Consider the following 57,302-nt stretch of genomic DNA (forward strand, 5'->3'; position numbering starts at 1 on the left):
CGGATCGTGATCGAGGCGACCGAGGAACTGATTTTCAAGTGCGGTGGCTCGTACATCCGCATCACGAAGGACGGCATCGAGGACGGCACGCGGGGTGGCCGCACGATCAAGTCGGCGTCGTTCAGCCGACAGGGGCCCAGCTCGGTCGCCGAGCACATGAACAGCCTGCCGACGGCCAAGTTCAACGATCCGTATGTGCTGCGCGATCGCATCTCCGGCGAGGTGCTGAAAAACCACCCGTACGAGCTGATCCGCGGCGATGGAACAAAGTTGTCCGGGATGACAAACGAGCTCGGACATATCACCGAGCAGAAGAGCGAGGATATCGAGAAGCTGGCGGTGCGCGCGTTGCGGCCGAAGCCGAATGGTCCTGCGGCATGAATCCGACCATCGATGCGCGAATTTGAATAACGACAATGAGCGATAACACAAATCAATCCGGTGGCGGTTCGCCGTTCAGCGACGACGCCGAGCAAGAAGTCGTGCGGCAAGTTGGGCGCACGGACAAGGACGGCGCGTCGGTCGGGCACTTCACGCTGACGCCGGCGAGCGACACGCGGCAAAAGGAACTGCTGTGCGACGTACGGCCGATCATTCCGGTGATCTTCCTGCCGGGCGTGATGGGCTCGCCATTGGTCAACACGGAAACCGGCGACGAGATGTTTTTTGCGCCGAACACGGACGGCATGCTCGGGAAAGCGGGCGCATTGCCGGCATTGATTGGCATGTGGTTCAAGGGCGCGTCCTCGCGGGAAAGACAGTTCGACCCGACCGTGGCCGCGGTGACCCCGTTCGGTCCGATCCGTGCCGGCAAACTCCAACAGGATGACAAGGAAGACCAGTATGTAGACGAGGCTGAGGCGCGTCGACGCGGCTGGGGCTCGGTGTACCGATCGAGCTATCAACCAATGCTGGCGTGGCTCGAGGAACAACTGAACGAGCCGAAGTATCTGGGTAAGCACAAGGGAGCGTGGATTGAAACCGACCCCGACGGCAAGAAGTGGACGCTCAAGCCCGTGCTCGGCACCGAGCCGGCCGACTACGGTGCAACCGACGCCGGCGCGCAAGGCCGGGGACAGGCGATCACGGAAGAGTCGGCAGTGTTCGAGCATTTCGCGAAATACCGGTACCGGGTGTATGCAATCGGCTACAACTGGCTGCAATCGAATGAGAAGTCCGCGAAGCAGGTCATCGATGGCATGGATTTCGAGGACAAGAAAACCGGCAAGAAGATGCGACTGATGGGCATCAACGAGATCATCGAGGAGAACCATAGTGGCAAGGCGATTATCCTCACGCACTCGATGGGCGGGCTGGTCGCACGCATGGCGATCGCGATGCACGGCGCGGCGGATCTGATGCACGGCGTGTTCCACAACGTGCTGCCGGCGACTGGGGCGCCGATCGCCGCGAAGCGGTTCCGCACTGGTGGTGGCAGCGAAGGCGGGGTGAACGGCTATCAATGGCGCCCTGCTCGGCAGCAACGCGGACGAGTTCGTGGCGGTGGCCGCAAACGCACCGGGTGCGCTCGAACTGTTGCCGATGCCGGATTACCACAATGGCGGGGCATGGTGGATCTTTGCGCGGCTCGACGGCACCCCGGTGATGAAGTTGCCGAAGGAGGGCGATGTATACAACGAGCTTTATATTAATCAAGATTGGTACGGCTTGGTTCCGAAGCAATCGTCTTCGTTGCTTGATCCTGCTGGAATTGTGAAGGATCGCCTTGATAAAGGGCGAACCAAAAAGACAGTGGTTGAGAATTTTGCAGAAACAATGCTATCCGTGATAGGAAATCAATACGCAATAAAAAACAAATACCACGATAAAACATATGTAGCATATGGGGATGGGCCGCTGAAACCCAAGAAATCAACCGCATCCAGCGATGACCACGGCAAACCCAAGATCGAAAAAAGCGAAAAGCTCGAGGATCTGTTGGCCTGGGGCACGGTGATCTGGAAAGGGAATATACCGCCGGATGTGACGGAAGAAGAACTGCGCGCCGCGCGGTTCCTGGCGGAGAAACACGACGATTCCCACACCGGCACGCTGCGCGTGCACCTGGACTCTCGCAATGTCACTATCGAATTCGAGGTGCAGAAGGTAGCGAAGCTGCCGCCGGGCAGCGACGCGCCCGATCCCAAAAAAAATGGCATCGTGCCAGGTGACGGAACGGTGCCGGTCTGGTCGGCCGAAGCCCCCGCGCGCAGCGTCGACGGCGGAGCGGCTCCAGGCGTACAAATGGTGTTTGACCAAGGAGGCTATGTGCATCAGGAGAGCTATAACCATCCGTGGGCGCGCTGGGCGCTCCTCTACAGCATCGTGCAAATCGCGCAGGATGCCCCGGAGCCGAAATGCTGACGCGAATTGGTCGACTTCTCTTTGTAGTGGCGGGCGTGTGCGCCTGTTCGATAACGTTCTCCGGGGAACCAACCATGACGAATCCCTTGCTGTCCAAGTCGCGCCCGTGGTGCGTCGGTCGCTTCGTGTTCGACCGGCCAGTGGCAAGCGAAATCACGAATCAACGATACGAGTTTTGGGGAGATACGTTGGAGACGCAGTACGACGTATCGCCTGTCGTCTATCACACCACGGTTGATGGCTTGGAAAGGGAATTGCGCACAAAGCGCCGCTTTAATCCTGCGAATCCAGAAGATAAAGCAGGCCATATTTGGCTTGAGACCGCACTTTCCCCCACACAAATGTCAAAAGTTTTTTCTTATCAAGAAGGGGTAGCAAAAGCGGTGAAATTGCCATTCAAGACAGAGGGTTATATTTACGAAAACAACACCTTGTTCCATACAACTGGATCAATTGGCTCAGGTGGTTTGGACAAGTTTGAGCCTGTGTACACCGATCTCTATCGGCGTATCAAAGCGCGCGATAACTGGTCGGTACCGACCGAATCGGGATTCTGCTTCGACGGCGGAATTGCCGCGGGCTCGTCAACGTATACCGAGGAAGTGAGCCAGTCGATTGCGCTGATGCCCGGACGGCCAGCGCTGCTCGTCATTAAGATGCGAGATTCAGTCAACGCGGATCAGAAAGAATCACTGACCAAGACGTTGCCCGCCCTGCGCGCGCAGATGGATCGCGTGTCGAGCGGCAGCTACCGAATCCTGCGACAAGGCAAACGCACGGTGGCCGGGATGGACGCCGAGGAAGTCCTGTTCGCGCTGAAGGAAGGCGACATCACGTCCTATCGCTTCTACCTGCTCGCGCCAGGCGATCCGAGCACGCTGGCGAAACCTCATACGGCTATTCAGTTGCTGCTCGGTGCGAGCAGCCCCGACTTGAAGCCGGACGAAGCGACGTCACCGGTCGATGAGGCCGGCGCGCTGCAAACGTGGGAGACGCTGCTGAACAGCCTGCGCCTGCGGCCGGGCGCGGTCTGAGCGGAGCCGACATGCGACGTTACGACATCGTGAAGGGCGACACGACGACGGTCGGCGGTATTGTGCAAGGCGGCGATGGCGCCGATTTGATCGGAGGTCGAGAGCAAGCTTACGAGCACGATCCGGTGTGGTGCCCCGTCTGCAAGACATTGGGCAAGATCGCGTGCGCCGGCCCACGGATTTCCACCACCGGGCCGGACGGGCGAGAAGCGGCATTGAGTGACGATCTCTGCATGTGCGCGTGTCCCACCCCACCGAAACTGGTGGCGTCGCAGTCGGTGTCGTACATCGATGTCTGAACCGAGGAAACGCGTTCCGGTAAATACACCGGATCCGAACTTCGCGATGACGATTCCACATTTCCTCGAACCCAGCGGGATTGCTTTGCCTGATGGGCGGCTTTTCTCCAAGGAACGCGAGTTAAACGTGTTTGGTGATCCGCTCGACACGCAGGACGTCTTCAACCTCGCGATCACGCTCGCCGCCCTTCCCGTCCTCAGAACTTGTGCCGGATGCCGACGCGCACCGCGGTCTGCACGTTCGTATTCGACGATGCGCCCAATGCGGCCTCGGCCTGCGTCCCGAAGCCATGATCGTGCGCCAGCGTGCCGACCAGATAAACGTCCGTTCGTTTCGACAGGAAATAGTCGGCGCTCAGGATGAGCTGGTTCGCGCTGCCCACGTCGTTGTTGCGGGTCTGGTACTGCAACCCGCCGGCGAGCGACAGCGCCGGCGTCAGCTGATAGCTCGCGCCGCCCTCGAACGTCGTCGCGCGGGCCTTGTCGCCGCTCGACAGCCGCACGTCGGTGACATAGCCGAACACGCGGGCCTTGCCGATGTTGTACGCGGCGCCCGCGGCATATTCGACCGAATTGGCGGTAGCCGTCGCGTTATGGATCGACATGTACGCGAGTGCCGCGCTGAGCGGCCCGTTCGCATAGCTCACGTAGAAATTGCTGGAACTGTCCCGGCCCAACGACCCCGCGACGTTACCGAAGCCGTACATCGCGCCGAACGTAAAGCCGCCGATCGTCGGCGACTCGTACTTCACCGCATTGTTGACGAGATCGCCCCACACGCGGTTATCGAGCGCGTAACCGCCCGATGCGTAGGTCGGCAGGCTCCAGCCCATCAGGCCGGCCGGCGTATTCGCGGCGATCGCATAGGCCGGGAAGTAGTAGCCGATGAAATCGTACTGACGGCCGAGCGTCACCGTGCCCCAGTTGCCGGCCAGGCCGACGAACGATTGCAGGCCGAACTCCGCGCCGCCTGCCAGCAACTTGCCGGTGCCGACGTCGAACGCGCTTTCGAGGGTAAAGATCGCCTTCATGCCGCCGCCGAGATCCTCGCTGCCGCGCATGCCCCAGCGGCTCGATTGCGCGACCCCTGACTGAAACTGAATCGACGCGCCCTTGCCCGACGAATCGTTGACGTGATTGGTATAGGTCACGCCGGCGTCGATCAGGCCGTAAAGCGTGACGGACGATTGCGCCCAGGCCGCGCCGCAGACCAATGTCGACGAGACGGCAAGCACGAGTTTTTTCATTCTGGACTCCTCTATTATTGACTGATGAAACGGGAATTTTTCCGAACCTGTTTCGAGCCGGCAGAGCGCGGCTGCCGGGTGGGATCCGCCGCCCGCCGGCGCGACGGCATTGCGGGGTCGCCGCGCATGCGCGAACGACTGCGCAACGCTCGATCTCAGCTAGCTTCCACGAAACGGCGCACGTAATCGTTGGCAGGCGCGCTGCGAATCTCGTCCGGCGTGCCGACCTGGATGACGACGCCGTCCTTCATGATCGCGATCCGCGAACCGATCTTCATCGCCTCGTCGAGATCGTGCGTGATGAACACGATCGTCCGCTTCAGTTCGGCCTGCATTTCCAGCAGGATGTCCTGCATTTCGCTGCGAATCAGCGGATCCAGCGCGCTGAACGCCTCGTCCATCAGCAGCACGTCGGGCTCGGAGACGAGCGCCCGCGCCAGCCCGACCCGTTGTCGCATGCCGCCCGACAGTTCATCCGGGTACTTGCGCTCGTATCCCTTGAGCCCGAGCCGGCCGTTGATCCAGTCGCGCGCAACCTTGTCGGATTCCGCTTTGGCGTCGCCGCGGATCCAGCGACCGAACACCACGTTCTCGAGCACCGTCTTGTGCGGCAGGAGCGCAAAGCTCTGAAACACCATGCCGATGTGACGGCGCCGCATCTCGCGCAGTGCGTGCGAGCCGAGACGCAGAACGTCGGTGCCGCGGAACAGCAATTCGCCGGAATTGGGCTCGATGAGCCGGTTGAAATGACGCACGAGCGTCGATTTCCCCGATCCGGACAGCCCCATGATCACGAAGATCTCGCCTTCACGAATCGACAGCGACACGTCGCGCACGGCAACGTTGCAACCGGTCTGCTGAAGAATGTCGTCTTTCGGCATGCCGGTTCGCGCCATCGCGAGCGCCTCGTCGACGCGTCCACGGTGCGGGCTGAAAACCTTGTACAGGTGGCGCAGCTCGAGTATCGGCACGTCGGTCGTGCGGCCGGCTGTGCCGGGAGCGGTGCCTGATGCGCGTCGAGCCACGGTTTGCCCGTGCGAGACGGCGGCCGAATCGTCGTCGAGCGACGCTCGGGTATTGCGAAGCGTAGAAGATTTCATGGCGTCACTTCCGAACTTGACGGCGGGCGCGCTTGCCCACGCCGAAAGACTGGGTAATCCGGTCGAACACGATCGCGAGTATCACGATGGCGGCGCCGGCCAGGATGCCCTGCCCCATATCGAGATTGTTGATACCGGACAGCACGTCCTCGCCAAGCCCGCGCGCACCGATCATCGATGCAATGACGACCATCGCGAGCGACATCATCACGGCCTGGTTGACGCCGGCCATGATCGACGGCATCGCGAGCGGCAGCTCGACCGCGACCAGCTGCTGCCAGGACGTGGCACCGAACGAACGCGATGCCTCGATGACGTCCTCCGGCACCTGGCGCAAGCCCAGGTCGGTCAAGCGCACGAGCGGCGGGAGCGCGTAGATCATCGTGGCGAAGATCGCCGGCACGCGGCCGAGCCCGAACAGCATCACGACCGGAATCAGATACACGAACGAAGGAAGCGTCTGCATCATGTCGAGCACGGGATTGCATACGCGCGCCAGAAACGGACTGCGGGAAATCGCAATTCCAGCGGGGACGCCGACGAGCGTCGTCAGGATCAGCGCGGTCAGCATGATCGCGCAGGTCGCCATCAGCTTGTCCCACAGCCCGAGGCAGCCGATTACGTAAGTCAGCGCCATCAGCAGCACCGCCAGTGCGAGACGGCGGGCGCCCGCCCACGCAACGACGCCGATGGCCGCAATGACCAGCGCAGGCGGCGTGGCCTTGAGCGCCGCTTCGACGGGATTGAGTGCATAGAGCAGCAATACGGCGCTCACGTGATGAAACACGTCGCCGTAGCGCGCAACGACACCGGTAAAAAACCGGTTGATCGCATCGCCGAGGTCGAGCGAATAGAAGATACCGTTCACAGCAATTCCTTTGTCTTTCGGGCGGGGGCCACGGGGGGCAGCGCCCGCGGCATCGCATGCACGTCACGACGGCGGCCCCCGAGCGTTGTCTGCTTACGCCGCCGCGCACATAGCGGCGGCTTCGCGTGTCACTTCAGGCTGGCCGTCACTTTTTGGGCGGCCGCAGGCGGCGCCCACTGGGCGACGAGCGAAGGATTCGCCTTCAGGAAATCCACCGCGGCCTGACGCGGTTGCACCTTCTCCGTCGCCATCCGCGCAATGGAGCTGTTCAGCGCGCCGGTCGAGAACTGCACCTTCTCGAACACTGACATCAACGCCGGGTCGGAATCCGCGACCGAATTCGACACCACGACGCGCAGCGAGGTCGGCGGCGAAGCGGAGCCGCACGGATTCGAATCCTTGCTCCCGTTGATGGTCTTCCAGCAGGCTGCGTTGTACGCGGGCTCGTCGAGCTTGACGGCACGGAAACGACCGAGGATCGTCGACGGCTCCCAGTAATAGAACAGGATCGGCTTGCCGCGCGTGAAGGCCGATTCGATCGCGGCGTCGAGCGCAGGCCCCGAGCCCGGGTGGAAGTCCGCGTATGCGCCACCGATCTTGTACGCCTTCATCTTCTGCTCGGTGTCGGACTCGCACTGCCAGCCGATCGGGCAGTTGTACAAGCGGCCACGCGACGGATCTTCCGGATCGGCGAATACCGATTTGTACCGCGGGAGATCCGCGACGCTCTTCAGGTCGGGCGCAAGCGGCTTGATGCCGCGTGCGGGGTCGCCCTTGATCACGTACTCGGGCACGTAATAGCCTTCGACGCTGCCGCCGTTGACGAGCGACCCGACGATCTTGACGCGCCCGTCCTGGACCGCCTTCTCATACGCCGGCGTACGACCGGCCCAATATTCGACCATCACGTTCAGGTCACCGGTCGTGATCGCCTGCAACGCGATCGCATTGGTCGCGCTCATCAGCTCGGTCTTGCAGCCGTAGCCCTTCTCGAGCACGTAGCGCACCACCTCGGTCATGAACTTGGCGCTGTCCCAGCCCATCTCGGCGAACTTGACCGGCTTGGCCGTCGAGCACCATGAGGACTGCGTAGTGTCTGCCGCATGCGCTTGAGAGCCTGCGAATGCTGCTGCGCCGATGCCGCATGCGACGAGCTTACGTACCGCCTTGACCTGGAAAATCCGTTCGAACATGTTCTCCTCCGCCCGATGATTGATCTGGATGACCGGCTTCGCCGCGTGGATCCGCGGCACGGCCGGGTTGATGCTCACTGCTGGGTGTCCACCGCGTGCCGGCGCGGATCGACCCGTTCACGATCGCCGCTCATGCGGCATGAACCGGCAACATCGGGCGCGACTGTGCGAGGCCATCGCGCATCGCGCCGAGATACCAGTCGATGAAGGCCATCACGCCGCTCTCGACGAGCGGCGAATACTGCCCCGGTTCATAGCCGTTCGAGTTGATGCCGAGCTGGTTCGTCTCGACGAGCCGCTGATCCTGTTCGTTCGTCGCCTTCCATACCGCCGTCAGCGTGTCGAGGTCGTAGTCGACGCCTTCGACCGCGTCTTCGTGGACGAGCCATTTCGTCGTGACCTGCGTCTCGCGCGGGCCGAGCGGCAGCAGCCGGAATGCGATCGCGTGATCGCCGAGCGCGTGATTCCATGTATTCGGGAACCGCAGCAGGCGCAGCGAGCCGACGTCCTGCTCCGGCAGCGTGCCCATGACCCGGGTACAGGCCGGCTCGCCCGACATCGTGAACGACAGGCCGCGCTCCATCGCGGCCCGGATCAGCCGGTATTCCGGCGCCTCCTCGACCGGCGCATACGGCAATCCGGCCGCGCCCCAGCGCGCTTCGTCGCGCGCGGTCTTCTCGGCGAACAGCACACCGTCGGCGCCGTAGCGCGGATCGGTCGGCCCGTCGTACTCGGAGATCGTCCGCAGCAGTTCGGGGTGGTTCGCGCTGCAGTGATAACACTCGCGGTTGTTCTCGAGCACGAGCTTCCAGTTGCCCTTCTCGACGATGGTCGATTCGAACGCGACCTTGGCATGCTCGATGCCGTGCGGTGCGAGATACGGCGTGACGCGCCGGCTGAACGACGCAAAGTCGTCGGGTTGGTCGGCGAGGCTGATGAAGACATAGCCGGCCACGACTTCGCAGGCGACCGGCTTCAATGCATGCTGCGACGCATCGAACGCATCGCCCATGTTGCCGGCGAATGCGAGCCTGCCGTCGAGCCCGTACGTCCACTGGTGATACGGGCAAGTCAGCATGCGCGACGAGCCGCGCTCGCCCGCGCAGATTCTCGAACCGCGATGTCGGCAGGTGTTGTAGAACGCCCGGATCCCGCCGTCGCGATCGCGGATGACGACGATCGACGATTCGCCGACCGTCAACGTGAACCAGTCTCCAGCGCGCTTGATCTCGCACGACAGCCCGGCGAACAGCCAGTGGCGCGCCCAGATCAACGCCATGTCGGCAGCAAAAAGTTCGGAATCCTTGTAGAACGCCTGGGGCAACGGGCGGCCGGGCACACAGTCGGCCAGCAGCGCGTTGAGCTTCTTCGAATCGAACATTGAACGTCCCGCACGTCAGTCGTTGCATGCCGTCGTTTCCGGCGACACGGCGACACCGGTGTGTCGTTGCAACCATTTCATGACGACATAAACGGCTCGACAAATCACTATTTCTGGTTCGATGCATGACAATTCACATGCAAAGATCGTCAGACGGCGCTGAGCCTTCTGCATCAAGGCAGGTGCGTGAACCGCGCGAATCCGGTCGATGCATGCGGACGTCACCGGCTAGGTGTTAGTCCTTAAGCTGCGGCTTCCTTTTTTGGCGAACACGTTGGCCGAATCGACCGCGACGCGCCGTTGCTGCCGCGCATGCGTCGATGGCATACGGCGAATCGAGACGACGGAACGGAAGACGTGCGGGTCGATGCACGACCGCAAACGGGATGCTGTCGGCGAACGCCGACACAACGCGCGTTGCATGCGCGGAAAGACGCGACGAAATCGCGAAAGGAGCGACGTCGCTGGATGGAACGACGAACGCGCCCGAGCGGGCGCGACGTCGGTTGCGAGAAACCCGGCCACGCGCCGGGCACGTCCTCGCGGGGATCGTGTTACCTCGATCCCCTGTTCACGAATCAGGCGCCGCGCACGGGGGTGCCGTGAATCGCCGCGGATGACTGCTCTGCTTCACCCGAGCGCATATGGCGCGATGCCAGATAAAAATGCCACGCCGCCCAAAAGCCCGTCAGCGATACCAGCACAAGGACATATCGAAGCGACTCCGCGGGGTTCGCGATATGCGGCGCGATGGCGTCCGACAGAAACCCGACCGCTTGCGGCGCGATGACGAGATTCGCGACGTTCGTCACGAACACGATGATGCCGATGACCTGCCCGCGCATCGCCGCCGGCGTAAGGTTCTGCGCCATCGATGCGGACGGGCCGATATACACGTAGATCGTCGGCACGAAGATCCACAACATCAGGTGCGTCACCGGCAGCGACGTGGACGCGTACGCGACCAGCGAAGGCACGGTGGCCAGTGCGGTCACGAGCGCGACGAGCCGCGCCTGCGAAAAGCTCGATGACGCGCGCGGCCGGCTCAGGACCAGGGCGGTGCCGAGCATCGCGAGCCCTCCGCCGATCCCGTGAATCGCACCGAGAATCTCGCCGGCGTCGCCCACGCCGAGATGGAAACTCCGGACGAGGAACGACGGGGTCCACCACACGAGCCCCCAGCCCCAGAACGTCAGGACCGTGGTGCCGGCGATCGCGTGGAACAGCGCCTTGCTGCCGCGGATGTGACGCAGGGTATCCATCAGCCCCGCACGCGCGATCGCGCTTTCCGGCTTGTCGAACACGCCGCGGCGCGGCTCGCTGAAGCCGAGCATCAGGATCGCCGCGAGCGGGATGCCGATGCAACCGAACACCAGCAGGACCGCACGCCAACCGTGATGCTCGGCGATCCATCCGCCGCCCGCCGAGCCCATCAGCGCGCCGACCGCAGCGCCGACGGAAAAGAGGCTCATCGCCGTACCGCGCATCGCCGGGGAAAACTTGTCCGCGAGCAGGGAGACCGCGCACGGCATGCAACCGGCCTCGCCTATCCCGACGCCGATGCGCGACAGGAAGAACGTCAGCGCGCTGCTGCTCGCGCCGCACAGGACCGTGAAGCCCGACCAGACGGCCAGCGCGACGCTGATCATGCGCTTGCGGTTCACGCGGTCCGCGAGCAGGCCGAGCGGCACGCTCAGCGTGACGTAGAACAGCGCGATGGCCGTGCCGGTCAGGAACCCGACCTCACTGTCGGTCAGCCGGAATTCATGCTTGATGGGTTCGATCAAGGTCGACACCACATAACGGTCGGCAATGTTGACCGTATAGACCAGCGTCAGCAGGAACAGCACCCACCATTTCGTGGCGCTTCGTTCGCTCGCCGCCGGGGCTGCTTGATACCGTGTCTCGCTCTTCATGTTTGTCTGATGTCTCGCTGTCGTATTCGGCTACTTCTCGGTGCGGCCCATCCACTTCTGGGCCGCGAGGTAACTTCTCACACCGATGTCCAGGAACGGCCGTCGCGGCAACCGGTCCGGCGCGCCCAGCGCCAGCATGTCGCCGATCAGCGGATGCCCGGTGTCGCAGGCCAGCTCGGCGATGAGCGCGCCGGCCGTGGTTTGTTTCGCGATGCCGACGCCGTTGCAGTTGACCGCCGCATGGACGTTCTTCGCCAGTCGCCCCCAGCCGGGCGCGCCGTTCTGGCTCAGCGACAGGTAACCCGCCCAGAAATGCTCGAGCGACACGTGCTCCAGCATCGGAAAGCGGGCCTTGAACAGCACTGCGTGCGTGCGCTTCATGCGCTCGCGCAGCGATGCCGGGCAACGCAACGTCGGCGCAAACTGGAACCCGTACCGGAACAGGATGCGGAAGTCCTGCGTATAGCGCAACGTGGCGCCCGCGATCCCGTGAGCCGGCGTGATGCCCCAGTCGTGCGTGCCGCCGAGCCGCGCGCGCTCGTCCGGCGTCAACGGCCGCGACAGGCTCGCGAACAGCACGAACGGCAGCAACTGCCGTTCGAAATACCCGAAGCGATTGATGAACGCGTTGTTGGTGAGGATCGCGTTACGTGCGGACAACCGTACGCCGTTGCGCAACGTCGCCACGACGGGCGACCCCGGCTCGATATCGAGCACCGGCGAGTTCTCGAACAGCTGCACGTTCGCCGGAAGCGAATCGGCCAGCCCGCGCGACAGCGCGGCCGGATTCAGCAGCCGGGTGCCCGGCGTGTGGATCGCGCAATCGTAGTAGCGCGTGCCGAGCCGCGCGTGCAGCGCATCGCCGCGCAACACTTCGTACGGCTCGCCCAGTGCATCGAGTTCGGCGATCGTGGCGCCCAGCAGCGTGCGGGAAATCTCGGGCGACACCGCGCAGTCGTATCGGCCGCGTTTGCTCCACTGGCAGTCGATCGCGTTCGTGCTGACCAGCTCATCGAGCGTATCGATGCCATAGCGACTCAGTCGCTTGTGGCGATACCCTTTCTCCGTGTTGCCGGGATCGTGGTCGTTGTTGTGCGGCAGGTCGATCGCGAATCCGGCGTTCCGGCCATGCGCGCCCTCGCCGACCGTTTGCGCGTCGACGAGGGCGATTGTGTGGGACGGGTTCAGCAGCGCCAGCCGCCGGGCCGCCGACAAACCGGCATAGCCCGCGCCGACGACCAGCCAGTCGAAACTGTCCGACCGCTGCGCCGGGGCATGCGGCACGCGCGCGGGCAGGATCGCCGACCAGCCGTTCGTGTTGTCGTCCGCGGGAAGCAATTTCTCTGAGGATACTGAAGCATTCATGCTGCATTCCGTTTCGAGGGTCTCGTTTGCATCAGCCGGCCGTGACGACGAAGAAGAACTCCGCGTCGCGGCCGGAATACGTGACGACCGACCCGCGACTGAGCGACAGCACGTCGCCGGCCTGCGCAACCAGATGCCGGCCGCCGCAGGTCACGACGAAGGTGCCGTCGAGCACATGGATCACTTCGTCGTAGTCGAGTGTCTTGGGCGGCATCGCGCCCGCCTTCAACCGGCCGAAACCGGACGCCAGCGAATTGCCGGCGGAACGCACGGCCCACGCGATGCCGCCACCGCCGTCCTGCGCGCCGTCCCGTACTTCCCACACGGCATCATCGGCGCGTGTCAGCGCCGTCGTTGCAGAATCATTCATATGCACAATCGTCGATAAAGCCCGTTTGAATCCAATTCTAGAAAAGCGGCACCGCGCGCCGAAAGCCGAAATATCACATGCAAAGCATGCGGAAATGCGTGGAATCGACTGTCCATGCAGATGCTTCGACACCGGCGTGCCGCGTGCCGCTGCGGCTGCGGCTGCGGCTGCCACGTCACGAAGATCGCTCGCCGTCCGGCGATCGATCGCGGTGCCCAAGCCCCACGTACGCGACGATCTCGATCAGCATCTCCGGATGGACGAAGTCCTTCACCACCACGCTCAACCGATTCGGATAAGGCGGATGGAAAAACTCCCGGTAAACGCGATCGATCGCCGGCATGTGGGTCGCATCCTTCATATAAATCAATACCTGTGCGACGTCGGGCAGCTCCGCATCCGCTGCCGCGACTGCCCGCTGCAGATTCGAGAACGTCAGTCGCGCCTGCTCGTCGATCGCGCCGCCGCGGATGTTCCCGTCCATCGTCACCGGACCGTGCGCGGTGAAAAGCAGCCCGCCGGCTTGCGTCGCCCAGGAAAAGGGTTGATCAAGCGAAGGAAGGCCCGTGTCGATCGTTTTTCGAATCATGGCAAGTGGATGGAGGAATTGAAGGAAGGACCGGATCGCGCCGGACCGCCGCGCTCAGCTCGGCACGGCCGTTCGCTGCAGGATCACGTCGGCAATCGCTTCGCCGACGTACGCAACGTTGCGGTCGTTCAGTCCGGCGACGCAGATCCGGCCGGATTGGACAAGGTAGATCGACTTGCGCTCGCGCAGCGCGTCGACTTCGGTCGCGGTCAGTCCCGTGTAGCTGAACATCCCGCGCTGGTCCGTCAGATAGCTGGCGTCGACGTCCGGCGCGAGGGCTTCGAGCGCCGCGCGCAGCTTGTGCCGCATCGCCCTCATGCGCTGCTGCATGGCGGCGACTTCGCGCCGCCACTGCTGCGACAACGCCGGACTCGTCAGGATCGTGCGGACCAGTTGGGAGCCGAACGCGGGCGGGCTCGAATACACCTTTCTGACAGCGGCCTTCAGTTGCCCCTGCACCCGCGATGCGGTTTCCGCGTCGGGACAGACGATCGACAGCGCGCCGACGCGTTCGCCATAGAGCGAGAAGTTCTTCGAGAACGAGTTCGTCACGATGACCTGCAGCCCGGCGTCGACCATCCTGCGGATCGGCGCGGCGTCTTCGTCGAGTCCTTCGCCGAAACCCTGGTACGCCATGTCGACGAACGGCAGCAGATTGCGTCGCGTCAGGATCTCGATGATCCGCGCGAACTGCTGCGCCGACAGGTCCGCCCCGGTCGGGTTATGACACGACGGCTGCAACAGCACGATGCTGCGCTCGGGCAGCGTGTCGAGGGTCGCGATCATCCCGTCGAAATCGATGCCGTTGTTCCGAACGTCGAAGTACGGGTAGGTGTTGACGGCCACGCCGGCCGACTCGAGCAGTACGCGATGGTTGTCCCACGTCGGGTTGCCGATCCAGATCGCGCTGTCGGGCAGCGTGGCTTTCAGAAAGCGCGCCGCGATGTGAATCGCGCCCGAGCCGCCGACGGACTGGATCGTCGCGATACGGCCGGATGCGACCGCTTCCGAGCCGGCCCCGAACACGATGTCCTGGATCGCGGCCCGATACGCAGCGTCGCCTTCCATCGGCAGGTAGGTATGCGGCTTCGCCGCGTCGTGGACTATCGCGGCGGCACGCCTGACCGACGGCAGAACCGGAATCTGCCCGCCTTCGTCGTAATAGAGCCCGATACCGAGATTGGTCTTCTCGGGCCGGGTGTCGGCCAGGTACGCCTCCATCAGGGACAGAATCGGGTCGCCGGGATAGGCGTCTACGTGTTTGAACATTTCAAGTGATCCTGAATGAATTTCCGTGTCTTCTTGATCAGCGACGCGGCGCGAATCAGAGTTCCGTGCGCAGCTTCCACAGCTCCGGAAACAGGACGACGTCGAGCATCTTGCGCAGATATCCGACACCTTCCGTGCCGCCGGTGCCGCGCTTGAACCCGATCACGCGCTCGACCGTCGTCAGATGGCGGAAACGCCATTGCCGGAACGCGTCCTCGAGGTCGACGAGCTTTTCGGCCAGCTGGTAGAGGCTCCAGAACCGTTGCGGATCGCGGTACACCTGCAACCACGCATCGGCAACGGACGCGTTGTAGCGCGTCGGCTGGGTCCAGTCCGCGTCGAGACGGTCGCTATCGACGGGCAGGCCCGCGCGCGCCAGAAGCCGGACGCCTTCGTCGTACAGCGACGGCTGCTCGAGCGCATCGCGCAGCAGCGTCACGCTGTCGGGCCGATGTTCGTGCGGGCGTAGCATCGTGCCGTTCTTGTTGCCGAGGATGAATTCGATCTCCCGGTACTGGCACGACTGGAAGCCCGACGACAAGCCGAGGTAAGGCCGCATCGCCGTATATTCCGGCGGCGTCATCGTCGCGAGCACGCTCCACGCCTGAACGAGCTGATCCAGGATCCGCGACACCCGCGCGAGCATCTTGAACACCGGCTGAATTTCGTCGTTGCGAACGCCGATCCTGGACGCGCGCAGTTCGTGCAGCATCAGCTTCATCCACAGCTCGGATGTCTGGTGTTGAACGATGAACAGCAGCTCGTTGTGGTCGGGCGACAGCGGATGCTGCGCTTCGAGGATCTCGTCGAGATGAAGGTAATCGCCGTAACTCATCGACCGCGCAAAGTCGAGCTGCGCGTCGTGCCAGCCGCCGTCGGCCGCCGGCTTCGTGTCCGGCTCATGTCCCGAGAATGGGCATCCCATTGTGTATTCCTTAGTGCTTTGAATTCCGAAACCCGATGCACGATGCGACGCCCCGCATCTGTTTCCACCTGCTCCGGAGTGACTGGCTCACGCGGCGGACTTGAACACGCCGTGCGGATCGATAACGAATTTCTTCGGCACGCCGGCATCGAATTCCGCGTATCCGGCCGGCGCCTGGTCGAGATCGATCACGTTGACGTTCACGACATTGGCGATATCGAGGCGATCCCACAGAATGGCCTGCATCAGGCTGCGGTTGTATTTCATCACCGGCGTCTGGCCGGTAAAGAATGCATGCGACTTCGCCCACCCGAGCCCGAAGCGGACCGACAGGCTGCCCTTCTGCGCGGCGGCATCGCCCGCACCCGGATCGTCGGTCACGTACAGCCCCGGAATGCCGATCTTCCCGGCCACCCGCGTGACTTCCATCAGCGAATTCAGCACCGTTGCCGGCGCTTCGGCCTGCGAACCGGCGTGCCCGTGGCCGCGCGCTTCGAAGCCGACGCAATCGATCGCGCAATCGACTTCCGGCTCGCCGAGAAGATGCGCGATCTGGTCGGCCAGCGACGCGTCGTCGGAAAGATCGACCGTCTCGAACCCGACGCGCCGCGCATGCGCGAGCCGCGCGGGATTCACGTCGCCGACGATCGTGACCGCCGCACCGAGCAGCCGCGCCGATGCCGCGGCGGCCAGCCCGACCGGGCCGGCGCCCGCGACGTACACCGTCGAGCCCGGCGCCACGCCGGCGGTGACGGCGCCGTGATATCCGGTCGGCAGGATGTCGGACAGGCACGTGAGATCGCGAATCTTCGCCATCGCGCGATCGCGGTCCGGGAACTTGAGCAGGTTGAAGTCCGCGTAGGGCACCATCACGTACTCCGCCTGCCCGCCGATCCAGCCGCCCATGTCGACGTATCCGTACGCGCCGCCGGCTCGCGCGGGGTTCACGCCGAGACACACGCCAGTGTTCTGCGCCTTGCACATCGGACAGCGCCCGCACGCCACGTTGAACGGCACCGACACGAGATCGCCCTTTGCGAGCGTCAGCACGTCCGGACCGACCTCGATCACTTCACCCGTGATTTCGTGTCCGAGCACGAGCCCGGCCGGTGCGGTGGTCCGGCCGCGCACCATGTGCTGGTCGGAGCCGCAAATGTTGGTCGCGACGACCCGAAGGATGACCGCGTGATTGGCCTTGCGGCCGGCGGGATCGGACAGCTCCGGGAAGTCGATGTTGCGCACCTCGACCTTCCCGGGCCCGACATAAACCACTCCACGATTTCCTGACATGACGTCTCCGGATGTTGTTGTCGCCGGGAACCGGGAGCCGTCTGCGCGACGCGTGTCCTGATTCACGGCATTGCGAAAGCAGTGCGATGCAAGCGATGTCCCGCATCATCCGAGCCGCAAAATCCGTCGTCAAAGCAGTTTTTCTGATCTACCGCATGCGAATTTGCATACAAGGCCATTGCAGACCCGCGCCACGCTGTCGGACTCCGCGCTGTATGAAATTGTGCATGTCATCGACTCCCGGCGACAGCGCGGCGAATCGTGCAAGGGGAAGGCTCATGCACAACGTGCTGTCGGCATGGATTCGCGCATGAATCGCGGCTGGGCGGGCTTCCCCAAGCTGCGCCATCGAAATCAGCCGCCGTGAAGACCCTGAGCCCGCGGCACGTTTCCAACCTCACGAATGGCCACCAAAAATTCATGCAAAACATCAGTTTTCATCGGTTGCACGCACGCGTTCGAGCGGGTCAAATCTGCTCATCCATCCATTCGTTATTGCATTCGAAACCCAACCGAACACCACCATGCTGTCGAACAGTCAACTCAACTCGCTCATCGAGTCTCGCGTGGCCGGCCGGTCGCTGCCGCAGCCGTTCTACACCGACGACGCCGTGTACGAACGCGACCTCGAACTGATCTGGGAACGCCAATGGATCTTCGCCGGCGTCGCAGCGCAGATCCGCAAGCCCGGCAACTGGTTCACGCTCGAAGTGGGCGCAAGCTCGATCGTCGTGATCCGCGACCGCAGCAACACGATTCGCGCGTTCTACAACACGTGCCGGCATCGCGGCTCGCGAATCTGCGCCGGCGACGAAGGGTCGTCCGGGACGCTCGTGTGCCCGTATCACCAATGGACCTACGGTCTCGACGGCAAGCTGCTGTTCGCCCGTGAGATGGGCGTCGAGTTCGATGCATCGCAATACGCGCTGAAGCCCCTGCATTGCGAATCGGTCGAAGGCTACATCTTCATCTCGCTGGCCGCCACGCCCGCGCCGTTCGACGCATTCCGCACGCAGGTGGCGCCGTATATCCGGCCGCACGGGCTCAACAACGCGAAGGTCGCGTACCAGTCGACCATCGTCGAGAAGGGCAACTGGAAGCTCGTCCTCGAAAACAATCGCGAGTGCTACCACTGCTCCGCAAGCCACCCCGAACTGCTGCGCACGATTTCGGAGTTCGACGGGCCGACGGACCCGCGATTCGGCGGCGACTATGCGGAAAAGTGCGAGAAGGACGAAGCGCGCTGGACCGCGGCCGGCTTGCCGTACAAGCCCATCGAAACGTCCGACGGCTATCGGATGGTGCGCGCCGCGATGGAGCGCGGGCTGTCGTTCACGCTGAGCGGCGAGCTTGCATGCAGGAAGCTGCTCGGCACCAACGAGGACCCGGACGTCGGCTCGCTGCGGCTGCTGCGTTTTCCGAATACGTGGAATCACGTTCTGTCCGACCACGCGATCGCGTTCCGGCTGCTGCCGCTGAGCGCGACGGAGACACAGGTGACGACCTGGTGGCTCGTGAACGAAGCGGCCGTGGAAGGCGAAGACTATGACCTCGACGATCTCACCGCCGTCTGGAAGGCCACCAACGCGCAGGACCAGCGGCTCGTCGAAGCCAATCAGCAAGGCATCAACTCGAAGGGCTATCAGCCGGGCCCGTACTCGCCGCTCGTCGAGCGCGGCGTCACGGAGTTCATCGACTGGTATCTGGCGACGCTGAAGTCCGAGTTGACCAGCACGCCGAAGATCATTCCCGTGGAGTGCATCGCATGACGAACGGCAGCGCTTTCACCGACGCACGTTGCGTCGGCATTGCGCGCGAGAACTGGAACGTCAAGACCTTCCGGTTTTCGCTCGCGCCATCCCAGGAGCCGGCCCGGTTCGAGGCCGGGCAGTACGTGACGCTGAGCGTGGACACCGGCAGCGGGACGCTCTACCGGTGCTACACCATTTCATCGGCACCGGACGCGCACGGCAACGCGACGTTCGAGATCACGGTCAAGCGCTCGCCTGACGGCGCGGTCTCGACCTGGCTGCACGACCGGCTCGCTGTCGGCGACCACCTCCAGGTGTCCCGCCCCGCCGGCGACTTCGTATTGCCCGCCGATCCTGCCGAGCCTTTGCTGTTCATTGCGGGCGGCGTCGGCATCACTCCGCTGATGTCGATGGCGCGCGCGGTGTATGCGCGAGGCGGCCGCGCAAACATCCAGTTCCTGCAGTTCGTGCGCACGCCCGGCGACATCCTGTTCCATGACGAGTTATCGCGGATGGCGCGCGCATCGTGCGGGATCACGCCGCATTTCTACACGTCGGACGAAGTGAGCGCGGAATTTCCGTCGGGGATGCTGTCCGGAGAGTTGCTTGATCGCACGACGCCCGACTGGGCGTCGCGACGCGTGCTGTGCTGCGGGCCTGACGCGTTCATGTCCGTCATGCGCACGTTGTTTCTGGAGAACGGCGGCGCGCAATCGCGCTTCCACCAGGAGCGGTTTCAATTGCCCGAGCAAACCACCGCGCACGTGGCGGGCATGCTCGGCGTAGCGCGGCTCAGCTTGTCGCAATCGCGGCTCGCGCTCGACTGCCCGCCTGGAACGGTCATCCTCGACGCATTGCACGCATTGCCGAACGGCCCCAGGGTTCCGAACGCATGCCGTTCAGGCGTGTGCGGAACCTGCAAGCTTCGCAAGCTGGACGGGCGCGTCGAGATCAATCACAACGGCGGCATCACCGACGAAGAGATCGATGAGGGCTACATCCTGCCCTGCTGCTCCGTACCGCTGTCGGACGTCACGCTCGAACTCTGACGAAGCCGGCGTCTACGACCAGACGCTTTGATTCGCGAAGTCGATCAGCCAGCTCAGGAAGATCTTCGCGGGCGCGCTGAGCTCCTCGGTGTCCGCATAAACGATGTATTCGCACATCCCCGTCTTGACGGATACGTCCAGCGGCCGGACCAGCAGCGCGCCTCTGTCCTCCTGCGGAACACCGTACGCCCACGCCAGCGCCACGCCCTTCCCGCTGCAGGCCGCACGATAGACCAGGTCGTAGTGGGACAGCGTCAGGTTCTTTCTCACCGCGCGCTGCTGAACGCCGGCCCGTTCGAGCCACGTGTCCCACGAATTGGAATCCGCGCTGTCCGAGTCGTATTCGATCAGTTCGCAGTCCGTCAGATCCTGCACCGTGCGGATCTCGTGATCACGCTGATACGACGGCGAGCACACAGGAAAGATCACTTCTTCGAACAGCTTGACCTTCGCGAGGTTCGGCCAGTGTCCGTCGCCATAGCGAATCGCGAGGTCCACCGGCTCGTGCCACGGGTCGACCGGCGAATTGCTCGCGAGCACCCGAATGTCGATGTTCGGATGCTGCGTGCGGAATTCGAATATCGCGGGCATCAGCCAGAAGTTTGCCATCGCGTTGGTCGCGGCAATCGTGACCGTGCTGGTGTCGAGCGCCTCGATCATCGTCACGGCCCGGCGAATCGTATTCAGGCTTTGCGCGATGGCCTGCTGGAAGATGAGGCCGGCGCGCGTCAGTTGAATCTCCTTGTGCCGTCGCGTGAAGAGCGGCACGCCCATTCGTTCCTCGAGCACCTGGATCTGCCGGCTCACCGCGCCCTGCGACAGATGCAGTTCCTCCGCCGCCTTCGTGAAGCTCATCAACCTCGCCGACGCTTCGAATGCAGAAATCGTATTGAGCGGCGGCAACCGCTTGCGGGGCGTAGACAACGTACAGTCTCCAGGGGCGCGTATTGGTGGTGTGACACCAGGCTCGAAAGCCTCGATGGAGGACTGTACTGCATTCAAAATTCGAGGGCTACGGATTCGGGGAATCGACCGAATAGGGCATACCCTATACGCGCGTCAGCCGCGCTCCACGCGACAGCCGGGAAACTGCCCGTGGTTCGCCGCGCAGGCGCCGGAGTCACCGCATGCATCAGTAATCGCATGCAGACCGACCCGCGGCGCCGGCCGGAACGCGCGTTAGCGCGGCGGCGCTTCGACGCCGCCGCGCATGCCGTTACGACGCTCGTCAAAGCGCGTTCGGCGCCACCCTGCCGTCGAGCACGGCCGCGACGTTGTCGAGTGCCGTGAAGCCCATCTGGTCGCGCGTCTCGATCGTTGCACTCGCCATGTGCGGCGACAGGAACACGTTGTCGAGCGTCGCGAAACGCGGATCGATGTTCGGCTCGTTGCGATAGACGTCGAGCCCCGCGCCGAACAGCCGGCGCGAAGTCAGCGCGTCGTACAGCGCGTCCTCGTCGACGAGACCGCCGCGCGCCGCGTTGACGAATACCGCCCCGTCACGCAACAGGCCGAACGCGCGACGCGTCATCAGCGGCGTGCCGCCGCCCGGCACGTGCAGCGTGAGGATGTCGCATTGCGGCAGCAGCGCATCGAGATCCGCGCAATAGCGCGCGCCGGCTTCCACTTCGGGCGGCGCCGGCCGTCTGTCGGTGTAGACGACATGCATGCCGAAGCCGCGTGCGCGCTGCGCCACCGCGCGGCCGATCCGGCCGAAACCGACGATCCCGAGTGTCTTGCCGTTCACGCGCGTGCCGAGCATGTCGGTCATCCCGAACGACTTGCCCCAGCCCGCACGCACGATCCGCTCGTATTCGGATGCACGCCGGCAGGCGGCCAGAATCAGCAGCATCGTGAAGTCGGCCGTGCACTCGGTCAGCGCGTCGGGCGCGTTGGTGACCACGATGCCGCGTGCGCGTGCGGCGGCCACATCCATGTGGTCGAAGCCGGCACTCGCGTTCGCGATGATCTTCACGCTCGGCGGCAACGCCGCGATGTGCGCGGCCTGCAGCCCCGACTTCTTGCCGATCAGTACGGCCGGCGTGTCGTAGCGGTTGCAGAATTCGACGACGGACGGTGCGTCCATATCGGCGTCCGTCACATACGCGTGGAACTCGGATTCGGCACGCGCAGCCACCGCTGCGGGAACCCGTCGCGCAACCAGCAGGCGGGTGCGTTTGTCATCAGGCATGGTCTCGTCCTTGGGTCGAAAAACGGAACACAGCCTACGAAGCGCACGCGCCGGCGGTCAATATTGATTGTTTCGATCAACGTGTCCGCGCGACGCCGGGCGCGGGCTCGACGTGCGCCGTCCGATGCGCGGCCCGGTGTCCATGAACGGCTTGCCAGCCGCTTGCGCGGCCTCTGCGCGAACTCAGGAAAACCCTGACGCCGCCCCGCCACGACGGGCCCGTTGATATTGATTGAAAGAATCAAGATTGCTGGTGAATCGTTGCCGCGCAATGCTTTTTCCATGTTCAACGCACTGAAGACGAGGTCTTGAAATGCAGGCACGGAAAAAAATCGCGGCCGTGACGGGCGCCGGCACCGGAATCGGTCAGGCTGCCGCGCTCGCGCTGGCACGCGCCGGATTCAGCGTCGCGCTGCTCGGCAGACGCATCGAACCGCTGCTCGCGACGAAGGAGACCATCGAGGTGGCCGGCGGCGTGGCGGTGGCCCTTGCGACCGACGTGGCCGACGAGGCGTCGGTGGACGCGAGCTTCGCGCAGATCGCGCGCGAATTCGGCCGCCTCGACGTGCTGTTCAACAACGCGGGCCGCAACGCCGGCGCCGTGCCGCTCGACGACTACTCGCTCGAATTCTGGAACGACGTGCTCGCGACCAACCTGACGGGCGTATTCCTGTGTGCACGCGCCGCCTGGCGCCAGATGAAGCGCCAGACGCCGCAAGGCGGCCGCATCATCAACAACGGGTCGATCTCCGCGCATGCGCCGCGCCCGAACACGATCGCGTACACGGCCACCAAGCACGCCGTGCTGGGCATCACCCGCTCGCTCGCGCTCGACGGCCGGCCGTTCAACATCGCGTGCGGCCAGATCGACATCGGCAACGCGGCCACGTCGCTGACCGAGCGCATGACGAGCGGCGTGCTGCAGGCCGACGGCCGCGCCGCGCCCGAGCCGCGCGTCGACGTGGCGCACGTCGCGGACGCGATCGTGCAGATGGCGAGCCTGCCGCTCGAAGCCAACATCCTCAACATGACGCTCATGGCGAGCGCGATGCCCTTCGTCGGGCGCGGCTGACCGGACGCTTCGCCGGCGCTCACAAGAACAACGCGCCGGCCCACAACCAGGAGACGACATTGAAAACCGCAGAAGAGCAGGTTCCGGTCATGCGCGACTTCGCGCACGCGGGCGCGGCCAGGAGATCGCGGGTGCGCTACGGCGTGCTGTCGATGCTGCTGGTGGCGACCATCCTCAACTATGTCGACCGCTCGGCGCTCGGCATCGTCGCACCGGCGCTTGCCACGGACCTCGCACTCACCCGCGTCCAGATGGGCGAGCTGTTCGCGGTGTTCGGCCTCGCGTACTCGATCGCGCTGCTGCCCGCGGGCGTGCTCACCGACATGCTCGGCTCGCGCGTCGCGTATGCGCTGTCGCTGGTCGGCTGGTCGCTCGCGACACTGACCCAGGGGTTTGCGCACGGTTATCACATGCTGCTCGGCTCGCGTCTCGCGATGGGCGCGCTCGAAGCGCCCGCCTTTCCGTCGAATGCGCGCGCCGTGACGATGTGGTTCCCGGTTCAGGAGCGCGGCTTCGCGACCAGCGTGTACGTGATGGGCCAGTATGTCGGCACGCCGCTCTTCACCGGGCTGCTGCTGTGGATCTCGTCCGCGTTCGGCTGGCGCGCCGTGTTCTTCGCGACCGGTTGCTTCGGTATCCTGTTCAGCATCGTCTGGTACCGGCTCTATCGCGATCCGTCGCGCCATCGCTCCGTCAACGCGGCCGAGCTGCAGTACATCACCGAAGGGCGTCCCGTCGTGACCGCGCGCGATCGTTTCGACTGGCGCATGGCGCTGCGCCTGCTCGGCTACCGGCAGATTCTCGCGATCTGTCTCGGCAAGTTCTGCAACAACACGCTGCTGGTGTTCTTCACGACCTGGTTCATGACCTACCTCGTCGAGGAGCGGCACATGTCGATGATCAAGGTCGGCTTCTTCCAGGCCATGCCGTTCATCGGCGCGACGCTCGGGATCCTGATGGCCGGCTACCTGTCCGATCTCTGCATCCGGCGCGGCGTGTCGATGTCGTCGTCCCGCAAGGCGCCGCTCGTGATCGGCACGTTTCTCGGTGCGTCGATCGTGCTCGTCAATTTCGTGCAGTCGAACGCGCTCGTGATCGCGATCCTCACCGTCGCGTTCTTCGCGCAGGGCATCGGCTCGATGTCGTGGGCCGCCGTGTCCGAGATCGCGCCGAAACGCTATGTCGGGCTCACCAGCAGCATCACGAGCCTCGCGGCCAATATCGCGGCCGTCACCACGCCGCTGATGATCGGCTACGTGACGCAGCACACCGGCAACTTTTTCTGGGCGCTGAACCTGATGGGCGCAATCTGCCTTGTCGGCACGCTGTCGTATTCCGTGCTGCTCGGCAAGCTGTCGCGCATCGAGCTCTGATCACGTTCAACCCGCTTCGCGTACATCCACTACTCAGCGAACCCAGGACCATGATCGAATTCAAATGGGATCACCTGCAACTCTGCTCGGCCGATGCCGAGGCCACCGCTGCGTGGTTTGCGCGCTGCCTGAACGCCGAGATCGTGCGACGCCCCGGCCGAGTCGACCTGCGCATCGGCACCATCAACCTGTTCATCACGGCGCTTACCGACGCGCGCTCGCGTGACGCGCGCGACGGCGCACGGATGCAGGGCATCGATCACTTCGGTGTGCTGGTCGAGGATCTCGATGCCGCGTACGCGCATCTCGTCGAGAACGGCGCGGAGATCGTCCAGCCCGTCACGCGGATTCGCGCCGGCGTGCGCGGCTGCTTTGTACGCGCGCCGGGCGAGATCCTCGTCGAAGTGCTCGAGCGGCGGCCCGCCGAGATGACATTCAACTGAACTGGGTCTATAGTCGGCGCAAGCGGCCGGGCGCCGGCCGCGTCCTCATCACGATCGTCGCCACCATGCACAACTGGATCTCCCTGACGGAAGCCGCGCGGCGGCTCGGCGTGCGCGCACAGACCGTCTACGCGTATGCGAGCCGCGGCAGCATCGCCGTCATGCAGGATCCCGACGATCCGCGCAAGAGCCTCTATCGCGCGGATGACGTCGTCGCGCTGTGCCGCAAGAAACAGGTTGGCCGCAAGCGCGCGGCGCTCGCGGCGAGCACGATCTTCGGGGCCGAGCCGTGCATCTACAGCGGCATCACCACCTTTTCCAACGGACGGCCGTGGTATCGCGGCCGCGACAGCATTCAACTGTCCGACACCGCCACGCTCGAGGAAACGGCCGAGCTGCTGTGGAATGCGACCACGCCCGTGTCGTTCGATGCGCCCGACGTGGCGTTGCCGCCCGGCGAGCGCGATCGCCAGTGCGCGTTCACGACGCTCGCGACGTTGGCCGCGCACGGTCATTCGACGCTCGGCCGGCTCGACAGCGCGCTGCATGTCGAGGCCGGCCAGCTCGTCGCGATCGTGTCGCGCGCGTTCGGCGCACACGACGCCGCCGGCCTCGCATGGACCCATCAGCGGCTCGCCGCAGGATGGGGGCAGGACAGCGACGGCGCCGACCTGCTGCGCCGCGCGATGGTGCTGGTGGCCGATCACGAGATCACGAGTTCGGCGTTCGCCGCGCGCATCACCGCATCGACCGGCGCATCGCTCGCGGGCTGCCTGCTGACCGGGCTCGCGACGCTGTCGGGGCCGCTGCATGGCGATGCGTCGGGCCGCGTGCGCGCGGTGTTCGACGACGTCGAGCGGCTCGGCGCCGAGCGGGTGGTCGATCATCATCTGAAGTCCGCGATTCCGATCCCCGGCTTCGGTCATCATCTCTATCCCGATGGCGATCCGCGCGCGGCCGCGTTGCTCGCGCGGCTCGCTCCGCCGCCGGAACTCGCCCGCTTCATCGACAAGGTGACGACGCTCACCGCTCAGCGGCCGACCATCGACGTCGCACTCGCGATGCTGTCGGTGCAGCTCCGGTTGCCGCGGGACGCGGCCTTCGGGCTGTTCTCGATCGCGCGCAGCGTCGGGCTGCTGGCGCACTGCATCGAGCAATTGCGCGTGGGCAAGGTGATCCGGCCGCGCAGTCGCTATACGGGGCCGGCGCTGGATGAGCGGCATCTGCGCGTCGAAAGCGAGAATGACGGGAAGTTGCCGAAGGCCGCTGTGATCGAGAAGAATCGGGTGTTCAAGGTTGTGGATTGACTGGCGTCAGTCGACCCCGAACGCAGTGAATCCGGGCGATCGCGTGCTTTTATCGGCTTCTGCAGAACTCGCCCCGCTCCGCCAGTCGATCAGGTCACGCGCAGTCGTATCGACCGCCCGCTCGCGCCGCGCCATTCCCCGGTATGCGTGAAAACCCGCAATGTGCCAAAAAATGTAATCCTTTACATCGGTTTTCATGCGACATAGAATCCCCATCAAAGTCGTGTGCACATGCGCGGACACCGTCGCCGACGTGCTCACGAACCGGTAGTCAGGCAAGCCCTGCCCGGTCTCATTTCAGAATTTTCCGGAGGCAACACCATGCAGGACATTCATCGCCGGCCGATCCGCACCGACTACGATTACGTGGTGATCGGCTCCGGCTCGGCAGGCAGCGTCATGGCAGCACGGCTGGCCGAAGATGCCGGCACGCGCGTGCTGCTCATCGAAGCCGGCCCGAAGGACACGAGCACGTACATCCGTATGCCGGCAGCGCTCGGGTTCCCGCTGATGGACGACAAGTTCAACTGGTACATGCATTCCGAGCCCGAGCCGGGCCTGAACGACCGGAAGATCTACGAAGCGCGCGGCCGCGTGCTCGGCGGCTGCTCGTCGATCAACGGCATGAACTGGGTGCGCGGCAACCCGTGGGACTACGACAACTGGGAGGCGCTGGGCAACGAAGGATGGCGCTACGCGGATGTGCTCCCGTACTTCCGCAAGGCCGAAACCTTCGACAAGGGCGCGAACGACTATCGCGGCGGCACCGGCCCGATGCACATCGAAACGTGCCGCGCCGACAATCCGCTGTATCGCGCGTTTCTCGAAGCCGGCAAGCAGGCCGGGCTGCCGCACGTGGAAGACCACAACGCGTACCGGCAGGAAGGCGTTCACATCACGCAACGCAACGTGCACCGCGGGCTGCGCTGGAGCACGTCGCGCGCCTATTTGCACGCAGCGCCGCCGCGCGCCAATCTGCATGTGTGGAGCATGGCGCAGGTACTGAAGCTCGAGTTCGCGGGCAAGCGTGCGGTCGCGGTGCTCGTGCGCGTCGGGTCGGAAACGAAGCGGATCAACATCGCGCGCGAGGCCATCGTCTGCGGCGGTGCGATCCATTCGCCGCAGATCCTGATGCTGTCCGGCATCGGCAACGGCAACGACCTGCGACGCCTGTCGATCAATGTCGTCTCCGACCTGCCCGGCGTCGGCCAGGGCCTGAAGGATCACCTGGCCGCACCGGTCCAGTATCGGGCGACGCAGAATGTTTCGGCGGCACGCGAACTCACGACGCTCGGCAAGCTGAAGCTGGGTGTTCAGTGGAAGCTGTTCAAGAAGGGGCTCGGCGCCACCAATTTCTTCGAAGTCGGCGCGTTCATCCGCACGCAGGATGACGTCAAGGTGCCGAACGTGCAGTTCGAGTTCATTCCGATGCTCGGGGAGTTCCAGCACGGCAACGTGAAGCTCGAGAACGGCTTCCAGTACTTCTTCAGCCTGATGCGCCCGACGAGCAGCGGGCGCGTGTGGATCGACAGCGCCGATCCGCTGGCCGCACCGAAGTTCGTGTTCAATTTCCTGACGACCGAGACGGACCGCCGCGACGCGATCGCCGCCGTGCGCGCGATCCGCAACGTGGTCGACCAGCAGGCGTGGGCGCCGCTGCGCGGTGAGGAAGTCACGCCGGGCCAGCCGGTTCAGACCGACGAGCAGATCCTTGCCTATCTGCGCGAGACGGCCGGAACGAACTACCACCCGAGCTGTACCTGTCGGATGGGAACGGGCAGCGATGCCGTGGTCGACGCCCAGGGGCGCGTGCACGGCGTCGACAACGTGCGCGTGGTGGACGCGTCGATCATGCCGGAAATCGTCAGCGGCAACCTCAACGCCCCGGTCATCATGATGGCCGAGAAAATCGCCGACAACATTCGCGGCCGCTCGGAGCCGCCGGCCAGCAAGGCCGAATACTACAAAGCGGCGTAGACCCCGCTTGTCCCGCGATCGCCCCGACAGGGCCGATCGCGCGGTCTTCAGGCCGTGGACGCGACTGTCGGCTGATCGCGGTCGGCTGGCGGATGATGTTCGCGACGCTGGGCGTGCTGGGGATCGGCTTGGCGCTTGTTTGGTTTACCGTCTGCCGGAATCGGACGACCGGTCGCGCAACGAGCGGCACCGCAGCCGAAGATGACCACGCACACGCGTCGCGCCCGGGGTTTGCCGAATGGCGTGCACTGCCGATACAGCGCAACACGATCGCGATGATGCTCGGCTCGGCCGGCGTGATCTACATGATCTGGCTGTACGTGTCGTGGCTGCCGGCGTTCACGGCCGCCGCCGCGGCAGCCCATACGCCGGCACTCGCGGTCGCCGCAATTTCGGGCGCGCTGTTCTCGATCTACTTCGCGAACGTCGGCACCTGGGCCATCGTCGGCGTGATGGTGCCGAGCCGGCTGGTCGCCACGATGGGCAGCGTACTGACGTTCGGCGGATACCTCGGCGGATCGGCCGCGCCGGTCGTCACCGGCGTGATCGCGGACCGCACGCACGCGTTCGCGAACGGCCTGCTCATCAGTGCATGCCTGGCGATCGCGGCGGCCGCGGTCTTCGCGTTCGGCATCCGGATCGACGACCGGGCGCTGACATCGTCTGCGGTCGGCCGCGCGCAGCGCCGACCGCAAACCGGAGCGCGTTGTCGTAACGCGCTCCGGTCGAAGCCTCTAGTGGACCGAGAACGGCATCCTTGCGATGCCGGAAGCCCACCAACCCGGGCCGAAGCCCGGGCGCTGCATTCACGCGCAACCGATCACGCGGGCTTTCTCCACAAATCGCTCAGCGTATAACCGGTCGGCAGCGGATCGCTCGCATCGAGCACGTACTGATGGTAGCCGGTGATCCATGCGCTGCCGGTAATCATCGGACGAACGCCGGGCTTGCCGCCGACCGACAGCGTCTCCGCAATCTCGCCGATGAATTCGGTTCCGAGGATCGATTGGTGTACGAAACGCTCGCCCGGCTGAATCTGCCCGCGAGCATGCATGACGGCCAGCCGCGCGCTGGTGCCCGTTCCGCACGGCGAACGGTCGACGCGGCCGGGCGACACGATCACGCTGTTCTTCGCCCGCAGCCCGCCATCGGCGCCACGCTGGAGCGGGCCTGCGAAGAGCGTCTGGTTGATCGTGTGGATTTCGGGATTTTCGGGGTGCACGGCGGGGATCTGTTCGGCCGCCGCCGCCTTGATCCGTTCGCCGATTTCCACCATCCGCCCGGCCTCGTCGGGTTCGATGGCGAAACCGACCGCCTGCGCATCGACGAGCACGTAGATCATTCCGCCGTACGCGACGTCGACCTTCAGCGTGCCGAGGCCCGGCACTTCGACCGGCAAGTCGAGGCCGAACACGAAGCACGGCACATTCGAGAACCGCACGTTCACGCATTTGCCGTCGCGACATTCGGCACGCACGCGCACGAGGCCGCCGGGCGCTTCGAGCGTGACGTCGGTGTACGGTTCCTGCATCGGAATCATCCCGGTCTCGAGCAACGCGGTGACGGTACAGATCGTATTGCTGCCCGACATCGGTACGTAGTACTCGGCTTCCATGATCACGAAACCGGCATCCGCCGCCGGGTCGCACGGCGGCAGGACCAGGTTCACGCATTGCGTGACGCTGCCGCGCGGTTCATGCAGAAGGAATTTGCGCAGGTCGTCGGCCTGGGTCTCGAGATAGCGCATCTTTTCGAAGATCGTGTTGCCGGGCACGTCGAGCACGCCACCGGTAATGACGTCGTTACGCTCGCCGCCCGTATGGACGCCCACGACGTTGACCATTCGCTTCAGTTTCATTGTCTGCTCTGTGTTGGGGCCGGCCCGCCGTGCGAGCCAGCCCGATCGTCCATGCCGCAGGCCGCCGTCGCACCGACGCGACGCAGCCTGCGAACCTTCCCCGTCAGCTCGCGCCAACCACCGTCGCGGGCAATGCCGGCGCACGCTTGCCGAGCTTGATGAAAGTCGACTTGACCTCCGTATACTCGAGCAGCCCGTCGAGCCCGTTCTCGCGCCCCACGCCGCTTTCCTTGAATCCGCCGAACGGCATCTGCGGCGCGGATTCCAGGTAGGTGTTCACGAACACGGTGCCGCTGCGCAGTTGCTGGGACACCGTGATGGCCTTGTCGATATCCTTGGTCCACAAGCCGTTACCGAGACCGTAGTTCGTATCGTTGGCGAGCCGCACGGCTTCGTCGGCATCCTTGAATGTCGTGACCGTCAGCACCGGCCCGAAGATTTCCTCGCGGAAAATCCGCATCTCCGGCGTCACGCCGGTGAAGATCGTCGTGCCGACGAAAAAGCCCTTGTCGAGGCCGTTCGCCGTCACGCGTTCGCCACCGACCGCAAGCGTCGCGCCTTCCGCCTTCCCGATCCGAATATAGTCCAGCACCTTGTTCAGGTGCTGCTCATGGATCAGCGCACCGATATCGGTACGGTCGTCGAGCGGCAAGCCGACGACCACGCGCTTCGCGCGCTCGACCAGCTTGCTGACGAACGCGTCCGCAACCGACGCTTCGATCAGCAGTCGCGTACCCGCCACGCACTCTTCGCCCTGGTTGAGGATCGTGCCGAGCAGCACGCCGTCGAGCGCGGCATCGAGATCCGCGTCGGCGAACACGACGTTCGCGGCCTTGCCGCCAAGTTCGAGCGCGACATGCTTGACCGTTTCCGCCGCATTGCGCGCGATCTGTTTGCCGACGTGCGTCGAACCGGTAAAGGAAATCATGTCGACGCCCGGATGCTTCGACATGGCCTCGCCGACGACGGGGCCCGTTCCCGTCACGACGTTGATCACGCCGCCCGGGATACCGGCTTCGTTCGCGAGCGCCGCCACTTCGAGCGCCGTGCCCGACGTCAGTTCCGATGGCTTGATGACCGTCGTGCAGCCGGCGGCCAGCGCGAACGGCAGCTTCTGGAACAACGTGACCAGCGGAAAGTTCCACGGCACGATCATGCCGACGACACCACGCGCCTCGCGCGTGACGAGGCCGAGCTTGTCCGCCCCCAGGTTGCTGAACGCGTCGCCGCCCAGTTGCCACGCGAGCGATGCCGCATAGCGCGTCAGGTCGACCGATGCCGCGACCTCCGCACGCGCGAACCGGATCGGCTTGCCGACCTCTTCCGCCTCGATGCGGGCGAGCTTTTCCGCATCGCGCTCGATCAGCGCGGCCCACGCATTCAACAACGCGGCACGAGTCGCCCCCGGCAGCCGCGACCACGATTGATCGTCGAAGCGCGCACGCGCCGCACCCACCGCACGATCGAGGTCGGCCGTGCTGCCGGCCGCATATTCGGCGAGTTTGTCGCCATGCGCGGGCGAATACCGTGCGACGGATTCCGGCGTGCTCGCGGCTTGCCATTGACCATCGATCCAAAGATCGTAACGACGTGTCATGCTAGACTCCTGTAATCGATTACCAAAAAACAAAGAAAAACACGCGCCTCAGTACAACGCGGGCCACGTGTCCGAGAGTGTGTAGCCGGACGCCAGCGGGTCGGTGACATCCAGGCAAACCTGCTGCATACCGGTGATCCATGCCTGGCCGGCAACGCGGGTGATGACCGCGGGATAAGGGCCTTCCTGGGTTTGCCGCTCGATCACGCCCTCGAAGCAGGTGCCGATGATCGACTCGTGAATCAGGATCTCGCCCGGCGCGATCTGCTTCCTGCGGTGCAACAGCGCGAGACGCGCGGACGTGGCGGTTCCGCCGGGCGACCGATCGAGCCGGCCCGGCGACACGACCACCGCGTTACGCGAGCGGATACCGCGCTCGGTCCGCGTGAGCGGGCCCATGAACTGGGCCTGGGCGATGCCCGTCAGCGCGGTGTTCATCGGGTGGATGGCTTGCAATTGCCGGCTTGCCGCGCGCTTGATCAGTTCGCCGAGCTCGCTCAACTCCTTCGCCTCGTCGGCTTCCAACCGCAAGCCCAGCATGTCCGCATCGATCTGCACGAAGGTTTCACCGCCGTACGAGACGTCGACCGGCAATGCGCCGTAGCCCGGCACGTGGACTTCGTGCTGCTCGTAGAAGACGAACGCCGGCTGATTGACGAAGCTCACCCGCGTCACCTTGCCGCCGGAACACCGACAGATCACCTGCACGGCCCCGGCGGGCGCCTCGATAACGAAGCGGGTCTCGGGCTCCTGCATCGGCACCATCCCGGTCTCGAGCAGCACGGTCGCGACGCACATCAGGTTGGACCCGGACATCGCCGCATAGTCGGTCGCGCCCGCGGTGACGAAGCCGACGCCCGTGTCCGGATGCGCGGACGGCAGCACGATGTTGATGCTGTCGATCACCGAGCCGCGCGGCTCGGACAGGCAAAGCCGACGGATGTCGTCGCGGTGAAGACGCAGGTACTCGCGCTTGTCGAACATCGTTTCGCCCGGAACGTCGACCACGCCGCCGGTCAGCACCTTGCCGACCTCGCCCTCCGCATGGCAGTTCACGACCTGGTAGTAGTTCTTCCACCGCATCTACCATCTCCACCTGAAATGTAATCAATTACAAAGCGAGTCGCAGGTTGCCGCTCTCCGTACAGCGAGCGTAGGAGGCGGCCTTGAGGCTGCTCAGACGCACATCGGAATTTTACAGAAAACCTGCGTTTTTTCAGAAAAAGCCTGTTGTCGGGGTGTATCATAGCAGCGTCAAAATGACACGTGTGGTGGAAAGTCGCTGGCGGCCGATGCATCGCCCCGCGGCCATGACGCAAGTCATTGATAGCAATGAAATTATTTGGCAGGCCGCAGCACATCGGGAGAATCCCGTCACCGCATCGGGAAGTAATCGTTTTCTCGTGCGCTCCGCATATTCGCCCGCAGCGCGTGCTCGCACACTTGCTTCGCGCGCCCGCTTCCCCATTTCGAGCGCTTTCAACATGAACAACCCAGCGAAACAGCGGGCCCAGAAAGCCCAGAAGGTCAATGTCACCGACGTCGCCAAGGCAGCGGGCGTGTCCGTCGCGACCGTGTCGCGCGCGTTCAACCTCCCTCATCTGGTCCGCGAAGAAGCACGCGAGAAGGTCATCGCGATCGCACGAAAGATGGGCTACACGCCCAATCCGTCGGCCAAGGCGCTGCGACTGCAGAAGACGCACATCATCGGCGCGGTGATCCCGACGCTCGATTATTCGTTCTTCGCGCGCCTCGTCGACGGCTTCGAGGAGCGCATCACCGCGGCCGGCTACAGCGTGTTCGTGCTGACGACCGGCTTCGACAATACGCGGATGTTCGACAAGGTTCGCGCGCTCGTCGAGCGCGGCGCGGAAGCGCTGCTGATCGTGGGCCGCATCGACGATCCGGCGCTTCGCGCGTATTTGCTCGAAAAGCAGATTCCGTGCGTGACGACCTATTCGTATACGAATGACGAGCACTTCCCGTCGATCGGCTTCGACAACTACGGCGCCACGAAGCAGATGGTCGAGTTCCTGATCCGGCTCGGCCATCGGCGCATGGTGATGATCGCCGGCCCGGTTCACGGCAACGACAGGCAGCAATCGCGTATCCAGGCATTCGAGGAAACGTTGGCCGCCCACGGCATCGCCGACGGCTGCCACGTCATCGAGAAAAGTTACGGCTCGGCGGTGTTCCGCGGCGCCGAGGCGATGCGCCAGATTGCCGGCGAGTTTCCGGAAACGACCGCCGTCGTCTGCAACAGCGATACGTTCGCGCTGAGCGCGATCGCCGAATGTCGCCGCATGGGCATACGCGTGCCGGAGGATCTGTCGATTTCCGGATTCGACAACGACGATTACGCGACCGTGTTCACGCCCGCCCTCACGACGATTTCGGTTCCCGCACGGGAGATGGGCGAGCATTCGGCGCAGGCGCTGATCAGCGCACTCGCCGACCAACGCAGGATCATGCCGGTTCGCCTCGAAACCAATTTGGTCGTGCGGGAGTCGACGAGCACGGCGCGCCGCGAAGTCGCCGACACGCCGACGGCCCACACCAGCTAGAACCGGCCGCGCGCGACGCTGCTGCCGGCCGCGGCGTCCGTCAACGTGCATCGCGCGCACCACGATGCAGCGGCACGCATCGAATTGCTGCATGCGCCACCAGGCAGACAAACCCACTCCCCCCCTTCCGGCCGCCCGACACCCGCTCTGCGGTGCACATCACGCGCACAGACCCGTCCCGGCACAGTTTCTGCTTAGATTGCTGTAATCCTTTACTTTTAGACGCGGTGAAGCTCCATCCGACGGCGTCAATCCGGTCGCTCCACAAAGGTGCCGAGACGCTCACATGCCAGCACTGCCAAGGTTTCGTGAAATACCTTGCGGTGTGAAATAGGGAAGACCCGCATTGATCCGAAAATGTAAAGGATTACATTAGCAACCAAAGCGCCGACTAGATCGACGGCCCGGCCGGATGTCATCGACGCGCCACATGCCCGGGAAACAGGACCACCGGTCCGGTTTCTACGGAGCTACCTTTACCCCCGTGAGGAAGCGATGGATATCGAAAACAGAAGCATTGAGTTCATTCCGGAGAATGAACGCTATGGGAAACCGAGTCGGCTCTTTACGATCTGGTTCAGCGCCAACATGCAGGTCACCACGCTGGTGGTCGGCACGCTTGGCGTCGCAGCCGGCCTGAGCGTGTTCTGGACCATCATCGGCCTGATCCTCGGCAACCTCATCGGCACCGTCTTCATGGCCGGCCACTCGGCACAGGGCCCGCACCTGGGCATTCCGCAGATGATCCAGAGCCGCGCCCAGTTCGGCGTACTTGGCGCCGGGATCCCGCTGTTCATCGTCGTCGTGTCGTACGTGCTGTTCACGGCCGCCAACGGGGTCGTGATGCGCGACTCGATCAAGGCGATCTACCCGATGAGCGACAACGAAGCCATCATCCTGTTCGGAGTGCTGACGCTGATCATCAGCTATATCGGCTACGAGCTGATCCACCGGATGGGCGCGTACATGTCGGCCCTGTCGGGGCTGATTTTCGCGGCCGCCGCGTTCCTCGTGTACCAGCATCCGCTGCCGCCGCACGCCGCGGCGGCCGCCGCGAACCACGGCTACATCAATAGCGCGTTCATGCTGGTGGTTGCGCAGGCCGCGTCGTGGACGCTTGGTTTCGGTCCGTATGTCGCCGACTACTCGCGCTATCTGCCGAAGGACATCTCGACGAAACAGACGTTCTGGTACAGCTACATCGGCAACGCGCTCGGCTCGACGCTCGTGATGATTCTCGGCGCGGTGCTCGCCGCCGGCATCGCCGACGTGACGAAGGATCCGGGCACAGGTCTCGCCGGCCTATTCGGCGGCTGGGGGCGCCCCGCGCTCGTGATCATCGTGCTGGGTGTGCTCGAGATCAACGTGCTGAACCTGTACAGCGCATACATGTCGACCACGACGATCTTCACCGGTTTCAAGGGCATGGCGCGCGTCAGCAAGTCGATGAAGTTCGTGATCATGGCGCTCATCGCCGTCGTTGCAACGGCCATCGCGATCGGCACGCAGTACAAATTCAACGACTACTTCTCGGACATCCTCGTCGCGCAGATCTACGTGCTGGTGCCGTGGAGCTCGATCAACCTCGTCGACTACTACCTGATCCGCAAAGGTCAGTACAGCGTGGCCGACATGTACGACGAGGACGGCATCTACGGCAAATACAACATCAGCACGCTCGTCATCTTCATCGTCGCGGTCGCCGTACAAGTGCCGTTCATGGACATGTCGTTCTATCACAGCTACTTTGCCCGCGTCATCGGTGCGGACGTCAGCTGGATCCCGAGCCTGCTCGTTCCCGGTGCGCTCTACTACTTCGTCAACCGCAATCGCGGATTGTCGATGCTGCCGAGCCGCGCATCGGTCGTGCAGTAACGGGCCACCACGCACGGTCGCACTGAATCGGGACGCGCTGCCGCGCGTCCCCTTCCTCCACAACGTATTGCAGCGATTCACCAGCAGGCTCCCGCTTCATGCACGGTGTTCTTTCGCGACCGTCATTAGGTATACGAATTAATACCTGCCAATCGGAGCCTGCGAATCCCGACGACAACACCAGAACATGAGTAAGACAATGAACAAGATCCATTTGATCGCGGCCGCGGCACTGTGCGCGCTTTCCGCTGCAGCCAGCGCGCAGAGCGCCGTTACGCTTTACGGCATCGTCGATACGGGCGTCGCCTATGTGCACAACAGCGGCGGCCAGCATTCTCAATGGAAGATGTCGTCGGGCAACCTGTCCGGCAGCCAGTGGGGCCTCAAGGGCACGGAAGACCTCGGCGGCGGCCTGAGCGCCGTTTTCACGCTCGAGAACGGTTTCGACGTCGGCTCGGGCCAGCTCCAGCAGAACAACCGGATGTTCGGCCGGCAGGCGTTCGTCGGGCTGACAAGCACGCAGTTCGGCTCGGTGACGCTCGGCCGCCAGTACGATCCGGTCAGCGACCTGCTGCAGCCGTACACGGCCGATGCGTACAGCGGCTTCTTCGCGACGCCCGGCGATGTCGACAACTACGACAGCAGCGTTCGCTTCAACAACGCGGTGAAATGGACGAGCCCCGTGTGGGGCGGATTGACGTTGTCGGCAATGTACGGGTTCGGTGGCGTCGCGGGCTCCGTCGGCTCCGGGCAAACCTATTCGGGCGCGGTCAGCTACAGCCAGGGTCCGCTGTCGCTCGGCGCCGGTTACCTGCACGTCGACAACGGCAACGCGGCGGCTTCGACGCGCGGCGTCTCGTCAGCCGATACGTTCTTCAACAGCTCGGTGAACGCGGCGTATGCATCGGCCCGCTCGGTCAGCATCGCGCGCGCCGGCGGACAATATGCGATCGGGCCGGTGACCGTCGGTGCGGCCTACAGCTTCTCCGAGTATTCGCCGGATGCATCCTCGACCTTCAGCCGCTCCGAGAAATATCACAACGGCTCGGTGTTCGCGAACTGGCAGGTGTCGCCGGTCTTTGTCGCGGCCGCCGGCTACAACTACACGAAGTCGAACGGCGATTCGTCCGCGAAGTATCATCAGGTCAACCTGGGCATCGACTACCTGCTGAGCAAGCGCACGGACGTCTACGCGACGGTCGGCTATACCCATGCGAGCGGGCAGAACGGGCTGGGCGCCGCGCAGGCCGTGATCGGCTCGTTCGATATCGATGCAGGCGCCAGTTCGCAGGTGATCGGCATCGTCGGGATGCGTCACAAGTTCTGATCGCCGCCGCGAATGCGGCTGCCGGCCCCAGGAGTGCGTCCGGGCACGCGGCGGCCGCGTTCGCTCCGGCACACCGCCCATGAACCAGACTCGCAGGAACGACATGAACCGAATCGTGGCCATGTACGTGGCACTGACCACTACCGCGTGCGTCACCGCCCCCGCGCACGCGCAGGATCCGGGCGCCGCGGCAACCGTCGTGAAGCTCGGCTTCGCGTCGCCGCTCACCGGTGCGCAGGCGCATCTCGGCAAGGACAATGAAAACGGCGCCCGCCTCGCCGTCGAAGAGATCAATGCGAAGGGGTTCAAGGTCGGCGGCAAGCCGGTTCGCCTCGAACTCGTGGCGCAAGACGATGCCGGCGATCCTCGCACCGGCACGGTGGTCGCGCAGCAGCTCGTCGATCTCGGCGTCGTCGCGGTGGTCGGGCACATGAACTCCGGCGTCGCGATCCCCGCGTCGCGCGTGTACAGCAACGCGCAGATCGCGCTGTTGTCGAGCGCGTCGAATCCCGCGTACACCACGCAGGGTTACAAAACGTCCTTTCGATTGACGGCGACCGATGCGAGCCAGGGGCCGGCGCTCGCGCAGTATGCAGCCGGGCGTCTGCATGCGCGACGCGTCGTCGTCGTGGACGACGCGAGCGCGTTCGGGCAGGGCCTCGCCGACGAGTTCGCGAAGAAGGCGCAGGCGCTCGGCCTGCAGATCGTGAGCCACGAGACCGTCAGCGACAAGTCGATCGACTTTCGCGCGGTGCTGACCCGCATCAAGTCGGAGCGTGCCGACGCGATCATGTTCGGCGGCATGGACGCGACGGCCGGCCCGCTTGCGAAGCAGGCGCGCACGCTCGGCCTCGCGCTGCCGATTCTCGGCGGCGACGGCATCTGTACGCCGACGATGATCAGTCTGGCCGACAAGGCCGCGGAAAATATCGTGTGCTCGAGTGTCGGCACGCCGCTCGACAAGCTGCCGCGCGGCGCCGCGTTCGAACAGGCGTACGAAGCGCGATACGGCACGCCGGTGAAGTTTCTCGCGCCGTTCTTTTACGATGCGGTCTACCTGGTCGCCGACGCGATGCGGCGCAGCGGGTCCACCGACCACGCCGCCGTGCTCGCCGCGTTGCCGAAAGCCGACTATGTCGGCGTGACCGGACGGTTCGCCTATACCGATCGCGGCGACATCAAGGATCCGGTGGTCACGCTCTATACGGTCAAGGGCGGGAAACTCGTTGCGGCCGAAACCGTTCACATGTGATCGACGCCGCGCCGATGGTGCGGCGCGGTGCCGGCCGCGGCTACGGTCGCGCCGCTCAGCGCGCCACTTTCAACCCGGCAATGCCGGCCGCCAGCAACAGCGCGGCAAGCAATGCGAACGACGTGGCCAGCCCCAGCGCATGCGCGAAAAATCCGACCGCCGCGGGGCCCGCGAGGTTGCCGCCGTATCCGAGCGTCGTCAGCGCGGTGATCGCCGCGGACGGTTCCATCGCGCGCTGGCGGCCGGCCGCCGCGAACAGCAGCGGCACGATGTTCGCGCAACCGATGCCGGTGAGCCCGAAACCGACGATCGCGCCGACACCCGACGGTGCGGCGATTGCGACCGCGAGCCCCAATGCGCCGAGCATCCCGCCCGCCACGATCATCATTTGCGCGCCGAGCCGGTGAGCGAGCCCGTCGCCGAGCAGCCGGCCGCTCGTCATCGCGATCGCGAACACCGTGTAGCCGAATCCCGCGCGGACCTGCTCGTACTGCTTGACCGTCGTGAGGAACAGCGCGCTCCAGTCGAGCATCGCGCCTTCCACGAGGAACACGCAGAGCGCAATCGCGCCCATCACGACGACGATTCCCTGCGGCAACACGAAATGCACGCCGCTGCCGCCGCCGGCGTCTGCGCGCAGACGCCGGCCGTAGAACGCGATCAGCGTGACCGCGATCGCCGACACGGCGAGCGACACCGCGAGCGGTGGTGCGCCCGCCGACAGCAGCGCGCCGCCGGCCAGCGAGCCCGCGATGCCGCCGACGCTGAACAGGCCGTGAAAGCCCGACATCAACCGCCGCCGCGTTTCGCGTTCGACCAGCATCGCGTGAATGTTCATCGTGACGTCGACGATGCCCATGCCCGCCCCGAACAGCAGCAACGCCGCCGCCATCGTGCCCATCGTCGACATCAGCGCGAGCAACGGCAACGCGACGGCGATCATCGCCGTGCCCGCGCCGATCATGCGCCGGCAACCGAAGCGCGCGACCAGCCGCTGGCACAACGGCATGCATCCGATCGATCCGATCCCGAGACACAGCAGCAGGAACCCGAGCTTCGCGTCGTCCACGCCGAGCCGCTCCTTCGCATACGGCACGAGCGGCGCCCATGCGGCGACGCTCATGCCGGCAACGAAGAATGCGGCGCGCGTCGCCGCGATGCCGTTCCCGACGGCCGGCTCCCGGTCAGCCGTGCCGCCCCGCTCGGCGTCGCTCGCGCTATACAAGATGCACCTCCGGAATGCGCGCGCCGATGATCTCGCGATACACACCGACATAATCGCGCGCCATCCGTCGCGCGTCGAAGCGCCGCTCGAATACCCGTCGAATGGCGCTGCGCGATAGCGACTTCGACCGCTCGACGGCGTCGACCGCCTGCGCGACGGTGTCGACGACGTAGCCCGTCAACCCATCGTCGATCACTTCGGGCACCGAACCGCGGCGGAACGCGATCGTCGGTGTCCCGCACGCCATCGCCTCGATCATCACCAGCCCGAACGGCTCGGGCCAGTCGATCGGCAACAGCAGCGCGCGGGCATTGGACAGGAACGCGGGCTTCTGCAGCTCGTTGATCTCGCCGATGAACTCGACGTTCGCCTGCTGCAGCAACGGCGCGATCTCGCGCTCGAAGTAAGCGACGTCGGCCTTGTCGACTTTCGCCGCGATCTTCAGCGGCAAGCCGGCTTCCGTTGCAATGCGGATCGCCGCGTCGACGCCCTTCTCCGGACAGATGCGCCCGAGGAACGCGAGATAGTCGCCATCCCCGGCGCCCTGCGGTGTCAGCAGCCCGTTCGGCAGCCCGTGCTGGACGGTTGCGGCCCATCCGGCGTGCGGCATCGGCACACGCTGCGCGTCGGAGATGGACACGAGCGGCGTGTCGGGATGTTGCGCGAACACCGGATGGATTTCGGGTAGATCGAGTCGGCCATGCAACGTCGTCACGAACGGCACGTCGAGTACGCCGAACAGCGAAAACGGCAGATAGTCGAGGTGGAAATGGAGGATGTCGAACGCGTGCGCGACGGCCCTCACCTGCTCCAGCATCAGGAAATGCGGTGCGATCGGATCGCGGATCGTCGGGTCGAGACGGAGCGCCGTGGGCCAGCACGCGCGCAGCGTCCCGTTCGTGATCGAGTCGCCGCTCGCAAACAGCGTCACGTCGTGGCCGAGCTGCACGAGTGCATCGGTCAGGTAGGACACGACGCGTTCGGTGCCGCCGTAGAGCTTCGGCGGCACGGCTTCATGAAGGGGGGCGATCTGTGCAATTCGCATGATGATGGCGAAATTCCGGTTCAATAAAAAAGGCGCAGCGGCATGGCGGCTGCGCCAAGGAGGCTGAATGCCTCACGCGTGAATGGCTTTCCCCGGCGCCATTCGTCTGGAGATGCCGGCGATGCCGGTCAAGCGAGCAGCGGCCGATAGGGGCCGGCGTCGAGCGCGCTCGCGGTTGCGCGCAACACGCCGAGTTCGGCGAGCGCCGCACGGTCGGCCAGCGGCGCCGCGCTGCGGTTCAGCAGATACACGGCGTTCGGATCGGGAAATTCCGCCCCCCAAACGCCGTCCGCATCGGCATGCGTTCGCGCGAGCGCGGCAGCCACCTGCGCGGCGCGGCCGAGCTTGCAGCGCAGCGTATGCAGCACGCGCGCCCCGTGCTCGACGGAACCTGTGCCGTCTCCCGCAACGACGCCGGCGACCGGATTCAGTATCGTGATCGACTGCGACGACACGTGCGCCACCGCGCCGGGCAGGAACGCGCCGGTCCACTCAGGCACGCGGCCGAGCGCGGCGCGCTTCTCCGCGCGCTCCGCCAGCGACGCATACGACCACACGTGCAGGAAGCGGATCGTGCCTTCGTCGATCACCCAGTTGCCGACGAGCCGCCCGTAGTCGTTGCCGCGGATCGGCATGCCGACGTCCCGGAACAACGCGAAATAGCCGGGCGCCTGATCGCGTTCGATCACATACTCGCGTAGCTCATGAATCATCCGTGCCCCCGAGGATCAGCGCGCCGTATAGCCGCCGTCGACCGTGATCATCGAGCCGGTGACGAACGACGATTCGTCCGACGCCAGATACAGGATCGCGGTGGAGATTTCCTCGGGCGTCGCATAGCGGTTCACCGGTGCGCGCGCCTTCAGCGCGGCGACGAAGCCTTCCGGATCCGGCACTTCCTTCAGCATCTTTTCGTAGTAGTTGGACCACGTCACGCCCGGCGCCACGCTGTTCACGCGAATGTTTTCTTCCGCGTGGTCGAGCGCCATCGCGCGGGTCAGTGCCGCCACGCCGCCCTTGGCCGCCACGTACGCGGCACGATCGGGAATGCCGGCCACCGACACGGTCGACGCCAGGTTCACGATCGACCCGCCGCCGCGCTTGATCATCTGCGGAATCGCGTATTTCGATACCAGGAACACGCTCTTCAGGTTCACGTCGATCAGGCGATCCCACTCGTCTTCCTCGATCGTCACGACGCTGCCGCGCGTGCCGAGCCCGGCGTTGTTCACGACGATGTCGATGCCGTCGAAGCGATCCACCGTCGCCTGGATCGTCTCCTTCACCTGCTGCGTGCTCGTCACGTCCACCTGAACGGCGAACGCGTCGGCACCGATCCCGTCGGCCACCTTGCGCGCGCCGTCATAGTCGCGGTCGGCGAGCACGACACGCGCGCCTTCCTGCACGAAACGCTCGGCCGTGGCCGCACCGATACCTGCCGCAGCGCCCGTAATCAGCGCAATTTTTCCCTTCAGTCGCATATCATCCTCACTCAGATCACGTGCTCGAGACGTCGCAGAATCGCGTCCTCGATACTCAATGCCGCAAGCCACGACGTGCGCGGGTTGTCGGGCAACGGGTTGTTTTCCAGCCGAATCACGAGCCGGCCGAACGGGCCGGTCGCTTCGACCTCGTGTACGTTCTTGTCGACACCCGGATCGGCCATCATCGTGACGACGGTGTCCTCGAAGCCGATGCCCGCCAGCGCGACCGCCGCCGTCACGTTCGCGTTCTTCGGATAAAGCCGCGCCGACTCGGCGGCACTCCCCTCGAAGATCACGGTCGGCTCGGTGATGGCCGCGAGGTCGAATTGCGCTTCGGCCGGGGAGCCGACCCACGCGCGCGGCGGCTTGCGACCGATGTAGCGCACCGATTGAAGGCCGCTGCCGCGCGCCGCGCTGAGCGCGTCGAGGCCGCCGATCGCGCCCGAGACCACGGTCAGTTCGGACTGGCCGCTCAGTTGCGCGTCGTGAAGCTTCGCGCGCAGTGCATCGGACGACAGCGCGCCGACCGACGCGACGATCGCATCGACGCCGCGTGCGAGGCAATGCGCGACGACCTGCTCGACGGCCTGGTGGCCCGCGCATTCGACGACGACCGTCGGCTGCCACGCGAGCAATGCGTCGACGGTCGAAAACAGCTCGACGTTCAGCTCGCGCTTGAGCAGCGCGGCGTCGCCGTGCGGATCGAAGCCCGCGACGGGAAGGTCGCCATGCGCACCCGCACGCAGCGATGCGACGACGCGGCGGCCCATCGCACCCATGCCGATGACGGCGACACGTTCCGCGTGCTGATGCGGCGACGAACGACCCGCCGTCGAATTCGTCACGGCCGTGGCATCGTGACGGGCAGAAACCTGATTCATGTGCGCTCCAGAAATGACCCTACGAGCATCGCGAATGCGTCGGGCGCGACCTGCGGGAAGAAATGTCCACCGTCGACCTTTTCCAGTTCGCTGCGCGGGATCCGCTCCGCCAGGTCGGACGAGTTGTAGAACGGGACGATGAAATCGTCTTCCGCGCCGACGACCAGAACGTCCTGCTCCAGACCCGCCAGTTCGTCGGCGCGCTCGTACGCGAGCAGCATGTCGATCCGGCTCGATACCGTCTCGACGTCCATCGCCGTCGCGGCATCGAAGTCGGGCGGCGCGTCGGCCGCGAGATGCCGGTCGTACCATTGCCCGTCATAGCCGCCGAGCTTCGACAGTGCCGAATACGCGGACGGTCCGACCCGCTGCAACAAATAACGACGGAATGCGAACAGATCGCGAAACCGACGGTCCGGCTTTGCCCACCCGCCGCTCAGTACGAGTCGGTCGCAGCGGCCGGGATGATCGAGGCCGAGCGTCTGCGCGACGAGGCTGCCGGTCGAATGTCCGACGATGTGAGCAGCGCCGATCGATTCCCGATCCAGCACGTCCAGCACCGCGGCGGCGATCGCCGGGATCGTCTGCGCGGCCGGCGGCGCACTGCGGCCGACACCGGGGTGATCGAACGTGAGCACCCGAAAACGTCGCGCGAGCAGCGGCACGATCGGCTTCCAGAAAGCGCCGAGGCCGCCGAGCCCCGCGATCAGCACGACCGCGCGGCCGTCGCCGTGGCTTTCGTAATGAACGGCGTTCATCGCGCCCGCCGCTGTCACTGCTTGTCCGCAGCCGTCGCGAAGACGGTGCGCGCCTCGATCTCGGCCACGTTCTCCGGGCGATCGAACGGCTCGGGAGCCGCTTCGCCCGGCTGACGCGTGCGGCCGATATCGCGGAAGAACGTCTCGAGGCCCGACGGCACGAAGAACCAGGCCCAATGCAGGTCGGTATCGCCGTCGTTGATGAACGTGTGCGTGCGCAGCTTGCCGAGGAAGAGCGTCGTGCCGGCGCCGAGCCGGTACTCCTCTCCGTCCAGAATCGCCTTGCCCGATCCCGAGATGAAGTGCAGCACCTCCTCGTTGGCGTCGTGCGAGTGCTTGCGCACGACACCGCCCGGCGGCAACGTCTGCGTGCCCGCCGAGAACGGCACGTCCATCGGCACCAGGTGCGGCGCGACATGCACCGACGCATGCCCGTTGGCCGGCTTCGGCTGCCAGTAGCTTTCCTCGCCGTCGGGCGTCACGACCATGTACTTGCCGCCCGCACGCGCGGCTTCATGGATCGCGCCCTTGGTGTCCTGCGTATCAGTTGCTGCCGGATGATTCATGTGTCACCTCATCTGAAAGCGGGCTTGCTGGCCAGCCACGCGGCTGCCCCGGAGAAACCCTAGTAATCGATTACATTTTTCACGCAATTTTTCTCGACATCAGCGCCTGCCTCCCCGCTCTGCCCCATCGCGATCCAGCCAAATATCCGCTGAAGGCCCGAGCGTTGAGCCGATGACTGCATCCTAGCGAGATTCATAACCGATGTAAAGGATTTCATTTTCGACGGCGCTCGGCTATGATTTCGATCAACTCGAGCAGCTGGGCCGGATTCGGTGGAAACAGCGTCAGGCCGCCGTTTCGAGGCTTCACGCGTACCGGGAGGCCCACCGCGAGCCAAGCGGGCGTTACTGAAAAAGTTTTCATCTTGCGACTGAGGAATGACATGAACGTCTTCGCTGATACCCGCGTCGAGCATGACCTGCTTGGCGACCTCCCTGTGCCGGCCGATGCGTACTACGGCATTCACACCGTGCGCGCGATCGACAACTTTCCGATCAGCGGCGTCACGGTGGGCAGCTACGCCGCACTGGTCCGGGCCCTCGCCGAAATCAAGGGTGCTGCCGCGCTGGCCAACGCCGATCTCGGCCTGCTGTCGCGAGACAAGGCCGGCTGGATCGTCGATGCGTGCCGGGAAATCCGCGACGGTGCACTCCACGACCAGTTCCCGATCGACGTGATTCAGGGCGGCGCCGGCACGTCGACGAACATGAACGCGAATGAAGTCATCGCGAATCGCGCGCTGGAGATTGCCGGGCACAGCCGCGGCGAATACGCGTTCCTGCATCCGAACGAAGACGTCAACATGAGTCAGAGCACCAACGACGTGTACCCCACCGCGATCAAGCTCGCGCTGCAACGGCTGATCGTCGAGCTGGTTGCCGCGATGGCGGAGCTGCGCGGCGCGTTCGATGCGAAGGCGAAGGCGTTCGCGACCGTGTTGAAAATGGGGCGCACGCAATTGCAGGATGCCGTGCCGATGACGCTCGGACAGGAATTCGCGTCGTATGCCGTGATGCTTGCCGAGGACGAAGCGCGCCTGACCGAAGCCGCCGCGCTGCTGCGCGAAATCAATCTCGGCGCCACCGCGATCGGGACCGGCATCACCGCACACCCGGACTATGCGGCCAGCGTGTGCCGGCATTTGAACGCGATCACCGGCCTCGACTTCGTGACCGCCTCGAACCTGATCGAGGCGACCCAGGACGTCGGCGCGTTCGTGCAACTGTCGGGCGTATTGAAGCGCGTCGCCGTGAAGCTGTCGAAAGTCTGCAACGATCTGCGCCTGCTGTCGTCCGGCCCGCGCGCAGGGCTCGGCGAGATCAACCTGCCGCCGCGTCAGGCGGGCTCGAGCATCATGCCGGGCAAGGTCAACCCGGTGATCCCGGAAGTCGTCAACCAGATCGCGTTCGAGGTGATCGGCAACGACATCACCATCACGCTTGCGGCCGAAGGCGGGCAACTTCAGCTGAATGCGTTCGAGCCGATCATCGCGCATAGCCTGTTCAAGAGTCTCGTGCATCTGAAAGCGGGCTGCGAAACGCTGACGCGCCGCTGCGTCGTCGGCATCACCGCGAATCGCGAGCATCTGCTCGACGGCGTGCAGCGATCGATCGGCATCGTGACCGCGCTGAATCCGTACATCGGCTATGCAAACGCGACCGAAGTCGCGCGGCTCGCACTCGAATCGGGGCGAAGCGTGTCGGAAATCGTGCTCGAGCGCGGGCTGCTGAGCACGGACGAACTGGCGGCGATCCTGCGCCCCGAAGTGCTGACCGAGCCGGCCGCGCAGGTCCGCATTCAGCTCACGCGGTAATGCGCAGACCGGTTCGTGACGTGCCGGCAACCTGGCAGGCGTTCATGTTGCACGACCCCATGAATACAGCACACATCAAAGCGATCGCATTTGATTTTGACGGCGTCATCCTGGACTCCGTCCAGCTGAAAGCCGACCTGTTCGTCGAATGCTACGGCGACTGCGTCGACGAAAATCAGAGGGCCGCGATCCTCGCGTATCAGGCGCTGCACGGCGGGATCGGCCGCGTGGAGAAATTCCGCTACTTCGAACGCGCGGTGTTCGGCAGAGAACCGGACGACGCAACCGTGGCGAGGCTCGCGAACCAATACAGCAGCTTGCTGATGGCGCGCATCGATTCGTGCATGGAACTTCCGGGCGCGCGTGCGTTTCTGGAACGCATGCACGGGAAGTTGTCGTTGCATCTCGTGTCGGGAACGGCCCATCCCGATCTCGTCGCAATTACCGCGCAACGCCATCTCGATCGCTATTTCGAGACCATCGTCGGATCGCCGACCACCAAGGTCGACGCGTTTTCCGACGTGGTTCGATTCGGTTCCTGGCTTCCCGGCCAGGTTCTCGCCATCGGCGATTCGATCACCGAACTGCACGCCGCGGATCACGTCGGAATGCCGTTCGTCGGCATCGTCGCGCCGGGCGAGCCGAATCCGTTTCCGCCTCACATCGAGGTGTTCGACAACATGGAAACGGTGAATCGGGCGTGGCGCGCGTAACTGCGTTGCGGGCAACGGCAATGCGGCACTGCGCGCCGAAGCACGCCGAGAATTCGGCCGGACCGCCGCTGCATCACCGCGATCCCGTCTTGTCCGCACGCCACCGGCTTGGATTGACGCCGGTCACGCGTGTGAACGTTCGCGAGAAATGACTCTGATCGGCGAAGCCGCACGCGAGCGCGATCATGCTCAACGGCAGGTTCGGATTGCACATCCATTCCTGCGCCCGTTCGACCCGCTGCATGATCAGCCAGCGATGCGGCGGCAGCCCGGTCGTTCGATGAAACGCCTTCATGAAATAGCCGCGAGACAGTCCGCAGGCGCTCGCCACGTCGGCCAGCCCGATGTTTCCGTCGAGGTGCTCGAGCAGGAGCTCCTTCGCGCGACGCTCCTGCGACGGCGTGAGTTTGCCGTCCGATTTTTCCCGCCGTTCGCTGACGCCGCCGTAACGGTGCGCGACGTGTGCCTGCAACGCCAACCCGACATGATCGATGAAGATCTGCGATGCCTCTTCCGGCCGGGCCAGCGCCGGCAGTAGCGACTGGCCGAGCGCATGGATGATCGAGTCGTGGGCGCTCAGATGCGGCGGCAGATAAAGTTGCGGCCGTTGCCGGCCGCCGATGTCGTCGACCGTTTCCTCCAGCGTGTGGCGCGGCAGATGGAAATGAAGGCAATCGAACGAGCCCTTGAGGTCAGCCACCCAGCGACGGTCGAGATCGTAGATCGACACGGTTCCCGCGTCATACGGAACGAACGGTGCGGGGCGGCCATCGAGCCACAGATCCTGTTCGCCGAATGCACGCAACTGCAATACGATGAGATCCGTATTCTCCAGTTCATAGGGCGCGGTCAGCCCCATGTTCCGGCGCAAGGTCTTCAGGCGGACGATGCCGATCTGCCCCTTCGGCAACGCCTGGGTGACGATGGTCTGCCTGACGTCGGCCGGGATGAAATCCGACGATGCAGTGTCTGACTGACGGGCGGTCATGGTGAGGTGGAAGTGAACTGGGGCGACGCAGCGAATGACGAGGCCCGCGAGTCTAGCAAATCGCGATGGCGCGCGCTGCCCGCGTTTTCGGGCACTGATATGATGCGCCCACCCGCCCTCTACCGGAACTCGCGATGAAGTTGTCATTCGAAGCGCTCGAAGCCCTGGATGCGATCGACCGCACCGGAACGTTCGCCGAAGCCGCGGAACTGCTGCACCGCGTTCCGTCCGCACTCACCTATCTGGTGCAGAAACTGGAAAGCGATCTTGGCGTGATGCTGTTCGACCGCAGCGGACGGCGCGCCAAGCTCACGCATGCCGGTCGCATCGTCGTCGAGGAAGGCCGGCGGCTGCTGCACGCGGCCGAACAACTGGAGATGAAGGCACTGCGCGCGCAGGAAGGCTGGGAAACCGAGGTGCGCATCTGTATCGACGAGATCCTGCCGTTCGACGCGTTGTGGCCGTTCGTGCACCGGTTCTATGCACTCGCGATGGACACGCGGCTGCGGCTGTCGACCGAAGTGCTCGGCGGCGCCTGGGACGCGCTGATCTGCCGCCGCGCGGATCTCGTCGTCGGCGCGGCGGGAGAGCCGCCCGAGCTGCCGAACATCATCGCGCGGCCGATCGGCTCGCTGAAACACGTCTTCGCCGTGGCGCCGACCCATCCGCTCGCGGCACTTCCCGAGCCGCTTTCGATGGCGTCGGTCGTCGCGTATCGCGGCGCAGTGATCAGCGATACGTCGCGCGAGCTGCAGCCGCAATCGGTTGCGATCGATGCGGGCCAACCGTATCTCGCGGTGCCGACGCTCGCGGCCAAACTGGACGCGCAATGCGAAGGGCTGGCGGTGGGCACGCTGCCGGAATGCATCGCCGCACGCGCGATCGCCGACGGCAAGCTCGTCGCGCGCCGGGTGACCGGCATGCGCGACACCACGCACTGCTATCTCGCATGGCGCAGCGACGAGGCCGGCCGTGCACTCCACTGGTGGGTCGAGCAACTCGACCGCCCCGACCTCGTCGATTGCTTCACGAAGCCTGCGTGAGCGCTGCGTTCGCGCACCGCGCACGCGGACGACGACTCCGCGCCGCTTGCGCCGGCGGCGCTGCGCGATCCGGCCGTGCGCGTCAGCCGAGCGAATCGTGCAGACGCTTCATTTCCTTCTCGAGCCAGCCGATCAGGCTGAACGCCGCGTGCGCCTTCTCGACGGGCGGAATCATCACCCTTTCCTCGGTCGCGACATGTTCGGTGAGCGACTCGCACATCAGCCTGCCGAGCGCCGGCTTCCGGCCGATCAGCGCCGACAGGTCCTCGCTGCGAAGCTGATGCACGGTCATCGCGGTCACCGCGTGGACGGTCGCATGAAGCCGCGTGCCGGCGAGCACGACCGACTGCCCGATCGCATCGCCCGGTGCCATCCGCCGGACCTCGACATCGCCCGACGCGCCCGGCACGAACACCGCCGCGATGCCCGATTCGACGATCGTCAGCACGCGCGACTCCGAATTGGACGCATAGATCACGTCGCCCTTGCCGAACGAACGCGATACCAGCGCGTCGGCCAGCACGGCCAGATCGTCGTCGTCGACGCACGCGAACAGCTCGACCGCACGCAACAGCAGCAGCCGGCGCCATACGCGATGCCCTTGCGATGACGATGATGATGTCGATGACGATGCAGACGCCGGCGCGGGCCCCGCGAGCGGTCGCCATGCGACGCCCGCCGCGGCCAGATGGCGATGCGCGAGATCGTAGAGCGCGTTGCGCACGGCCGCTTTCTTCTGCAGCGCGTCGACGTAACAGACGAGTTCGTACTGGATCGCGTTCGCGCGGAACGCCTTCACGACGGCGATCGGCGCCGGGCGCGCGAGCACGTCGAGCGAACTCGCCGCGGCCCGCTCGAGTGCGCCGACGGCAACGGCCGGCCGCACCGCGGGATCGAGGTCGAGCGCGAGCGTGACGCCGTGCAGGCCGGCCGGTTCGCTGAGGTTCACGATGGTGGCGCGCGCGGCCGCGCTGTTCGGCACGACGACCAGGTTGCCGAGGCTGTCGATCAGCTTCGTCGAACGCCAGTTGCTCTCGACGATCCGCCCTTCGAGCTCGCCGATCGACACGGTATCGTCGAGCCGGAACGGTTGCGTGGTATTCAGCACGAGCCCCGAGAACACGTCGTTCAGCGTGTTCTGCAGCGCGAGACCGAGTATCACCGCGACGGCGCCGGAGGTCGCGACCAGGCCGCTCAACGGCAGGCCGAGCACGTAGCCCAGCGCGGCCACCGCGGCCGCGCCGAACACGATGCCCGCGGCGATATCGTGAAAGAGCCGCTGGCTGTGCCACGCACGCGGCAGCAGCAGATGATTGAGCAGCAGGCTGAACACGATCGCGCACTGCAGCCACCACGCGATGCAGATGGCCTGGACCACGATCCGGTCGAGCGCGCCGAGCGACGCGGGAACGGCGAGCGGACTGACGCCGGTCGCGAACAGCACGGCGCTCAGCGCGGCGAACGCCGCACAGCGCCGGATCGCGCGAGCGACGCGGCGATCGTGCCCGAACAGCCGCCACGCGGCGAGGTCGGCGAGCACGATCGGCGCGCCGTAGAGCGCCGTATCGGAGAAATTCAACATAGCGGAACGCAGGCGCGGCGCGCGAAATGATGGGAGCGGCAGCAGGTCGGTCGCTGCTGAAACGGAATCGTCGGACACATTGCGTGCGGGCCGCCGACGCGCCGGCTACGGGTCGTTGCGCTGGCGCGTGACGCCCGGCAACGGCACCGTCAATACATAGCGGCCGGCGCCCGCGATCGCGATCGTGCCGAACAGGATCAGCAGCATCCACGCGAACTGCGCATCGCGCAGCGGCCAGTCCGGGTGGACGAACACCAGCGCGACGAGCGTGACGATCATCACCGGGAGCGCCGCCAGCCGTGGGTAGAGACCGACGATCATGAAGATCGGGCACACGACCTCCGCGAAGATCGCGAACAGGATCGACAGCGTGCGGCCGAGATGGAACGGATCCTCGATGGCGGCGGCTTCGGCCGTGTAATGCACGATCTTCGGCAAGCCGTGAACCACGAGCAGCAGCACGCTGGCGGCGACACGCAGGAACAGCAGGCCGAGATCGGTCGCGTGGCGGGAAACGTCGGGTTGGGCAGGTTTCATGCGGCAGTTCGTCAGTTGAGCGGAATGCATGGCGACGCGCGCACCGGGTGTCTTGCCGCGCCGGCATTCAGAGCGCGGTCGCGCGATGTCGGCGAGAGCACGGGAGCGGCGCGCACGCGCGCCGACAGGTCCCGGCGCGCTCCGTTCACCGAATCTACGCGCGCCGCCTGCCGCTGTCCTGTAGCCGGGCTGAAACGTTCTGAAATCCGCAACGCGCGGCGCGAACCAGCGTCACGACTCGCCCGACGGCAGCTCGGCCTCGGCCGCATCGAGCGCGAGCGCGTGCACTTCCGACCATGCGTCTTGCACGGCCTGCGTCGATCCGGCCGTATGGGCTGGCGCCGCCGCATACGCGGCGAGCAATCGCACGCGAGCATCGGCGGACGCCGCCGTCGCGTCCGCATCCGCGTCGCGCATCGCATCGAGCGCCACGCGCGCGCGTTCGCGGCATTCGTCGACGAGCGACAGGTCGAACAGGCAAGGCACCGCGACGGCCGCAAGCGCGATGCCGAGCGCCGCATCGCCACGCGGCGAGAACGCCCAATCGAGCGCGGCACGCAGGTTGCCGAGTTCGCGCCGCACCGCATCCAGCCGCGTCGCGCCACCGGGCTCCCCTTCCGGCTTGCTGGCGCCGTGACGCGCTCGCCGGAACAACCTGAGGAAGTAGTTCGCGTGCGCACGTGCGGCGGCCGCACTTTCGCCGTGACTGTCGAGCTGCTGCTGCGCGTACGCGCGCGTGGTCGTCAGCAGCCGGTAGCGCGGCGCGCCGTGCTCGGTGTCGAGAATCAGCAGCGACTTCGATACGAGGCCGGCGATCGTATCGAGCAGGTCGACGCCGGCCAGCCCGTTGGGACCGACGATCTCGCGCACGGCCTCGATCGAGAAGCCGTCGCGGAACACGCCGAGCCACCGCAACAGCAGGCGCTCGGCATTGCCGAGCAGCCGGTAGCTCCAGTCGTACATCGCCTGCAGCGTCTGATGACGCGGAAGCGCGGTACGAAAACCACCGGTCAGGAGTCTAAAGTGATCGTCGAGATGCGCGGCCAGCACGTCGATGCCGAGCACGGCGGCACGGGCGGCCGCCAGCTCGATCGCGAGCGGCAGGCCGTCGAGGCGGCGGCAGACCGACGCCGTCAGCGACAGGCTGCGCGCGTCGAGTGGAAAGCGCGGATCGACCGCGCGGGCGCGCGCCGCGAACAATTGCACGGCGCTCGCGCTCATCGCATCGTGACCGGCCGCACCTTCGTCGGGTACGTCGAGCGGCGGCACCGGGCATACGCGCTCGCCGTGAACGCGCAGCGACTCGCGGCTCGTCGCGAGCACGCACAGCCCGTCGTCCGCATCGGTGAGCGCGCTCGCGATCTGCGCCGCGGCGTCGAGCAGGTGTTCGCAATTGTCGAGCACGAGCAGCATCCTGCGACGCGCGACGCTGGCAAGCACGCCGTCGAGCGTCAGCGAGCCGGTCGGCTGTGCGATGCCGAACGCGCCCGCGAGCGCGTCCGGCACGAAGCGCGGACATGCGACGGTGGCGAGCGACACGAATACCGTGCCCTCTGGAAAACGCGCCGCCGCGCGCGCGGCCGCTTCGATCGCGACGCGCGTCTTGCCGATGCCGCCCGCGCCGACCAGCGTCACGATGCGCTCGCTGCGCAGCGCGGCGAGCGCGTCGGCGACCGTCTGTTCGCGGCCGAACAGCGTGCTCGGCACCGCGGACGGCCCCAGCATCGCGGGGCGCACGGGCGCGTCGCCGTGCTCCTGCCCGGTGAGCAGCCGATAGCCGCGGCCCGGCACCGTCAAGATCAGGTTTCGGTCGCCGGCCAGCGCCTTGCGCAGCGACGCGATGTGCACCTGCAGGTTGTTTTCTTCGACCACGGTGTGCGGCCACACACGCTGCATGATCTCGTCTTTCGATACCAGCGCACCGTTCGCCCGAATCAACAATTCGAGAATTTCGAATGCGCGGCTGCCGATACGCAGCAGCTTGCCGTTCGAACGTATTTCACGTCTGTCGAGAAAAACGTGAAGTGTTCCAATCCGGATCATGAGAATTTCATTTGAGTGACATTCAACGGCGCCCGGCTGAAATCGGGTGCCGATTAAGCATCAATGCTACGGTATTTGCCTGGTCGAATGATTCAAATTATCAGAATGAAATGCTCAAATTCTTTGAAATGAGGAAAAAAACGCGACGCGGTGCAGTGGTCGTCCGGCCGCGCGCCTCAGAATGCGGCACGAGAAGCCGGCTGTGCACGCTTCATGTGCAAATCTCGCATTCGTTCGTGACTGCGATTTCGATATGTCAGACGTATCGTTTTATCGACCGGTGAAGTGCGATGTATTTTCCCGGGATTAGACCGGCCGATCGCATGAGGTAAATGCGCAATACGCTGCACCGTCCAACGTCCGTTACGGCCATGACGGGACGATTTACCTGGCAGAAAATCCGGGCCGTTCAGGTCTGTGCGAACGCCAGCAGTTCGTCGTTCAGCCGTGTCGCGTGCGTCAGGTACAGCGCGTGCGGGCCGCCTGCGTAGACGCTCAGCGTCGCATGCGGGACAAGTTTCGCCGTTGCGGCGCCGGTCAGCGCGAGCGGCGCCGTCTGGTCGTCGTCGCCGTGAATCACGAGCGTCGGCACGTCGAATCGGCGCAGGTCGGCACGGAAATCGGTCTCGGAAAACGCGCGAACGCAATCGAGCGTGCCCTTCAGCCCGGCCTGCAGCGCCATGAACGACGTCCAGTCGAGCGCGGCGCGCGAGATCGTCGAGCCGTCGCGGTTCGACCCGGTAAAGAGCGGCCAGAAGCCGTCAAGAAAGGCCGCGCGATCAGCGACGATGCCGGCGCGAATGCCGTCGAATACCGCGACGTCCACGCCTCCCGGATGGTCGTCGCGTCGCGCGACGAGCGGCGTCACAGAACCGATCAGCACCGCCTTCGCGATCCGGCGCGTGCCGTGCCGGCCGATGTAGCGGGCGACCTCGCCGCCGCCCATCGAAAAGCCGACGAGCGTCACGTCGTGCAGGTCCAGCGTCTCGAGCAGCGTCGCGAGATCGTCGGCCAGCGTGTCGTAGTCGTAGCCGGTCCACGGCTGGCCGGAGCGCCCGAAGCCGCGCCGGTCGTACGCGATGCAGCGCAAGCCGTGCGACGCGAGATGATGCATCTGCACGTCCCACATGTCGGCATTCAGCGGCCAGCCGTGAATGAACACGACGGGCCGTCCCGCGCCCCAGTCCTTGTAGTGAATCGACACGCCGTCGCGGGTGGTGAACGTGCTCATGAGGGTTCCTTTCGAGTAGAGAATCCGCGGGCGCCTACGCGGCCGACGCACGCGGCGCGGCGCGTCATGCGCGGGGCTGCCGGGCGACGAACTGCTCGAGCGCCGCCGCGAGAATCATCTCGCGGCAGTTCGCCGGACGTTTCTCGCCGCGCCACTGCGGTTTGTAGATCGCGTCGCCGGCCCGGATCGGCTGCCCGGTGAGCGCGCAGCGCCCGAGCCCGCGCCCGCGCGCCTTCGCGCTGATCCAGCGTTGCTCGTCATAGCGGCAGCGCGTCGGGTCGCTCCACGACACCAGCATCGACGAATCGGTCTGCCGCTCGACGGCGACGATCGCGCTGCGGCGGCGCACGTCGCCGCTCGACGGCATCGGCGCGTCGTCCCGATGCAGGCTGCGCGCGCCGTCCGTCTGTCGCGTGCGCAGCATCGGCGGCATCGGCGGCATGCCGACGCCCGCGACGGGCAACGGTCCGAGCAACGTGATCATGTGCTCCCAGCGATTGAAGGCGTCCATGGCGGCTTATCCAGGCAAGTGACGGGCGGTGCGGGCGTGTCGTGCCCGCTCGCGGCGCGGCAAGCGCGCGGCGGGTGACCCGATGCTGACGATAGTCGCCGTTCGCTGAAGAGTCACCGTCGCGCGCTTAATTCTTCTGCAGTGCGTCAATTCCCGCTCGCGGCGCCGCGGCATTCAAGAAAATTCAGCCGGATTTCAGTACGGCGCGCGCGGCGTCGCGATACGCTCCGACGGCATTCGTTCGTCCACGTCGCATGAGCCGGCGCGCGGCGACATCAGCGAATCGGCTGCCGGCGGGATGGCCGCGGCCGATCGCCACCGATTCACCATCCCGCGCGGCATCACCGCCGCATACCTCAGGAGTCCAGATGCATCCCGTACAGACCGACAGCGTAGCGTCGGCACGCCGCCGCGACATGCTGGTTGCCGGCGCAACCGCCGTCGCGGCAGCCGCGCTGCCCGCGATGGCGGCCGCGGCCGGCACGCCGGCCGGCAGCACCTCTTCAGCCCACTCAGGAGCGCATACGATGAACACGATCACCACGAAAGACGGCACGCAGATCTACTACAAGGACTGGGGCAGCGGCCGCCCGGTCGTGTTCTCGCACGGCTGGCCGCTGTGCGCGGACGCGTGGGACGCGCAGATGCTGTTCCTCGTGCAGCACGGCTATCGCGTGATCGCGCACGACCGGCGCGGCCACGGCCGTTCGAGCCAGCCGTCGCGCGGCAACGACATGAACACGTACGCGGACGATCTCGCCGCGCTGCTCGACGCGCTCGACGTGCGCGAAGCGACGCTCGTCGGCCACTCGACCGGCGGCGGCGAAGTCGCGCGCTATATCGGCCGCCACGGCACGAAGCGCGTATCGAAGGCCGTGCTGATCGGCGCGGTGCCGCCGCAGATGGTGAAGTCGCCGACCAATCCGGGCGGCCTGCCGATGGACGTGTTCGACGGCATCCGCAAGAACGTCGCGGAGAACCGTTCGCAGTTCTACAAGGATCTCGCGGTGCCGTTCTTCGGTTTCAACCGACCGAACGCGAAGGTGTCGCAGGGCACGATCGACGCATTCTGGTCGCAGGGGATGATGGGCGGCATCCACGGCCAGTATCTGTGCGTGAAGGAGTTTTCCGAAGTCGACTACACGGATGATCTGAAGAAGATCGACGTGCCGACGCTCGTGCTGCACGGCGACGACGACCAGATCGTGCCGATCGACGATTCGGCGCGGCTGTCGTCGAAGATCGTCAAGCACGCGGTGCTGAAGGTGATCGAAGGCGGCTCGCACGGGATGTGCGTGGTCAATGCCGATCGCATCAACGCCGAGCTGCTCGCGTTCCTGCAGGCGTAAGCGTGCCGTCGGTCGCGGCGGCGCTGCCCGCCGCCGCGATCGACGCGCCGTTCAGAACTTTTCAGGAAATTTCAGCCCGCAGTGTGCTGCACTGACGGTGCCCGCACCGGCCGCAGCAGGATGCCGATCAGTGCGCCCGCGATCGCGAAAGCCATCGCGATGCGAAAGTTGTCGGCCAGCGCGAGCGTGGTCGCCTGCACCCGCACCGCACGGTCGACCAGCGCGTAGGCGGCCTGATTGCCGGTTGCAAGCGTGGCGCCATGCGTGACCAGCGACGCCGCGCCAGCCCGCAGCCGCTCGAGCGTCTCGGGATCCGACAGCGACACATGCAGACCGACGAGATTCGAATGGGTACCCTCCCTGATCCGCTGAATCACCGCGATCGACGTCGTGCCGAGCTGCCCGCTCAGCAGGCGCGTCGTCTGCACGACGGCACCGAACGTCAGCGCATGCTCGGCCGTGACGTGCTTGCCGAAGAAGAAGACGACGGACGTCAGCGCCATCGTCTGGCCGAGGGCCTGCAGCAGTTGCGACGGAATGAAGTCGGGTTCGGCCCAGGCCGACGTGAGCTGCGATCCGAGCGCGAACGCGATCGCCACCATCACGAAGCCGGCCACGATCAGCCGGCGCGGATCGAAGCGCTGCAGCAGCAGCGCGACGCACGGCGCGAACAGCAGCTGCGGGAT

Annotated in this window: 52 protein-coding genes and 1 pseudogene (2 of these 53 running past the window's edge); 20 read left to right on the forward strand and 33 right to left on the reverse strand. The window is 65.1% G+C overall.

Annotation, left to right across the window (positions count from 1 at the left end; translation table 11 throughout):
• The 4 genes and pseudogenes from O1Q03_RS08635 to O1Q03_RS08650 form a co-directional block, all read left to right on the forward strand.
• Positions 1-381: the 3' portion of a type VI secretion system Vgr family protein gene (locus tag O1Q03_RS08635; protein ID WP_269502794.1), read on the forward strand. It extends 2,406 nt beyond the left edge of the window; only the last 381 of its 2,787 coding nucleotides appear in the window; its start codon lies off the left edge, out of view; its stop codon occupies positions 379-381.
• Between the two features lie 35 nt (positions 382-416).
• Positions 417-2,364: pseudogene (locus tag O1Q03_RS08640) on the forward strand (esterase/lipase family protein).
• 74 nt (positions 2,365-2,438) lie between these two features.
• Positions 2,439-3,398, forward strand: a complete 960-nt coding sequence (locus O1Q03_RS08645; RefSeq protein ID WP_269502796.1) for a T6SS immunity protein Tli4 family protein — start codon at positions 2,439-2,441, stop codon at positions 3,396-3,398.
• Positions 3,399-3,409: 11 nt separating this feature from the next.
• Positions 3,410-3,697 carry a PAAR domain-containing protein gene (locus O1Q03_RS08650; RefSeq protein ID WP_269502797.1) on the forward strand — a complete coding sequence of 96 codons (288 nt, stop codon included), beginning with the start codon at positions 3,410-3,412 and terminating at the stop codon, positions 3,695-3,697.
• A 197-nt stretch (positions 3,698-3,894) separates the two neighbouring features.
• On the opposite strand, the gene O1Q03_RS08655 is transcribed toward O1Q03_RS08650, so the two are convergent.
• From O1Q03_RS08655 to fdhA, 12 genes are all read right to left on the reverse strand, one after another.
• Positions 3,895-4,944, reverse strand: coding sequence for a porin (locus tag O1Q03_RS08655; protein ID WP_269502798.1), 1,050 nt, complete (start codon positions 4,942-4,944; stop codon positions 3,895-3,897).
• Positions 4,945-5,099: 155 nt separating this feature from the next.
• A complete protein-coding gene (locus O1Q03_RS08660) occupies positions 5,100-6,044 on the reverse strand; it encodes a quaternary amine ABC transporter ATP-binding protein (protein WP_269502799.1) in 945 nt (314 codons plus the stop codon).
• A gap of 4 nt (positions 6,045-6,048) precedes the next feature.
• A complete protein-coding gene (locus tag O1Q03_RS08665) occupies positions 6,049-6,912 on the reverse strand; it encodes an ABC transporter permease (RefSeq protein WP_269502800.1) in 864 nt (287 codons plus the stop codon).
• A gap of 128 nt (positions 6,913-7,040) precedes the next feature.
• The gene (locus O1Q03_RS08670) at positions 7,041-8,183 is read right to left on the reverse strand and encodes a glycine betaine ABC transporter substrate-binding protein (RefSeq protein WP_269502801.1); all 1,143 of its coding nucleotides are present in this window, start codon (positions 8,181-8,183) and stop codon (positions 7,041-7,043) included.
• 52 nt (positions 8,184-8,235) lie between these two features.
• Entirely contained in the window at positions 8,236-9,486 is a 1,251-nt protein-coding gene (locus tag O1Q03_RS08675) for an aromatic ring-hydroxylating oxygenase subunit alpha (RefSeq protein WP_269502803.1), read from the reverse strand.
• Between the two features lie 578 nt (positions 9,487-10,064).
• Positions 10,065-11,402, reverse strand: a complete 1,338-nt coding sequence (locus tag O1Q03_RS08680; RefSeq protein ID WP_269502805.1) for a spinster family MFS transporter — start codon at positions 11,400-11,402, stop codon at positions 10,065-10,067.
• A gap of 30 nt (positions 11,403-11,432) precedes the next feature.
• The gene (locus tag O1Q03_RS08685; RefSeq protein WP_269502806.1) at positions 11,433-12,767 is read right to left on the reverse strand and encodes an NAD(P)/FAD-dependent oxidoreductase; all 1,335 of its coding nucleotides are present in this window, start codon (positions 12,765-12,767) and stop codon (positions 11,433-11,435) included.
• 31 nt (positions 12,768-12,798) lie between these two features.
• Positions 12,799-13,137 (reverse strand): hypothetical protein, encoded by a 339-nt coding sequence (locus O1Q03_RS08690; protein WP_269502807.1) that lies wholly within the window; start codon positions 13,135-13,137, stop codon positions 12,799-12,801.
• Positions 13,138-13,312: 175 nt separating this feature from the next.
• Positions 13,313-13,726: a RidA family protein gene (locus O1Q03_RS08695; RefSeq protein ID WP_269502808.1), complete on the reverse strand. Its 414-nt coding sequence runs from the start codon at positions 13,724-13,726 to the stop codon at positions 13,313-13,315.
• A gap of 54 nt (positions 13,727-13,780) precedes the next feature.
• On the reverse strand, positions 13,781-14,995 hold the full coding sequence (locus O1Q03_RS08700; protein ID WP_269502809.1) for an amino acid aminotransferase: 1,215 nt from the start codon (positions 14,993-14,995) through the stop codon (positions 13,781-13,783).
• A 55-nt stretch (positions 14,996-15,050) separates the two neighbouring features.
• Positions 15,051-15,920, reverse strand: coding sequence for a tryptophan 2,3-dioxygenase (gene kynA / locus O1Q03_RS08705; protein ID WP_269502810.1), 870 nt, complete (start codon positions 15,918-15,920; stop codon positions 15,051-15,053).
• A gap of 87 nt (positions 15,921-16,007) precedes the next feature.
• A complete protein-coding gene (gene fdhA, locus O1Q03_RS08710) occupies positions 16,008-17,210 on the reverse strand; it encodes a formaldehyde dehydrogenase, glutathione-independent (protein WP_269502811.1) in 1,203 nt (400 codons plus the stop codon).
• Positions 17,211-17,734: 524 nt separating this feature from the next.
• Between fdhA and O1Q03_RS08715 the strand changes: the two genes are divergently transcribed.
• Entirely contained in the window at positions 17,735-18,979 is a 1,245-nt protein-coding gene (locus tag O1Q03_RS08715; RefSeq protein WP_269502812.1) for an aromatic ring-hydroxylating oxygenase subunit alpha, read from the forward strand.
• Positions 18,976-20,010 (forward strand): flavin reductase family protein, encoded by a 1,035-nt coding sequence (locus O1Q03_RS08720; RefSeq protein WP_269502813.1) that lies wholly within the window; start codon positions 18,976-18,978, stop codon positions 20,008-20,010. Before O1Q03_RS08715 ends, O1Q03_RS08720 begins: the two co-directional genes overlap by 4 nt.
• Positions 20,011-20,022: 12 nt before the next feature.
• Here the strand turns inward: O1Q03_RS08720 and O1Q03_RS08725 are convergent, their stop codons facing one another.
• On the reverse strand, positions 20,023-20,934 hold the full coding sequence (locus tag O1Q03_RS08725) for a LysR substrate-binding domain-containing protein (protein WP_269502814.1): 912 nt from the start codon (positions 20,932-20,934) through the stop codon (positions 20,023-20,025).
• A gap of 304 nt (positions 20,935-21,238) precedes the next feature.
• Complete coding sequence (locus O1Q03_RS08730; RefSeq protein WP_269502816.1) at positions 21,239-22,201, reverse strand: 2-hydroxyacid dehydrogenase; 963 nt, start codon at positions 22,199-22,201, stop codon at positions 21,239-21,241.
• Positions 22,202-22,514: 313 nt separating this feature from the next.
• Between O1Q03_RS08730 and O1Q03_RS08735 the strand changes: the two genes are divergently transcribed.
• The 4 genes from O1Q03_RS08735 (at position 22,515) to O1Q03_RS08750 (ending at position 26,396) form a co-directional block, all read left to right on the forward strand.
• Entirely contained in the window at positions 22,515-23,273 is a 759-nt protein-coding gene (locus O1Q03_RS08735; RefSeq protein WP_269502819.1) for an SDR family oxidoreductase, read from the forward strand.
• A gap of 89 nt (positions 23,274-23,362) precedes the next feature.
• Entirely contained in the window at positions 23,363-24,646 is a 1,284-nt protein-coding gene (locus O1Q03_RS08740) for an MFS transporter (RefSeq protein WP_269502884.1), read from the forward strand.
• A gap of 50 nt (positions 24,647-24,696) precedes the next feature.
• Positions 24,697-25,089, forward strand: a complete 393-nt coding sequence (locus O1Q03_RS08745) for a VOC family protein (RefSeq protein WP_269502821.1) — start codon at positions 24,697-24,699, stop codon at positions 25,087-25,089.
• A gap of 65 nt (positions 25,090-25,154) precedes the next feature.
• Complete coding sequence (locus O1Q03_RS08750) at positions 25,155-26,396, forward strand: citrate synthase (protein WP_269502823.1); 1,242 nt, start codon at positions 25,155-25,157, stop codon at positions 26,394-26,396.
• 6 nt (positions 26,397-26,402) lie between these two features.
• On the opposite strand, the gene O1Q03_RS08755 is transcribed toward O1Q03_RS08750, so the two are convergent.
• Positions 26,403-26,594 (reverse strand): hypothetical protein, encoded by a 192-nt coding sequence (locus O1Q03_RS08755; RefSeq protein ID WP_269502824.1) that lies wholly within the window; start codon positions 26,592-26,594, stop codon positions 26,403-26,405.
• Positions 26,595-26,717: 123 nt separating this feature from the next.
• Here O1Q03_RS08755 and O1Q03_RS08760 point away from each other — a divergent pair, with 123 nt between their 5' ends.
• A complete protein-coding gene (locus tag O1Q03_RS08760) occupies positions 26,718-28,373 on the forward strand; it encodes a choline dehydrogenase (RefSeq protein ID WP_269502826.1) in 1,656 nt (551 codons plus the stop codon).
• A 92-nt stretch (positions 28,374-28,465) separates the two neighbouring features.
• The gene (locus tag O1Q03_RS08765; protein ID WP_269502828.1) at positions 28,466-29,230 is read left to right on the forward strand and encodes a hypothetical protein; all 765 of its coding nucleotides are present in this window, start codon (positions 28,466-28,468) and stop codon (positions 29,228-29,230) included.
• Here the strand turns inward: O1Q03_RS08765 and O1Q03_RS08770 are convergent.
• The 3 genes from O1Q03_RS08770 to O1Q03_RS08780 form a co-directional block, all read right to left on the reverse strand.
• Positions 29,194-30,231, reverse strand: coding sequence for a proline racemase family protein (locus O1Q03_RS08770; RefSeq protein WP_269502830.1), 1,038 nt, complete (start codon positions 30,229-30,231; stop codon positions 29,194-29,196). The two genes, O1Q03_RS08765 and O1Q03_RS08770, sit on opposite strands and share 37 nt — an antisense overlap.
• Positions 30,232-30,334: 103 nt before the next feature.
• Positions 30,335-31,828 carry an aldehyde dehydrogenase family protein gene (locus tag O1Q03_RS08775; protein WP_269502832.1) on the reverse strand — a complete coding sequence of 498 codons (1,494 nt, stop codon included), beginning with the start codon at positions 31,826-31,828 and terminating at the stop codon, positions 30,335-30,337.
• 48 nt (positions 31,829-31,876) lie between these two features.
• Complete coding sequence (locus O1Q03_RS08780) at positions 31,877-32,911, reverse strand: proline racemase family protein (RefSeq protein WP_269502834.1); 1,035 nt, start codon at positions 32,909-32,911, stop codon at positions 31,877-31,879.
• A gap of 401 nt (positions 32,912-33,312) precedes the next feature.
• Between O1Q03_RS08780 and O1Q03_RS08785 the strand changes: the two genes are divergently transcribed.
• From O1Q03_RS08785 to O1Q03_RS08800, 4 genes are all read left to right on the forward strand, one after another.
• Positions 33,313-34,392, forward strand: coding sequence for a LacI family DNA-binding transcriptional regulator (locus O1Q03_RS08785; protein ID WP_269502836.1), 1,080 nt, complete (start codon positions 33,313-33,315; stop codon positions 34,390-34,392).
• 495 nt (positions 34,393-34,887) lie between these two features.
• Entirely contained in the window at positions 34,888-36,267 is a 1,380-nt protein-coding gene (locus O1Q03_RS08790; protein ID WP_269502838.1) for a purine-cytosine permease family protein, read from the forward strand.
• A 199-nt stretch (positions 36,268-36,466) separates the two neighbouring features.
• Complete coding sequence (locus O1Q03_RS08795) at positions 36,467-37,594, forward strand: porin (protein WP_269502839.1); 1,128 nt, start codon at positions 36,467-36,469, stop codon at positions 37,592-37,594.
• A 103-nt stretch (positions 37,595-37,697) separates the two neighbouring features.
• Positions 37,698-38,846 carry a branched-chain amino acid ABC transporter substrate-binding protein gene (locus tag O1Q03_RS08800; protein WP_269502840.1) on the forward strand — a complete coding sequence of 383 codons (1,149 nt, stop codon included), beginning with the start codon at positions 37,698-37,700 and terminating at the stop codon, positions 38,844-38,846.
• Between the two features lie 55 nt (positions 38,847-38,901).
• Here the strand turns inward: O1Q03_RS08800 and O1Q03_RS08805 are convergent, their stop codons facing one another.
• From O1Q03_RS08805 to O1Q03_RS08840, 8 genes are all read right to left on the reverse strand, one after another.
• Entirely contained in the window at positions 38,902-40,071 is a 1,170-nt protein-coding gene (locus tag O1Q03_RS08805) for an MFS transporter (protein ID WP_269502841.1), read from the reverse strand.
• Positions 40,064-41,116, reverse strand: coding sequence for a glycosyltransferase family 4 protein (locus O1Q03_RS08810; protein WP_269502842.1), 1,053 nt, complete (start codon positions 41,114-41,116; stop codon positions 40,064-40,066). Before O1Q03_RS08810 ends, O1Q03_RS08805 begins: the two co-directional genes overlap by 8 nt.
• A gap of 128 nt (positions 41,117-41,244) precedes the next feature.
• On the reverse strand, positions 41,245-41,829 hold the full coding sequence (locus O1Q03_RS08815; protein WP_269502843.1) for an NIPSNAP family protein: 585 nt from the start codon (positions 41,827-41,829) through the stop codon (positions 41,245-41,247).
• 15 nt (positions 41,830-41,844) lie between these two features.
• Positions 41,845-42,597, reverse strand: a complete 753-nt coding sequence (locus tag O1Q03_RS08820) for an SDR family oxidoreductase (RefSeq protein ID WP_269502844.1) — start codon at positions 42,595-42,597, stop codon at positions 41,845-41,847.
• Between the two features lie 11 nt (positions 42,598-42,608).
• Entirely contained in the window at positions 42,609-43,481 is an 873-nt protein-coding gene (locus tag O1Q03_RS08825; RefSeq protein ID WP_269502845.1) for an aspartate dehydrogenase, read from the reverse strand.
• Complete coding sequence (locus O1Q03_RS08830; protein WP_269502846.1) at positions 43,478-44,239, reverse strand: alpha/beta fold hydrolase; 762 nt, start codon at positions 44,237-44,239, stop codon at positions 43,478-43,480. The genes O1Q03_RS08825 and O1Q03_RS08830 overlap by 4 nt, the downstream gene beginning before the upstream one ends.
• Positions 44,240-44,253: 14 nt before the next feature.
• Positions 44,254-44,805 (reverse strand): cupin domain-containing protein, encoded by a 552-nt coding sequence (locus tag O1Q03_RS08835; protein ID WP_269502847.1) that lies wholly within the window; start codon positions 44,803-44,805, stop codon positions 44,254-44,256.
• A 214-nt stretch (positions 44,806-45,019) separates the two neighbouring features.
• The gene (locus O1Q03_RS08840) at positions 45,020-45,190 is read right to left on the reverse strand and encodes a hypothetical protein (RefSeq protein ID WP_269502848.1); all 171 of its coding nucleotides are present in this window, start codon (positions 45,188-45,190) and stop codon (positions 45,020-45,022) included.
• On the opposite strand from O1Q03_RS08840, the gene aspA reads away from it, so the two are divergent.
• Together aspA and O1Q03_RS08850 are read left to right on the forward strand one after the other, a co-directional pair.
• Complete coding sequence (gene aspA, locus O1Q03_RS08845) at positions 45,189-46,619, forward strand: aspartate ammonia-lyase (RefSeq protein WP_269502849.1); 1,431 nt, start codon at positions 45,189-45,191, stop codon at positions 46,617-46,619. The genes O1Q03_RS08840 and aspA overlap by 2 nt on opposite strands.
• Before the next feature lie 59 nt (positions 46,620-46,678).
• Complete coding sequence (locus O1Q03_RS08850; RefSeq protein WP_269502850.1) at positions 46,679-47,332, forward strand: HAD family hydrolase; 654 nt, start codon at positions 46,679-46,681, stop codon at positions 47,330-47,332.
• A 73-nt stretch (positions 47,333-47,405) separates the two neighbouring features.
• Here O1Q03_RS08850 and O1Q03_RS08855 read toward each other — a convergent pair whose 3' ends face one another.
• Positions 47,406-48,467, reverse strand: coding sequence for a helix-turn-helix domain-containing protein (locus O1Q03_RS08855; protein ID WP_269502851.1), 1,062 nt, complete (start codon positions 48,465-48,467; stop codon positions 47,406-47,408).
• Here O1Q03_RS08855 and O1Q03_RS08860 point away from each other — a divergent pair.
• Complete coding sequence (locus O1Q03_RS08860) at positions 48,455-49,363, forward strand: LysR family transcriptional regulator (protein ID WP_269502853.1); 909 nt, start codon at positions 48,455-48,457, stop codon at positions 49,361-49,363. The genes O1Q03_RS08855 and O1Q03_RS08860 overlap by 13 nt on opposite strands.
• An 82-nt stretch (positions 49,364-49,445) precedes the next feature.
• Here the strand turns inward: O1Q03_RS08860 and O1Q03_RS08865 are convergent, their stop codons facing one another.
• The 5 genes from O1Q03_RS08865 to O1Q03_RS08885 all read right to left on the reverse strand — a co-directional run bounded on the left by O1Q03_RS08865 (position 49,446) and on the right by O1Q03_RS08885 (position 55,267).
• Positions 49,446-50,945, reverse strand: coding sequence for a mechanosensitive ion channel family protein (locus tag O1Q03_RS08865; RefSeq protein ID WP_269502854.1), 1,500 nt, complete (start codon positions 50,943-50,945; stop codon positions 49,446-49,448).
• A gap of 105 nt (positions 50,946-51,050) precedes the next feature.
• Complete coding sequence (locus tag O1Q03_RS08870; protein ID WP_269502855.1) at positions 51,051-51,482, reverse strand: DoxX family protein; 432 nt, start codon at positions 51,480-51,482, stop codon at positions 51,051-51,053.
• 231 nt (positions 51,483-51,713) lie between these two features.
• Positions 51,714-53,525, reverse strand: a complete 1,812-nt coding sequence (locus O1Q03_RS08875; RefSeq protein WP_269502856.1) for a winged helix-turn-helix domain-containing protein — start codon at positions 53,523-53,525, stop codon at positions 51,714-51,716.
• Between the two features lie 409 nt (positions 53,526-53,934).
• Positions 53,935-54,756, reverse strand: coding sequence for an alpha/beta fold hydrolase (locus O1Q03_RS08880; RefSeq protein ID WP_269502857.1), 822 nt, complete (start codon positions 54,754-54,756; stop codon positions 53,935-53,937).
• A 64-nt stretch (positions 54,757-54,820) separates the two neighbouring features.
• Positions 54,821-55,267, reverse strand: a complete 447-nt coding sequence (locus tag O1Q03_RS08885; RefSeq protein ID WP_269502858.1) for a DUF3331 domain-containing protein — start codon at positions 55,265-55,267, stop codon at positions 54,821-54,823.
• A 368-nt stretch (positions 55,268-55,635) separates the two neighbouring features.
• On the opposite strand from O1Q03_RS08885, the gene O1Q03_RS08890 reads away from it, so the two are divergent.
• Positions 55,636-56,616 carry an alpha/beta fold hydrolase gene (locus O1Q03_RS08890; protein WP_269502860.1) on the forward strand — a complete coding sequence of 327 codons (981 nt, stop codon included), beginning with the start codon at positions 55,636-55,638 and terminating at the stop codon, positions 56,614-56,616.
• Positions 56,617-56,687: 71 nt separating this feature from the next.
• Here O1Q03_RS08890 and O1Q03_RS08895 read toward each other — a convergent pair whose 3' ends face one another.
• Positions 56,688-57,302 carry the 3' portion of an MFS transporter gene (locus tag O1Q03_RS08895; RefSeq protein WP_269502861.1) on the reverse strand. Its footprint extends 987 nt past the window's final position, so the window shows 615 of its 1,602 coding nt (coding positions 988-1,602); its start codon lies beyond the right edge, outside the window — the gene reads right to left on this strand; its stop codon occupies positions 56,688-56,690.

It is taken from the genome of Burkholderia sp. IMCC1007 (assembly GCF_027257875.1).
Classification (GTDB): Bacteria; Pseudomonadota; Gammaproteobacteria; order Burkholderiales; family Burkholderiaceae; genus Burkholderia.

What these genes read in the sequence shown, in the direction of transcription:
- O1Q03_RS08775 (WP_269502832.1), bottom strand. Translation starts at nt 31,828, where the DNA reads ATGACACGTCGTTACGATCTTTGGATCGATGGTCAATGGCAAGCCGCG.
- O1Q03_RS08785 (WP_269502836.1), top strand. Translation starts at nt 33,313, where the DNA reads ATGAACAACCCAGCGAAACAGCGGGCCCAGAAAGCCCAGAAGGTCAAT.
- O1Q03_RS08730 (WP_269502816.1), bottom strand. Translation starts at nt 22,201, where the DNA reads ATGCCTGATGACAAACGCACCCGCCTGCTGGTTGCGCGACGGGTTCCC.
- O1Q03_RS08890 (WP_269502860.1), top strand. Translation starts at nt 55,636, where the DNA reads ATGCATCCCGTACAGACCGACAGCGTAGCGTCGGCACGCCGCCGCGAC.
- fdhA (WP_269502811.1), bottom strand. Translation starts at nt 17,210, where the DNA reads ATGTCAGGAAATCGTGGAGTGGTTTATGTCGGGCCCGGGAAGGTCGAG.
- O1Q03_RS08655 (WP_269502798.1), bottom strand. Translation starts at nt 4,944, where the DNA reads ATGAAAAAACTCGTGCTTGCCGTCTCGTCGACATTGGTCTGCGGCGCG.
- O1Q03_RS08855 (WP_269502851.1), bottom strand. Translation starts at nt 48,467, where the DNA reads ATGACAACTTCATCGCGAGTTCCGGTAGAGGGCGGGTGGGCGCATCAT.
- O1Q03_RS08675 (WP_269502803.1), bottom strand. Translation starts at nt 9,486, where the DNA reads ATGTTCGATTCGAAGAAGCTCAACGCGCTGCTGGCCGACTGTGTGCCC.
- O1Q03_RS08760 (WP_269502826.1), top strand. Translation starts at nt 26,718, where the DNA reads ATGCAGGACATTCATCGCCGGCCGATCCGCACCGACTACGATTACGTG.
- O1Q03_RS08875 (WP_269502856.1), bottom strand. Translation starts at nt 53,525, where the DNA reads ATGATCCGGATTGGAACACTTCACGTTTTTCTCGACAGACGTGAAATA.
- O1Q03_RS08840 (WP_269502848.1), bottom strand. Translation starts at nt 45,190, where the DNA reads ATGTCATTCCTCAGTCGCAAGATGAAAACTTTTTCAGTAACGCCCGCT.
- O1Q03_RS08835 (WP_269502847.1), bottom strand. Translation starts at nt 44,805, where the DNA reads ATGAATCATCCGGCAGCAACTGATACGCAGGACACCAAGGGCGCGATC.
- O1Q03_RS08765 (WP_269502828.1), top strand. Translation starts at nt 28,466, where the DNA reads ATGATGTTCGCGACGCTGGGCGTGCTGGGGATCGGCTTGGCGCTTGTT.
- O1Q03_RS08770 (WP_269502830.1), bottom strand. Translation starts at nt 30,231, where the DNA reads ATGAAACTGAAGCGAATGGTCAACGTCGTGGGCGTCCATACGGGCGGC.
- O1Q03_RS08690 (WP_269502807.1), bottom strand. Translation starts at nt 13,137, where the DNA reads ATGAATGATTCTGCAACGACGGCGCTGACACGCGCCGATGATGCCGTG.
- O1Q03_RS08685 (WP_269502806.1), bottom strand. Translation starts at nt 12,767, where the DNA reads ATGAATGCTTCAGTATCCTCAGAGAAATTGCTTCCCGCGGACGACAAC.
- O1Q03_RS08815 (WP_269502843.1), bottom strand. Translation starts at nt 41,829, where the DNA reads ATGATTCATGAGCTACGCGAGTATGTGATCGAACGCGATCAGGCGCCC.
- O1Q03_RS08645 (WP_269502796.1), top strand. Translation starts at nt 2,439, where the DNA reads ATGACGAATCCCTTGCTGTCCAAGTCGCGCCCGTGGTGCGTCGGTCGC.
- O1Q03_RS08745 (WP_269502821.1), top strand. Translation starts at nt 24,697, where the DNA reads ATGATCGAATTCAAATGGGATCACCTGCAACTCTGCTCGGCCGATGCC.
- O1Q03_RS08680 (WP_269502805.1), bottom strand. Translation starts at nt 11,402, where the DNA reads ATGAAGAGCGAGACACGGTATCAAGCAGCCCCGGCGGCGAGCGAACGA.
- O1Q03_RS08720 (WP_269502813.1), top strand. Translation starts at nt 18,976, where the DNA reads ATGACGAACGGCAGCGCTTTCACCGACGCACGTTGCGTCGGCATTGCG.
- O1Q03_RS08650 (WP_269502797.1), top strand. Translation starts at nt 3,410, where the DNA reads ATGCGACGTTACGACATCGTGAAGGGCGACACGACGACGGTCGGCGGT.
- O1Q03_RS08750 (WP_269502823.1), top strand. Translation starts at nt 25,155, where the DNA reads ATGCACAACTGGATCTCCCTGACGGAAGCCGCGCGGCGGCTCGGCGTG.
- O1Q03_RS08795 (WP_269502839.1), top strand. Translation starts at nt 36,467, where the DNA reads ATGAACAAGATCCATTTGATCGCGGCCGCGGCACTGTGCGCGCTTTCC.
- O1Q03_RS08825 (WP_269502845.1), bottom strand. Translation starts at nt 43,481, where the DNA reads ATGAATCAGGTTTCTGCCCGTCACGATGCCACGGCCGTGACGAATTCG.
- O1Q03_RS08885 (WP_269502858.1), bottom strand. Translation starts at nt 55,267, where the DNA reads ATGGACGCCTTCAATCGCTGGGAGCACATGATCACGTTGCTCGGACCG.
- O1Q03_RS08780 (WP_269502834.1), bottom strand. Translation starts at nt 32,911, where the DNA reads ATGCGGTGGAAGAACTACTACCAGGTCGTGAACTGCCATGCGGAGGGC.
- O1Q03_RS08810 (WP_269502842.1), bottom strand. Translation starts at nt 41,116, where the DNA reads ATGCGAATTGCACAGATCGCCCCCCTTCATGAAGCCGTGCCGCCGAAG.
- aspA (WP_269502849.1), top strand. Translation starts at nt 45,189, where the DNA reads ATGAACGTCTTCGCTGATACCCGCGTCGAGCATGACCTGCTTGGCGAC.
- O1Q03_RS08860 (WP_269502853.1), top strand. Translation starts at nt 48,455, where the DNA reads ATGAAGTTGTCATTCGAAGCGCTCGAAGCCCTGGATGCGATCGACCGC.
- O1Q03_RS08715 (WP_269502812.1), top strand. Translation starts at nt 17,735, where the DNA reads ATGCTGTCGAACAGTCAACTCAACTCGCTCATCGAGTCTCGCGTGGCC.
- O1Q03_RS08700 (WP_269502809.1), bottom strand. Translation starts at nt 14,995, where the DNA reads ATGTTCAAACACGTAGACGCCTATCCCGGCGACCCGATTCTGTCCCTG.
- O1Q03_RS08820 (WP_269502844.1), bottom strand. Translation starts at nt 42,597, where the DNA reads ATGCGACTGAAGGGAAAAATTGCGCTGATTACGGGCGCTGCGGCAGGT.
- O1Q03_RS08790 (WP_269502838.1), top strand. Translation starts at nt 34,888, where the DNA reads ATGGATATCGAAAACAGAAGCATTGAGTTCATTCCGGAGAATGAACGC.
- O1Q03_RS08755 (WP_269502824.1), bottom strand. Translation starts at nt 26,594, where the DNA reads ATGAAAACCGATGTAAAGGATTACATTTTTTGGCACATTGCGGGTTTT.
- O1Q03_RS08830 (WP_269502846.1), bottom strand. Translation starts at nt 44,239, where the DNA reads ATGAACGCCGTTCATTACGAAAGCCACGGCGACGGCCGCGCGGTCGTG.
- O1Q03_RS08865 (WP_269502854.1), bottom strand. Translation starts at nt 50,945, where the DNA reads ATGTTGAATTTCTCCGATACGGCGCTCTACGGCGCGCCGATCGTGCTC.
- O1Q03_RS08695 (WP_269502808.1), bottom strand. Translation starts at nt 13,726, where the DNA reads ATGATTCGAAAAACGATCGACACGGGCCTTCCTTCGCTTGATCAACCC.
- O1Q03_RS08880 (WP_269502857.1), bottom strand. Translation starts at nt 54,756, where the DNA reads ATGAGCACGTTCACCACCCGCGACGGCGTGTCGATTCACTACAAGGAC.
- O1Q03_RS08800 (WP_269502840.1), top strand. Translation starts at nt 37,698, where the DNA reads ATGAACCGAATCGTGGCCATGTACGTGGCACTGACCACTACCGCGTGC.
- O1Q03_RS08870 (WP_269502855.1), bottom strand. Translation starts at nt 51,482, where the DNA reads ATGAAACCTGCCCAACCCGACGTTTCCCGCCACGCGACCGATCTCGGC.
- O1Q03_RS08660 (WP_269502799.1), bottom strand. Translation starts at nt 6,044, where the DNA reads ATGAAATCTTCTACGCTTCGCAATACCCGAGCGTCGCTCGACGACGAT.
- O1Q03_RS08850 (WP_269502850.1), top strand. Translation starts at nt 46,679, where the DNA reads ATGAATACAGCACACATCAAAGCGATCGCATTTGATTTTGACGGCGTC.
- O1Q03_RS08735 (WP_269502819.1), top strand. Translation starts at nt 22,515, where the DNA reads ATGCAGGCACGGAAAAAAATCGCGGCCGTGACGGGCGCCGGCACCGGA.
- kynA (WP_269502810.1), bottom strand. Translation starts at nt 15,920, where the DNA reads ATGGGATGCCCATTCTCGGGACATGAGCCGGACACGAAGCCGGCGGCC.
- O1Q03_RS08740 (WP_269502884.1), top strand. Translation starts at nt 23,363, where the DNA reads ATGCGCGACTTCGCGCACGCGGGCGCGGCCAGGAGATCGCGGGTGCGC.